Origin of the sequence: Pseudoxanthomonas jiangsuensis, from assembly GCF_010093185.1 — a bacterium.
Taxonomy (GTDB): Bacteria; Pseudomonadota; Gammaproteobacteria; order Xanthomonadales; family Xanthomonadaceae; genus Pseudoxanthomonas; species Pseudoxanthomonas jiangsuensis.
The window spans coordinates 57,672-110,753 of the sequence record NZ_PDWL01000009.1 but is presented as its reverse complement, the minus strand read 5'-3'; the positions used below and the strand labels follow the sequence as shown (position 1 = coordinate 110,753).

At 69.3% G+C, this 53,082-nt stretch carries 66 protein-coding genes and 1 tRNA gene (1 of these 67 cut by a window edge); 24 read left to right on the top strand and 43 right to left on the bottom strand.

What is annotated here, in order from left to right:
• Positions 1-603, bottom strand: partial view of a histidine--tRNA ligase gene (gene hisS, locus CSC62_RS07760; protein WP_162405602.1) — the beginning only. It extends 822 nt beyond the left edge of the window; 603 of the gene's 1,425 nt are visible here — the first part of the coding sequence; the start codon lies at positions 601-603; the stop codon falls past the left edge of the window.
• Positions 604-725: 122 nt separating this feature from the next.
• On the opposite strand from hisS, the gene CSC62_RS07755 reads away from it, so the two are divergent.
• Complete coding sequence (locus CSC62_RS07755) at positions 726-1,469, top strand: Crp/Fnr family transcriptional regulator (RefSeq protein ID WP_162405601.1); 744 nt, start codon at positions 726-728, stop codon at positions 1,467-1,469.
• 139 nt (positions 1,470-1,608) lie between these two features.
• On the opposite strand, the gene pnp is transcribed toward CSC62_RS07755, so the two are convergent.
• From pnp to rimP, 7 genes are all read right to left on the bottom strand, one after another.
• A complete protein-coding gene (gene pnp, locus CSC62_RS07750) occupies positions 1,609-3,714 on the bottom strand; it encodes a polyribonucleotide nucleotidyltransferase (RefSeq protein WP_162405600.1) in 2,106 nt (701 codons plus the stop codon).
• A gap of 124 nt (positions 3,715-3,838) precedes the next feature.
• Complete coding sequence (gene rpsO / locus CSC62_RS07745; RefSeq protein WP_162405599.1) at positions 3,839-4,099, bottom strand: 30S ribosomal protein S15; 261 nt, start codon at positions 4,097-4,099, stop codon at positions 3,839-3,841.
• Between the two features lie 199 nt (positions 4,100-4,298).
• Positions 4,299-5,228, bottom strand: a complete 930-nt coding sequence (truB, locus tag CSC62_RS07740) for a tRNA pseudouridine(55) synthase TruB (RefSeq protein ID WP_162405598.1) — start codon at positions 5,226-5,228, stop codon at positions 4,299-4,301.
• Between the two features lie 19 nt (positions 5,229-5,247).
• Positions 5,248-5,616 (bottom strand): 30S ribosome-binding factor RbfA, encoded by a 369-nt coding sequence (rbfA, locus tag CSC62_RS07735; protein WP_162405597.1) that lies wholly within the window; start codon positions 5,614-5,616, stop codon positions 5,248-5,250.
• Between the two features lie 123 nt (positions 5,617-5,739).
• Positions 5,740-8,397, bottom strand: coding sequence for a translation initiation factor IF-2 (gene infB / locus CSC62_RS07730; protein ID WP_162405596.1), 2,658 nt, complete (start codon positions 8,395-8,397; stop codon positions 5,740-5,742).
• A 201-nt stretch (positions 8,398-8,598) separates the two neighbouring features.
• Positions 8,599-10,110 (bottom strand): transcription termination factor NusA, encoded by a 1,512-nt coding sequence (nusA, locus tag CSC62_RS07725; RefSeq protein WP_162405595.1) that lies wholly within the window; start codon positions 10,108-10,110, stop codon positions 8,599-8,601.
• A 4-nt stretch (positions 10,111-10,114) separates the two neighbouring features.
• On the bottom strand, positions 10,115-10,717 hold the full coding sequence (gene rimP / locus CSC62_RS07720; RefSeq protein WP_162405594.1) for a ribosome maturation factor RimP: 603 nt from the start codon (positions 10,715-10,717) through the stop codon (positions 10,115-10,117).
• A gap of 429 nt (positions 10,718-11,146) precedes the next feature.
• On the opposite strand from rimP, the gene CSC62_RS07715 reads away from it, so the two are divergent.
• Positions 11,147-12,049 (top strand): DNA adenine methylase, encoded by a 903-nt coding sequence (locus CSC62_RS07715; protein WP_343039599.1) that lies wholly within the window; start codon positions 11,147-11,149, stop codon positions 12,047-12,049.
• Here CSC62_RS07715 and CSC62_RS07710 read toward each other — a convergent pair.
• The gene (locus CSC62_RS07710) at positions 12,033-13,214 is read right to left on the bottom strand and encodes a hypothetical protein (protein ID WP_246194280.1); all 1,182 of its coding nucleotides are present in this window, start codon (positions 13,212-13,214) and stop codon (positions 12,033-12,035) included. The genes CSC62_RS07715 and CSC62_RS07710 overlap by 17 nt on opposite strands.
• 417 nt (positions 13,215-13,631) lie before the next feature.
• Complete coding sequence (locus CSC62_RS07705) at positions 13,632-13,931, bottom strand: hypothetical protein (protein ID WP_162405591.1); 300 nt, start codon at positions 13,929-13,931, stop codon at positions 13,632-13,634.
• 259 nt (positions 13,932-14,190) lie between these two features.
• Here CSC62_RS07705 and CSC62_RS07700 point away from each other — a divergent pair, with 259 nt between their 5' ends.
• Genes CSC62_RS07700 through CSC62_RS07690 form a run of 3 tightly spaced genes read left to right on the top strand, consistent with a single transcriptional unit; the run spans position 14,191 to position 15,991 of the window.
• Positions 14,191-15,123, top strand: coding sequence for an SOS response-associated peptidase family protein (locus CSC62_RS07700; RefSeq protein WP_162405590.1), 933 nt, complete (start codon positions 14,191-14,193; stop codon positions 15,121-15,123).
• A gap of 45 nt (positions 15,124-15,168) precedes the next feature.
• The gene (locus CSC62_RS07695; RefSeq protein WP_162405589.1) at positions 15,169-15,390 is read left to right on the top strand and encodes a hypothetical protein; all 222 of its coding nucleotides are present in this window, start codon (positions 15,169-15,171) and stop codon (positions 15,388-15,390) included.
• Positions 15,371-15,991 carry a DNA-3-methyladenine glycosylase gene (locus CSC62_RS07690; RefSeq protein WP_162405588.1) on the top strand — a complete coding sequence of 207 codons (621 nt, stop codon included), beginning with the start codon at positions 15,371-15,373 and terminating at the stop codon, positions 15,989-15,991. The genes CSC62_RS07695 and CSC62_RS07690 overlap by 20 nt, the downstream gene beginning before the upstream one ends.
• 161 nt (positions 15,992-16,152) lie before the next feature.
• On the opposite strand, the gene CSC62_RS07685 is transcribed toward CSC62_RS07690, so the two are convergent.
• The 30 genes from CSC62_RS07685 to CSC62_RS07540 form a co-directional block, all read right to left on the bottom strand.
• Positions 16,153-16,398, bottom strand: a complete 246-nt coding sequence (locus tag CSC62_RS07685; RefSeq protein WP_162405587.1) for a DUF2188 domain-containing protein — start codon at positions 16,396-16,398, stop codon at positions 16,153-16,155.
• Between the two features lie 181 nt (positions 16,399-16,579).
• The gene (locus CSC62_RS07680) at positions 16,580-17,215 is read right to left on the bottom strand and encodes a hypothetical protein (RefSeq protein ID WP_162405586.1); all 636 of its coding nucleotides are present in this window, start codon (positions 17,213-17,215) and stop codon (positions 16,580-16,582) included.
• Between the two features lie 23 nt (positions 17,216-17,238).
• The gene (locus CSC62_RS07675; protein WP_162405585.1) at positions 17,239-17,682 is read right to left on the bottom strand and encodes a hypothetical protein; all 444 of its coding nucleotides are present in this window, start codon (positions 17,680-17,682) and stop codon (positions 17,239-17,241) included.
• Positions 17,683-17,684: 2 nt separating this feature from the next.
• A complete protein-coding gene (locus CSC62_RS07670; RefSeq protein WP_162405584.1) occupies positions 17,685-20,762 on the bottom strand; it encodes a phage tail protein in 3,078 nt (1,025 codons plus the stop codon).
• Positions 20,759-21,622 (bottom strand): baseplate hub domain-containing protein, encoded by an 864-nt coding sequence (locus CSC62_RS07665; RefSeq protein ID WP_162405583.1) that lies wholly within the window; start codon positions 21,620-21,622, stop codon positions 20,759-20,761. Before CSC62_RS07665 ends, CSC62_RS07670 begins: the two co-directional genes overlap by 4 nt.
• Positions 21,612-22,787 (bottom strand): hypothetical protein, encoded by a 1,176-nt coding sequence (locus CSC62_RS07660; protein WP_162405582.1) that lies wholly within the window; start codon positions 22,785-22,787, stop codon positions 21,612-21,614. Before CSC62_RS07660 ends, CSC62_RS07665 begins: the two co-directional genes overlap by 11 nt.
• Positions 22,780-25,590, bottom strand: a complete 2,811-nt coding sequence (locus CSC62_RS07655) for a tape measure protein (RefSeq protein WP_162405581.1) — start codon at positions 25,588-25,590, stop codon at positions 22,780-22,782. The genes CSC62_RS07660 and CSC62_RS07655 overlap by 8 nt, the downstream gene beginning before the upstream one ends.
• Positions 25,583-25,726: a hypothetical protein gene (locus CSC62_RS07650; protein ID WP_162405580.1), complete on the bottom strand. Its 144-nt coding sequence runs from the start codon at positions 25,724-25,726 to the stop codon at positions 25,583-25,585. Before CSC62_RS07650 ends, CSC62_RS07655 begins: the two co-directional genes overlap by 8 nt.
• 35 nt (positions 25,727-25,761) lie before the next feature.
• Positions 25,762-26,181: a hypothetical protein gene (locus CSC62_RS07645; RefSeq protein WP_162405579.1), complete on the bottom strand. Its 420-nt coding sequence runs from the start codon at positions 26,179-26,181 to the stop codon at positions 25,762-25,764.
• A 4-nt stretch (positions 26,182-26,185) separates the two neighbouring features.
• The gene (locus tag CSC62_RS07640; protein ID WP_162405578.1) at positions 26,186-26,941 is read right to left on the bottom strand and encodes a phage tail tube protein; all 756 of its coding nucleotides are present in this window, start codon (positions 26,939-26,941) and stop codon (positions 26,186-26,188) included.
• Between the two features lie 15 nt (positions 26,942-26,956).
• On the bottom strand, positions 26,957-27,394 hold the full coding sequence (locus CSC62_RS07635; protein WP_162405577.1) for a hypothetical protein: 438 nt from the start codon (positions 27,392-27,394) through the stop codon (positions 26,957-26,959).
• On the bottom strand, positions 27,387-27,803 hold the full coding sequence (locus tag CSC62_RS07630) for a hypothetical protein (RefSeq protein ID WP_162405576.1): 417 nt from the start codon (positions 27,801-27,803) through the stop codon (positions 27,387-27,389). Before CSC62_RS07630 ends, CSC62_RS07635 begins: the two co-directional genes overlap by 8 nt.
• Positions 27,800-28,579 carry a hypothetical protein gene (locus CSC62_RS07625; RefSeq protein WP_162405575.1) on the bottom strand — a complete coding sequence of 260 codons (780 nt, stop codon included), beginning with the start codon at positions 28,577-28,579 and terminating at the stop codon, positions 27,800-27,802. The genes CSC62_RS07630 and CSC62_RS07625 overlap by 4 nt, the downstream gene beginning before the upstream one ends.
• Positions 28,576-28,875: a hypothetical protein gene (locus CSC62_RS07620; protein WP_162405574.1), complete on the bottom strand. Its 300-nt coding sequence runs from the start codon at positions 28,873-28,875 to the stop codon at positions 28,576-28,578. The genes CSC62_RS07625 and CSC62_RS07620 overlap by 4 nt, the downstream gene beginning before the upstream one ends.
• Positions 28,851-29,300: a hypothetical protein gene (locus tag CSC62_RS07615; protein WP_162405573.1), complete on the bottom strand. Its 450-nt coding sequence runs from the start codon at positions 29,298-29,300 to the stop codon at positions 28,851-28,853. Before CSC62_RS07615 ends, CSC62_RS07620 begins: the two co-directional genes overlap by 25 nt.
• Positions 29,297-30,127 carry a lysozyme family protein gene (locus CSC62_RS07610; RefSeq protein ID WP_246194275.1) on the bottom strand — a complete coding sequence of 277 codons (831 nt, stop codon included), beginning with the start codon at positions 30,125-30,127 and terminating at the stop codon, positions 29,297-29,299. Before CSC62_RS07610 ends, CSC62_RS07615 begins: the two co-directional genes overlap by 4 nt.
• Before the next feature lie 5 nt (positions 30,128-30,132).
• Complete coding sequence (locus tag CSC62_RS07605) at positions 30,133-30,501, bottom strand: hypothetical protein (RefSeq protein WP_162405572.1); 369 nt, start codon at positions 30,499-30,501, stop codon at positions 30,133-30,135.
• A complete protein-coding gene (locus CSC62_RS07600) occupies positions 30,498-30,800 on the bottom strand; it encodes a hypothetical protein (RefSeq protein ID WP_162405571.1) in 303 nt (100 codons plus the stop codon). Before CSC62_RS07600 ends, CSC62_RS07605 begins: the two co-directional genes overlap by 4 nt.
• 78 nt (positions 30,801-30,878) lie before the next feature.
• Positions 30,879-31,235, bottom strand: a complete 357-nt coding sequence (locus CSC62_RS07595; RefSeq protein ID WP_162405570.1) for a capsid cement protein — start codon at positions 31,233-31,235, stop codon at positions 30,879-30,881.
• A 74-nt stretch (positions 31,236-31,309) separates the two neighbouring features.
• A complete protein-coding gene (locus CSC62_RS07590) occupies positions 31,310-33,538 on the bottom strand; it encodes a ClpP-like prohead protease/major capsid protein fusion protein (protein ID WP_162405569.1) in 2,229 nt (742 codons plus the stop codon).
• A gap of 1 nt (position 33,539) precedes the next feature.
• A complete protein-coding gene (locus CSC62_RS07585; protein WP_162405568.1) occupies positions 33,540-35,075 on the bottom strand; it encodes a phage portal protein in 1,536 nt (511 codons plus the stop codon).
• The gene (locus tag CSC62_RS07580; RefSeq protein ID WP_162405567.1) at positions 35,072-35,284 is read right to left on the bottom strand and encodes a primosomal replication protein PriB/PriC domain protein; all 213 of its coding nucleotides are present in this window, start codon (positions 35,282-35,284) and stop codon (positions 35,072-35,074) included. Before CSC62_RS07580 ends, CSC62_RS07585 begins: the two co-directional genes overlap by 4 nt.
• A gap of 92 nt (positions 35,285-35,376) precedes the next feature.
• Complete coding sequence (locus tag CSC62_RS07575; RefSeq protein ID WP_162405566.1) at positions 35,377-35,709, bottom strand: hypothetical protein; 333 nt, start codon at positions 35,707-35,709, stop codon at positions 35,377-35,379.
• Positions 35,706-37,652 carry a phage terminase large subunit family protein gene (locus tag CSC62_RS07570; RefSeq protein WP_162405565.1) on the bottom strand — a complete coding sequence of 649 codons (1,947 nt, stop codon included), beginning with the start codon at positions 37,650-37,652 and terminating at the stop codon, positions 35,706-35,708. The genes CSC62_RS07575 and CSC62_RS07570 overlap by 4 nt, the downstream gene beginning before the upstream one ends.
• On the bottom strand, positions 37,649-37,849 hold the full coding sequence (locus CSC62_RS07565) for a hypothetical protein (protein WP_246194274.1): 201 nt from the start codon (positions 37,847-37,849) through the stop codon (positions 37,649-37,651). The genes CSC62_RS07570 and CSC62_RS07565 overlap by 4 nt, the downstream gene beginning before the upstream one ends.
• Positions 37,846-38,448, bottom strand: coding sequence for a hypothetical protein (locus CSC62_RS07560; protein ID WP_162405564.1), 603 nt, complete (start codon positions 38,446-38,448; stop codon positions 37,846-37,848). Before CSC62_RS07560 ends, CSC62_RS07565 begins: the two co-directional genes overlap by 4 nt.
• A 346-nt stretch (positions 38,449-38,794) precedes the next feature.
• Entirely contained in the window at positions 38,795-41,206 is a 2,412-nt protein-coding gene (locus tag CSC62_RS07555) for a DUF5906 domain-containing protein (protein WP_162405563.1), read from the bottom strand.
• Positions 41,207-41,400: 194 nt separating this feature from the next.
• The gene (locus CSC62_RS07550) at positions 41,401-41,604 is read right to left on the bottom strand and encodes a hypothetical protein (RefSeq protein ID WP_162405562.1); all 204 of its coding nucleotides are present in this window, start codon (positions 41,602-41,604) and stop codon (positions 41,401-41,403) included.
• Complete coding sequence (locus tag CSC62_RS07545; RefSeq protein ID WP_162405561.1) at positions 41,601-41,801, bottom strand: hypothetical protein; 201 nt, start codon at positions 41,799-41,801, stop codon at positions 41,601-41,603. The genes CSC62_RS07550 and CSC62_RS07545 overlap by 4 nt, the downstream gene beginning before the upstream one ends.
• Before the next feature lie 78 nt (positions 41,802-41,879).
• A complete protein-coding gene (locus tag CSC62_RS07540) occupies positions 41,880-42,461 on the bottom strand; it encodes a hypothetical protein (RefSeq protein WP_162405560.1) in 582 nt (193 codons plus the stop codon).
• Between the two features lie 186 nt (positions 42,462-42,647).
• On the opposite strand from CSC62_RS07540, the gene CSC62_RS07535 reads away from it, so the two are divergent.
• Entirely contained in the window at positions 42,648-42,890 is a 243-nt protein-coding gene (locus tag CSC62_RS07535; RefSeq protein ID WP_162405559.1) for a hypothetical protein, read from the top strand.
• 71 nt (positions 42,891-42,961) lie between these two features.
• Here CSC62_RS07535 and CSC62_RS07530 read toward each other — a convergent pair whose 3' ends face one another.
• Positions 42,962-43,165, bottom strand: a complete 204-nt coding sequence (locus tag CSC62_RS07530) for a hypothetical protein (RefSeq protein WP_162405558.1) — start codon at positions 43,163-43,165, stop codon at positions 42,962-42,964.
• Positions 43,155-43,394, bottom strand: coding sequence for a hypothetical protein (locus CSC62_RS07525; protein ID WP_162405557.1), 240 nt, complete (start codon positions 43,392-43,394; stop codon positions 43,155-43,157). Before CSC62_RS07525 ends, CSC62_RS07530 begins: the two co-directional genes overlap by 11 nt.
• On the opposite strand from CSC62_RS07525, the gene CSC62_RS07520 reads away from it, so the two are divergent.
• The 18 genes from CSC62_RS07520 to CSC62_RS18275 all read left to right on the top strand — a co-directional run bounded on the left by CSC62_RS07520 (position 43,393) and on the right by CSC62_RS18275 (position 52,816).
• Complete coding sequence (locus tag CSC62_RS07520) at positions 43,393-44,052, top strand: hypothetical protein (protein WP_162405556.1); 660 nt, start codon at positions 43,393-43,395, stop codon at positions 44,050-44,052. The genes CSC62_RS07525 and CSC62_RS07520 overlap by 2 nt on opposite strands.
• Complete coding sequence (locus CSC62_RS07515; protein WP_162405503.1) at positions 44,039-44,380, top strand: hypothetical protein; 342 nt, start codon at positions 44,039-44,041, stop codon at positions 44,378-44,380. Before CSC62_RS07520 ends, CSC62_RS07515 begins: the two co-directional genes overlap by 14 nt.
• A complete protein-coding gene (locus CSC62_RS07510; protein WP_162405555.1) occupies positions 44,373-44,774 on the top strand; it encodes a hypothetical protein in 402 nt (133 codons plus the stop codon). Before CSC62_RS07515 ends, CSC62_RS07510 begins: the two co-directional genes overlap by 8 nt.
• Positions 44,775-44,987: 213 nt before the next feature.
• On the top strand, positions 44,988-45,215 hold the full coding sequence (locus tag CSC62_RS07505; protein ID WP_162405554.1) for a hypothetical protein: 228 nt from the start codon (positions 44,988-44,990) through the stop codon (positions 45,213-45,215).
• The gene (locus tag CSC62_RS07500) at positions 45,215-45,514 is read left to right on the top strand and encodes a hypothetical protein (protein ID WP_162405553.1); all 300 of its coding nucleotides are present in this window, start codon (positions 45,215-45,217) and stop codon (positions 45,512-45,514) included. Before CSC62_RS07505 ends, CSC62_RS07500 begins: the two co-directional genes overlap by 1 nt.
• Positions 45,514-45,744, top strand: a complete 231-nt coding sequence (locus CSC62_RS07495; RefSeq protein WP_162405552.1) for a hypothetical protein — start codon at positions 45,514-45,516, stop codon at positions 45,742-45,744. The genes CSC62_RS07500 and CSC62_RS07495 overlap by 1 nt, the downstream gene beginning before the upstream one ends.
• Positions 45,741-45,932, top strand: coding sequence for a ribbon-helix-helix protein, CopG family (locus CSC62_RS07490; protein WP_162405551.1), 192 nt, complete (start codon positions 45,741-45,743; stop codon positions 45,930-45,932). Before CSC62_RS07495 ends, CSC62_RS07490 begins: the two co-directional genes overlap by 4 nt.
• Positions 45,923-46,192, top strand: coding sequence for a hypothetical protein (locus CSC62_RS07485; protein ID WP_162405550.1), 270 nt, complete (start codon positions 45,923-45,925; stop codon positions 46,190-46,192). The genes CSC62_RS07490 and CSC62_RS07485 overlap by 10 nt, the downstream gene beginning before the upstream one ends.
• A complete protein-coding gene (locus tag CSC62_RS07480) occupies positions 46,189-46,479 on the top strand; it encodes a hypothetical protein (protein ID WP_162405549.1) in 291 nt (96 codons plus the stop codon). The genes CSC62_RS07485 and CSC62_RS07480 overlap by 4 nt, the downstream gene beginning before the upstream one ends.
• The gene (locus tag CSC62_RS07475) at positions 46,479-46,769 is read left to right on the top strand and encodes an NUDIX hydrolase (RefSeq protein WP_162405548.1); all 291 of its coding nucleotides are present in this window, start codon (positions 46,479-46,481) and stop codon (positions 46,767-46,769) included. The genes CSC62_RS07480 and CSC62_RS07475 overlap by 1 nt, the downstream gene beginning before the upstream one ends.
• Before the next feature lie 11 nt (positions 46,770-46,780).
• Positions 46,781-47,071, top strand: a complete 291-nt coding sequence (locus CSC62_RS07470; RefSeq protein WP_170298358.1) for a hypothetical protein — start codon at positions 46,781-46,783, stop codon at positions 47,069-47,071.
• Positions 47,068-47,508 carry a nucleoside triphosphate pyrophosphohydrolase family protein gene (locus CSC62_RS07465; RefSeq protein ID WP_162405547.1) on the top strand — a complete coding sequence of 147 codons (441 nt, stop codon included), beginning with the start codon at positions 47,068-47,070 and terminating at the stop codon, positions 47,506-47,508. Before CSC62_RS07470 ends, CSC62_RS07465 begins: the two co-directional genes overlap by 4 nt.
• A complete protein-coding gene (locus CSC62_RS07460) occupies positions 47,505-47,750 on the top strand; it encodes a hypothetical protein (protein WP_162405546.1) in 246 nt (81 codons plus the stop codon). Before CSC62_RS07465 ends, CSC62_RS07460 begins: the two co-directional genes overlap by 4 nt.
• A gap of 204 nt (positions 47,751-47,954) precedes the next feature.
• Entirely contained in the window at positions 47,955-48,224 is a 270-nt protein-coding gene (locus CSC62_RS07455) for an AAA family ATPase (RefSeq protein WP_162405545.1), read from the top strand.
• Between the two features lie 6 nt (positions 48,225-48,230).
• Positions 48,231-50,237, top strand: coding sequence for a ParB/RepB/Spo0J family partition protein (locus tag CSC62_RS07450; RefSeq protein WP_162405544.1), 2,007 nt, complete (start codon positions 48,231-48,233; stop codon positions 50,235-50,237).
• Positions 50,234-51,094, top strand: coding sequence for a ParB/RepB/Spo0J family partition protein (locus tag CSC62_RS07445; RefSeq protein ID WP_162405543.1), 861 nt, complete (start codon positions 50,234-50,236; stop codon positions 51,092-51,094). The genes CSC62_RS07450 and CSC62_RS07445 overlap by 4 nt, the downstream gene beginning before the upstream one ends.
• Positions 51,091-51,246, top strand: a complete 156-nt coding sequence (locus tag CSC62_RS07440; protein WP_162405542.1) for a hypothetical protein — start codon at positions 51,091-51,093, stop codon at positions 51,244-51,246. The genes CSC62_RS07445 and CSC62_RS07440 overlap by 4 nt, the downstream gene beginning before the upstream one ends.
• A 10-nt stretch (positions 51,247-51,256) precedes the next feature.
• Complete coding sequence (locus CSC62_RS18275) at positions 51,257-52,816, top strand: recombinase family protein (protein WP_162405619.1); 1,560 nt, start codon at positions 51,257-51,259, stop codon at positions 52,814-52,816.
• On the opposite strand, the gene CSC62_RS07430 is transcribed toward CSC62_RS18275, so the two are convergent.
• Positions 52,773-52,849, bottom strand: a tRNA-Met gene (locus CSC62_RS07430). The two genes, CSC62_RS18275 and CSC62_RS07430, sit on opposite strands and share 44 nt — an antisense overlap.
• Positions 52,850-53,082: the final 233 nt, after the last annotated feature.

Genomic DNA, 53,082 nt, shown 5'->3' with positions numbered 1-53,082 from the left:
CGCCTGCTGCTGGGCGTCGGTGACGCCCTGGGCCTCGAAGAAGCCGCGCATCAGCTTGCGGTTGTTCAGCTGCACCCGGAACGCGCCGATCCCCAGCTCGGAGAACACCGCGTGGATCACCGCCAGCACCTCGGCGTCGTAGCGGATGTTCAGCGCGTCCTTGCCGATCACGTCGATGTCGCACTGGTAGAACTCGCGGAAGCGGCCGCGCTGGGCGCGCTCGCCGCGGTATACGCGCTGCATCTGGTAGCGGCGGAACGGGAAGCTCAGCTCGTGCTCGTGCTCGGCCACGTAGCGGGCCAGCGGTACGGTCAGGTCGAAGCGCAGGGCCAGCTCCGGCAGCCCGCCCTCGGCCTTGCCGCCTTCCGCCTCGGCCGCGGCGTTGGCCAGCGCGCCGGTGGACTGGACAAAATACACCTGGCGCTCGGTTTCGCCGCCGGACTTGGTCAGCAGCACGTCCGACAGCTCGAACACCGGGGTCTCCACCGGCAGGAAGCCGAAGCGCTCGTAGTTGCGGCGGATCACGTCGAGCATGCGCTGGAAGGCGATCTGCTCGCGCGGCAGAAGCTCCATGACGCCGGGCGGGGTGCGGGGCTTGATCAAGCGGAAAACTCCTGCGGGGACGCACGAACGGGAGGCGCAATTCTACCTTGGGCCGGCCCGCATCCGCGTGGCGCTCACGCCGGTCCGGGTATCATGGGCGCCATCCCACCACGGTCCCATGCATGGCCTGGCCCCCGTTCGACAGTCCCTGCCTGACCCCGCCACCCGGCGACGCCGTACCCCTGGGTCCCTGCGCGCACTGCCAGGTGCGGCATCTGGCGATCTGCTCGGCCCTCACCCACGAGGAGATGCACGCGCTGGACGCAGTGGCGGGCGTGCAGCTGCTCGGTCCCGGCGCGGTCCTGGCCCGCCAGGGCGAGCCGCGCAAGCACGTGTTCACCGTCACCCGCGGCGCGCTGCGGCTGGTGCGGCTATCGGCCGACGGCCGCCGCCAGGTGGCCGGCTTCGCCCTGCCCGGCGATTTCGTCGGCCTGTCCGGCGCGCCGGTGCACCAGCACGACGTCGAGGCCCTGGCCGAGACCGAGCTGTGCCGCTTCGGCACCGATGCGATGGCGCGGCTGGGCGTCCAGTTCCCGCAGCTGCAGGCCAAGCTGCTGGAACGGGCCTGCACCGAGCTGGACTCGGCGCGCGAGCAGATGATGGCGCTGGCGCGGATGAATCCGACCGAGCGCATGGCCGACTTCCTGCTCAAGCTGGCCGCACAGCAGGCCCGCGCCGGCAATGCCGGCCGTTCGATCTCCCTGCCGATGCCGCGCGCGGACATCGCCGATCATCTGGGCCTGACCGTGGAGACGGTCAGCCGCTGCCTGACCGGCCTGCGCTCGCGCGGCCTGATCGCCTTGCCGGAGACCTACCGGGTCGAGATCCTGGATTTCGCCGGGCTGGAAGCGCTCAACGCGGCCTGAGGGCAACAAGGCCGCCGGCGTAGCGCCCGGCCCCGGGCTGCGGCCTCCCGTCATCCCAGCCTCTGCACCGCACCCGGACACGCATAAAAAAGGAGCGGGCCGAAGCCCGCTCCTTTTCAAGTCCAGCCTGGCGCGCGGATTACTCCGCCACGCCCTCGCCTTCCTCGACGGCCTTGATCGACAGGCGGATGCGGCCCTGCTTGTCGACTTCCAGCACCTTGACCTTGACCAGGTCGCCTTCCTTGAGCGCATCGCTGACCTTCTCGACGCGATCGTTGGAGATCTGCGAGACGTGGACCAGGCCGTCCTTGCCCGGCAGGATGGTCACGAACGCGCCGAAGTCCATGATCTTGGCGACCTTGCCCTCGTAGATCCGGCCCGGCTCCACGTCCGAGGTGATCTGCTCGATGCGGGCCTTGGCGGCCTGGCCGGCTGCGCCGTTGACCGAGGCGATGGTGATCGTGCCGTCGTCCTGGATGTCGATCTGGGTGCCGGTTTCCTTGGTGATGGCCTGGATCACCGAACCGCCCTTGCCGATCACTTCGCGAATCTTGTCGGGGTGGATCTTGATGGTGATCAGGCGCGGGGCGAACTCGCTCAGCTCCTGGCGCGGGGCGTTCATCGCCTTGGCCATTTCGCCGAGGATGTGCAGCCGGCCGGCCTTCGCCTGCGACAGCGCCTGCTTCATGATCTCTTCGGTGATGCCTTCGATCTTGATGTCCATCTGCAGGGCGGACACGCCCTCGGCGGTGCCAGCGACCTTGAAGTCCATGTCGCCCAGGTGGTCTTCGTCACCCAGGATGTCCGACAGCACGACGAACTCGTCGCCTTCCTTCACCAAGCCCATCGCGATGCCCGCCACCGGCGCCTTGATCGGCACGCCGGCATCCATCAGCGCGAGCGAGCTGCCGCAGACCGAGGCCATCGACGACGAGCCGTTCGACTCGGTGATCTCCGAGACCACGCGGATGGTGTACGGGAAGGATTCCATGGTCGGCATCACGGCGAGCACGCCGCGCTTGGCCAGGCGGCCGTGGCCGATCTCGCGGCGCTTCGGGCCCATCATGCGGCCGGCTTCGCCCACCGAATACGGGGGGAAGTTGTAATGGAACAGGAAGTGGTCCTTGTACTCGCCGGAGACCGCGTCGATGACCTGGCCATCGCGCGCGGTGCCCAGGGTGACGGCGACGATCGCCTGGGTCTCGCCACGGGTGAACAGCGAGGAACCATGCACGCGCGGCAGCACGCTGACCTGCGAGTTGATCGGACGCACCTCGTCCAGCGCACGGCCGTCGATGCGCACCTTGGTCTTGAGGACCGAGTTGCGCATGGTCTGGTATTCCTGCTCGCTGAACTCCTTGGACAGCTCGCCGGCGGTCCAGGCATTGGACTCGGCCTGCGGCGCCAGCGCGCCGAGGATCGCCTTCTTCAGGCTGGAGATGGTGTCGCGGCGCTCGAGCTTGTCGCGCACCTGGAAGGCACCGGCCAGGCTGTCGCCCACGGCGTGGCGCAGCGCGGAGATCAGGCCTTCGTTCTTGGCCGGCGGCTGCCAGTCCCACTTCGGCTTGCCGGCTTCGGCGACCAGCTCGTTGATGACCGCGATGGCCTTCTGCATCTCGCGGTGGCCGAACATCACCGCGCCGAGCATCACGTCCTCGGACAGCTCGGCCGCCTCGGACTCCACCATCAGCACCGCGTTGGAGGTGCCGGCGACGACCAGCTCGAGCTTGGAGTTCTTCAGCTCGCTGACGGTCGGGTTCAGGACGTACTCGCCGTTGATGTAGCCGACCTTGGCCGCACCGATCGGGCCGTTGAACGGCGCACCGGTCAGGGCGACGGCGGCGGAAGCACCGATCAGCGCCGGGATGTCGCCGTCGATTTCCGGGTTCAGCGACATCACCGTGGCGATGACCTGCACTTCGTTGCGGAACTCTTCCGGAAACAGCGGGCGCAGCGGACGGTCGATCAGGCGGGAGATCAGCGTCTCCTTCTCCGTGGCGCGGCCTTCACGCTTGAAGAAGCCACCCGGGATGCGGCCGCCGGCGTAGAACTTCTCCTGGTAGTCGACCGTCAGCGGGAAGAAGTCCTGGCCTTCACGGGCCGACTTCGCCGCTACGGCGGAGACCAGCAGCACGGTGTCATCGAACTTGACGATGACGGCACCGCCGGCCTGGCGGGCGATTTCGCCGGTTTCCAGGGTGACCTGGTGCTTGCCGTACTGGAAGGTTTTGGTGATTTTTGCCACGTCGATTCCTTGGGGATTCTGCTTGCGATTGACCGGGTGCGGCCCTTGCCGCGACCGGGTGGCCGGAGAGCCCGGCCTGAAATGCAAACCGCGGCGCATCTCTGCGCCGCGGCGGGGTCTTGCATCAGCGACGCAGGCCGAGTTTCTCGATCAGGCCCTTGTAACGCTCGTTATCCTTGCGCTTGAGGTAGTCGAGCAGGCTGCGGCGGCGGTTGACCAGCTGCAGCAGGCCGCGGCGGCTGTGGTGGTCCTTCTTGTGGGTCTTGAAGTGCTCGGTCAGCTGCTCGATGCGGGCGGTCAGCAGGGCGACCTGGACTTCCGGCGAGCCGGTGTCGTTGGCGCCGCGCGCGTTGTCGGCGATGACTTTCTGGGTGTCGATGGACATGGTGTTTTCTCTTGAGATGCGAGGCCTGCAGGAACGCTTTGCGCGCACCGCCTGACCCGCCGCTTGCGGATGGCCGTCCTTCCCCGCTCGGGGAGCAGGAAGGGACGGAAAGGGATTGCCCGGAAAAAGGCGCGCGAATTGTACCGTCGACGGCCTTTGCGGACAAGGCGTTAGCCCATCGCATCCAGGGTGACGGGCGTCACGGCGAGTCCTGGCCGCCGCCGCGGAACAGCCGCTGCGGCGACAGGCGGCCGCCCTCCTCCACCCGGGCCAGGCCCAACGGCGCCCCGTCGGGGCCGAACACCGCCGCCGGATCGGCCACCGCCCAGGCGCCGCGCAGGCGCTGGCCCTGGGCGAAACGGGCGGCCTCGGCCGCGGCCAGCTCGACCCTTGGAAAACTGGCCAGCCCCGCGGCCAGCGGCAGCAGGCAGGCCTCCAGCGTCGCCTCGTCCTGCCCGGCCAGGGTTTCCAGCTGTTCCAGGGTGAACATCGCCGGCTCCCTGAACGGCTCCACCCACAGCCGCCGCAGGCTGGCGATGTGGGCGCCGCAGCCCAGCGCCTCGCCCAGGTCGCGCGCAAGGCTGCGGATGTAGGTACCGCTGCCGCAGGTCACCCGCAGCCGCAGCCGGCCGGGACCTAAGTCGAGCAGTTCGATCGCGTGGACCACCACCTCGCGCACCGGCGCCTCGATCGCCTCGCCGCGGCGGGCGCGGGCGTACAGCGGCTCGCCGCCCTGCTTGAGCGCCGAGTACACCGGTGCGCGCTGGCGCAGGACGCCGGTCAGCGGCGCCAGTGCCGCCTCCAGCACGGCCCGGTCCAGCGCCGGCACCGGCCGCTCGAGCAGGACCTGGCCGTCGGCGTCGTCGGTGTCGGTGGTGGCGCCGAGCACGATCCCGGCCTCGTAAGCCTTGTCCGCGCCCAGCAGCAGTCCGGCCAGCTTGGTGGCCTCGCCGAAGCACAAAGGCAGCAAGCCGGTGGCCAGCGGGTCCAGGCTGCCGGTGTGGCCGCCTTTCTCGGCCCGGAACAGGCGGCGCGCGGCCTGCAGGGCGGCGTTGGAGCTCATGCCGGCCGGCTTGTCCAGCAGCAGGATCCCGTCGAGCGGACGGAAGCGGATCTTGGGACGGTTCATGGCGCCGGCAGGCCGGCTCCTACAGTTCGGAGTCCGGGTCCGCGACCGGGTTGTCGCGCAGCAGGGTTTCGATCCGCTCGCCGCGGTCGACCGAGTCGTCGTAGTGGAAGTGCAGCTCCGGCACGTGGCGCAGCTTGACCCGCCGCGCCAGCTCCATGCGCAGCTCCCGCGCCAGTTCCTTGAGCGCCTTGACCGCCTCGGCCGAGCGGTCCGGCATCAGGGCGGTGACGAAGACCTTGGCATGGGCCAGGTCGCGGCTGACCTCCACGTCGGAGACGCTGACCGAAGGCAGCCCGTGCTCGCGCACGGCCTCGTGGACCAGCGTGCCCAGCTCGCGGCGCAGCTGCGCCGAGACCCGGTCGGTGCGATGGAAGGATTTGGTCGGCATCTGGGACTCCTTGCCGGGCGCGACGGCCCGTCTCCACAAACGACAGGACGGCCGCTAGGGCCGTCCGGTCCGGTGCGGCCGCCGGGGCCGGCGATTGCCGCCGACCCGGACGTTCCGCGCTCGTTACAGCGTGCGCTGGACCTCGATGCGCTCGAAGCACTCGATCTGGTCGCCGGCCTTGACGTCGTTGTACTCCTTCACGCCGATGCCACACTCGGTGCCGTTGCGCACTTCCTCCACGTTCTCCTTGAAGCGGCGCAGCGATTCCAGCTCGCCCTCGAACACCACGGTGTTGTCGCGCAGCACGCGGATCGGCTTGTTGCGCTTGACCACGCCCTCGATGACCATGCAGCCGGCCACCGCGCCGAACTTGGAGCTGCGGAACACGTCGCGGACCTCGGCGATGCCGATGATCTCCTCGCGGATCTCCACGCCCAGCAGGCCCGAAGCCACCTGCTTCACCTGGTCGATGACGTCGTAGATGATCGAGAAGTAGCGCAGGTCCACGCCGTTGGACTCGATGATCCGGCGCGCCGAGGCGTCGGCGCGGACGTTGAAGCCGATCACCGTGGCCTTGGTGGTCGCGGCGATGTTGGCGTCCGACTCGGTGATGCCGCCCACGCCCGAGCTGATCACGTTGATCCGGATCTGGTCGTTGGAAAGCGCCACCAGCGCCTGCTTGAGCGCCTCCACCGAGCCCTGCACGTCGGCCTTGACCAGCAGGTTGAGGACCTGCTGGCCCTCGCCCTTGCCCATCTGGGCCATGATGTCTTCCATGCGGTTGCCCGCGGCCTGGACCAGGCGCGACTCGCGGCGCTTGGCGTCGCGCTGCTGGGCCACGTCCTTGGCCAGGCGCTCGTCCTTGACCACGACGAAGTCGTCGCCGGCGTCGGGCACGCCCGACAGGCCGAGCACCTGCACCGGGATCGACGGGCCGGCCGCGGCCGGCTGGCCGCCAGTCTCGTCGAACAGGGCGCGGACGCGGCCGTACTGCACGCCGCAGACCAGGTAGTCGCCCTTCTTCAGCTGGCCCTGCTGGACCAGCACGGTGGCGACCGGGCCGCGGCCCTTGTCCAGCGCCGATTCGATCACCACGCCGCTGGCGTTGCCTTCCGGCACCGCCTTGAGCTCGAGCACCTCGGCCTGCAGCGAGATCGAATCCAGCAGATCGTCCACGCCCATGCCGGTCTTGGCCGACAGCTCGACCATCTGGGTGTCGCCGCCGAAGTCCTCGGCCACGACCTGCTCGGCGAGCAGCTCGTTCTTGACCCGCAGGGGGTCGGCGTCGGACTTGTCGATCTTGTTGATCGCCACGATCAGCGGCACGCCGGCCGCCTTGGCGTGCTGGATCGCTTCCTTGGTCTGCGGCATGACGCCGTCGTCGGCGGCCACCACCAGCACCACGATGTCGGTCAGCTTGGCGCCGCGCGCGCGCATCGAGGTGAAGGCTGCGTGGCCGGGCGTATCCAGGAAGCTGATGACGCCCTTGGGCGTCTCCACGTGGTAGGCGCCGATGTGCTGGGTGATGCCGCCGGCCTCGCCGGTGGCGACCTTGGTGCGGCGGATGTAGTCCAGCAGCGAGGTCTTGCCGTGGTCGACGTGGCCCATGATGGTGACCACCGGCGGGCGCGGCGCCAGGTCGCCCTGGGCCTGCTCGACGTGGGCCAGCAGTTCGCTCTCGGCGTCGTCGCTGCCGGCGCGCACCACCTTGTGGCCGAGTTCCTCGGTGACCAGCGCGGCGGTGTCGTGGTCGATGGTCTGGGTGATGGTGGCCATCACGCCCATCTTGAACATCGCCTTGACCACGTCGCCGCCCTTGAGCGCGAGCTTCTGCGCCAGGTCGGCCACGGTGATCGAATCGCCGATCGCCACCTCGCGCACCACCGGCGCGGTCGGGCGCTCGAAGCCGCCGGCGCCGCCGCCGTTGCCGCCGCGGGTGTCGTGCCGGCGCTGCGGCTTGCCGCCGCGGTTGCTGCCGCCGCCCCGGCGGGCGCTGGGGCGGCGGGCGCGGTCGGCGGCCGACAGGTGCAGCTGGCCGGCGAAGCGGCTGGCCGCGTCGTCGTCCTCGATCCCGGCGACCATCGCGTGCGGGCCGCGGGTCTTGTGCTTGTGGCCGCGGCCGTCGTCGGCACCGCGGTCGGGCGTGGCCGGACGGGGGGCGGGGGCCGCCGGCGCGCGCGCCGGACGGGCCGCGGCGGCATCACCGCCGGCGGGGCCGGCCGTGGCGCCCTTCTGCCGATCTTCCTCGGCCTTGCGCTGCTCGTCCTCGGCGCGGCGCTGCGCTTCCTCTTCCTGGCGCTTGCGCTCCAGTTCCTCGGCGCGGACGCGGTCGACCTCGGCCAGGTGCTGCTGCTCGGCCAGGTTGCGCTGGCGCGATTCCTCGAGCTTGCGCAGGACCTCGGCGCGCTCGTCGTCCACTCCGCCGGCGCCGGCCGGCGCCACGGCATCGCCGGCGCCCTCGCTGCCCTTGACGTAGGTACGCTTCTGCCGGACCTCGACGTTGACCGTGGTCTTGCTGCGGCCACCGCCGACGGTCAGCTCCTGGACCTTGCGCCGGGCCAGGGTGATCTTCTTTGGCGCGGCGATGATCTCCTCGGCCGGGGCGTCGCCCTTGCCGTGCGCGCGCTTGAGGAAGCCGAGCAGCTTGAGCTTCTCGGCACTGGTCACGACCTGGTCGGGATCGCTGAACTTCATGCCGGCCTCGGCCAGCTGTTCGAGCAGCTTCTCGACCGGGGCGTTGACCAGCTCGGCTAGCTTGCGGATGGTGGTTTGCTGCGACATTCGAGTCCTATGCTCTTGGTGGCGCCCCCTCGCCAGGAGCAAGGGAAGCGCGGATTCTAAGCCCTGGCGGGTGCAGGGCGGCGTTCATCGCCGGCTCATGCGCCGTACTCCGGACGAACGGCCATGGCGCTCACGCGCCCGGTCCCAGGCGGATCCAGGGCGCGGTCACGCGCCGCGCTCCAGACGGGCCGGTGGCGCGGTTCACGCGCCACGCTCCAAACGGGCGATTTCCTCGGCGCGGGCGGCCAGGATCAGCGCCGCCGCCCGGGCCTCGTCCAGGCCCTCGATGCCGAACTCCACCACCTCGTCGGCGGCCAGGTCGGACAGGTCCTCGCTGGTGCGCACGCCGTGGCTGGCCAAGGCGAACGCGGTCTCCTCGTCCATGCCCTCCAGCGCCAGCAGGTCCTCGGCCGGCTGGTGCTCGTCCAGCTCCTCCTCCACCGCCAGGGCGTCGTTGAGCAGGGCGTCGCGGGCGCGGGCGCGCAGCTCCTCGACGATGTCCTCGTCGAAGCCCTCCACCGACAGCAGCTCGCCGACCGGCACGTAGGCGATCTCCTCGACCGTGCTGAAGCCCTCGGCCACCAGGATCCCGGCGATTTCCTCGTCCACTTCCAGCTTGTCCTGGAACAGCTGGCGGGCCACCGCCTGCTCGGCCTCGGACTTGGCCGCGACCTGGTCCTGGGTCATGACGTTGAGCTGCCAGCCGGTCAGGCGGCTGGCCAGGCGCACGTTCTGGCCGCCCTTGCCGATCGCCTGGGCCAGGCGGTCCTCGGCCACGGCCAGGTCCATCGAATGCTTTTCCTCGTCGACGATGATCGACTGGACCTCGGCCGGCGCCATCGCGTTGATGACGAAGTTGGCCGGGTTCTCGTTCCACAGCACGATGTCCACGCGCTCGCCGTTGAGCTCGTTGCTCACCGCCTGCACGCGCGAACCGCGCATGCCGATGCAGGCGCCGATCGGGTCGGTGCGGGTGTCGTGGGCGATCACCGCGATCTTGGCGCGGTCGCCCGGGTCGCGGGCGCAGGCCTTGATCTCGACCAGGCCCTGGCCCACTTCCGGCACCTCGAGCTTGAACAGCTCGATCATGAACTCCGGCGCGCCGCGGCTGATGAACAGCTGCGGGCCGCGCGGCTCGCTGCGGACCTCGAACAGGTAGCCGCGCACGCGGTCGCCGGTGCGCAGCACGTCGCGCGGGATGCCCTTGTCCTTCGGGATGAAGGCCTCGGCATTGCCGCCCAGGTCGACGTAGATGTTGCCGCGCTCGGCACGCTTGACCACGCCGGTGACCAGCTCGCCGACGCGGTCCTTCCAGGCGTCCACGACCTGCTGGCGCTCGGCCTCGCGCACGCGCTGGACGATCACCTGCTTGGCGGCCTGGGCGGCGATGCGGCCGAACTCCGGATTCTCGATCTGCTCCTCGATGAAGTCGCCGACCTCCACGCCGTCGGCCTCGTCGACCGCGTCCATCAGACGGATCTGGCGATCCGGCGATTCCATGACCACGTCGTCGGCCACCACTTCCCAGCGGCGGAAGGTCTCGTAGCTGCCATCCTTGCGGTCGATCGCCACGCGCGCGACCACGTCCTGGTCGATGTAGCGCTTCTTGGCCGCCGAGGCCAGCGCGGCCTCCAGCGCCTCGAAGATCACGTCGCGCGGCACGCCCTTTTCGTTGGCGACCGCGTCAACCACCAGAAGAAGTTCCTTGCTCATCTCTTTACTCCGCGTGCGGCTCACCGGCCGCCGGCTTGTTGGACGGATGCTTGCTGGCCTTGCCGGGCTTGCCCGCGGGCTTGCCCCTGAAAGGCGAATGCTTGGAGGGCGCCAGGCCCAGGGCTTCCCAGTCGGGAACCAGGCGCGCCCGGTCGATGTTGTCGGCGGCGACCGCGAACTCGGCGCCGTCCAGGTCGAACACGACGGTGTCGCCCTCGACCCGCATGATCCGGCCCTGCAGGCGGCGGCGGCCGTCCTGCGGCAGCTTCAGCGCGACCTTGGCCTGCTCGCCGGCGAACCGGGCGAAATGGGCGGCGCCGAACAGCGGCCGGTCCAGGCCCGGCGAGGACACCTCGAGGGTGTAATTGCCGGAGATCGGGTCGGCCACGTCGAGCTGGGCCGAGACCTCGCGGCTGACCGACTCGCAGTCCTCGATGGTGACGGTACGCGCGGCCTCGCCCTCACCTTCGGCCGCGGGGACGTCGATGTACAGGCGCAGGGTCGCGCCGCCGGGAGCCGGCAGGTACTCGATGCCCAGCAGTTCCAGGCCCAGCGACGCGACGGTCGGGGCCAGCAGCTGTGCGATTTCGCTGGTCTTCTCGCTCATGTAACGCGGCTACTCCAACGCGGTGAACGGACCGGACTGCAAATTGCGGCCCCGGAAACGACAAGAGGCCCATCCGGGCCTCTTGTCGATCGAGAGGCCCTTCCGGGCTTCTCATCCGATGGTGCTGGAATCGGCGCAACGGCGGGAACATGCGCCGTTGCAAGCCCAGTCTTGAGGATCCGGAATTCCCTGGAATCCAGGGAAAAACACAACCTCGAAACATGGTAGCGGGGGCAGGATTCGGGCTCTATCTGCCGGAGCCCGTGCGGATCCTGATCCGCTAAGGTCGCCCATTCTAGATGCTTGAGCCCCTTGTCTGCAAGCCATTGTTAAGCAATCGGGGCCCAGCCCTTGGAGGCTGCGCCGGTCCGGGGTACTCCGCAACATGGCCCACTCGAATCTATACTTCCGCCGCGACCAGGGGACTACATGACTAGGGGCCAGCGCGACCGCTCAATGGACCACAGCTTCCATACGCCTCTGCGGTATCCAGGGGGAAAAGGAAAGCTGGCGCGCTACGTGGCTTCGGCCATGGAGCTGAACGGGGTCTGTGGAGGTACGTACGTCGAGCCATACGCCGGCGGAGCAGCCGTGGCGATTTCCCTCTTGCTGTCCGGGCACGCAAAGCGCATTCACATAAACGACCTCAGCCCGGAGGTGCACGCCTTCTGGCACGCCCTGCTCGAACAGACCGATGGGCTCTTGGCGCTGGTGAACGACACGCCCGTCAATATCGACACGTGGCGCCGTATGCAGGCCGTCCTTGCGGGGGAGGATGTGCCGCCCCTCGAGCTAGGATTTGCTACCTTTTTTCTGAATCGGACGAACCGGTCCGGAATCCTCAACGCCGGCGTCATCGGCGGAAAGGACCAAACCGGCAGATGGAAGATCGACGCCAGATTCAACAAGGCGGATTTGTCTCGACGAATTCGCACCATTGCGGACCGCCGCGCGCACATTCATCTGCATCATGAGGACGCGAGGCGCCTCATAAAACGCTTGGCCTCTCGCATTGCTGAACTGAATTTTTTCTATCTCGATCCACCCTACTTTCAGAAGGGCCAAGACCTCTACCTGAACTTCTATGAGGAGCAGGACCACCGTCTGCTGGCCGGCACGCTCAAGACGCTCCCGCCACGCGCTCGCTGGATGCTGTCATATGACGCGCACCCCGAGATCGAGCGCCTGTATCGGGGTTACCCTGGGCTGACCTACACGCTCAACTACACGGCTCAGGAGCGCACGCGCGGGCGCGAGTTAATCTACTTCGCCAAGGGCATGAAAGTGCCTGGGCTTGCCGGCTCCATGCGCCCCGTTATCGAGGCCGCCTAGCGTCATCCCAGCACGCCTCAAGATATGGTTCGATTTCAGTCCAAAGTACATGCAGAGATTGGCGGTCCGGCATGTGCTGGAAGGAGTGCATGTAGTCGTTCAGGGTTGCGTACTGGAGCAGCATGTCGGCCTGCGACTTCTCACGGAAGCGGCGAAGTGCAGCGTCATGCTCACCCGCGCTTAGGCGGCCATGCGCCCGCATGTGACGCAGGCACGTGAGGGCGTTCTTGTGCGTCTCCCGCACCTCCGGGAGCTGATGGCGCTTCGTATAAGCACGCGTGCTGAGTTCGAAGAAGACCCGAAATAGCGAGGCGGCAGCTATCGGGCTCTTTCCGGTTTCGATCTGCCGAAGCTCTCGAAGGACCTCGCGCGCCTTCCAATAGTTCTCCGGGAAGTCCGGCTTGAAGCGCGGTCGGACCACGGACTTTCGGTCGTAGTCCGCCTTCACAGTGGCGCGGCCGCGCTTCGGCGGCTTGGACTCCCCCTCGTCCTCCTCCGAGCCACCATCATCGGACTCTCCGCCGCGAGCCGTATCGCCCGGGCGCTCATCCGGCTTTTGCTGGCGGCCGCCGTCGCCGCCCGCTCCTTTGCCCGCTCCGCCAGTGCTAGTCGGCTCCGGCGCGAGGAGGCCTGCGTCCCTCAATACCTCGTCGATGTAGCGGTTCTGAGCGTCTTCTTCGAAAACGTCGTTAACGTCCCTCGACCCGCCGGGAGCGAAGTCATGGACAATTCGCTCAACGACGCGCACGGCAGCATCTTCAGGGATGGCGAGCTCGATCGATTTACCCAAGTCTTTGAAGCCAAGGCGCTCGAGACGCTTCTTGTTCAGAAAGCGATGGATCGTGGATATCGGAAACTGGTCATCTACATCGATGCCCTGGTCCTCCGCCCACATCAACAGCAGGCCAGCTAGGCGATAATCAGACTGTGCCTGGTGCCCCAGCAAGAAAATCGTCCGCAACAAGGTGTCCCACGTCAGCTGCCCGGCACCGTCCTGGCCGCCGGCATGGCGGGCGAACACTTCCTTGAGGAGCGCGTCCTTCTTCGTCGAAGAGAGAACGTCTACCGACTTCGGGATGGGTACGGCTGCAGACGCCGCGACGGCGGCAAATTGGGATGCGATTGCTGGCTTGCCCGCCAGCGCCGGATTGTTCAGCAATTTCAAGGCGGTTATGCGGCGGTTCCCATCCCACACGACGTACTTTCGACCCTTCGGCTCGACCAGAATGGGAGCCGTGGATAGTCCGCTCGCTGCGATGTCCTTCGCTAGGGCTAGCATTTGCTTAGGCTTCCGCAGCAGCCGAGCAATGCAGTCTGGCTCGTCGTGACCTGCCCGGATGCGAGGATTCTTTGTATCGAGTTCCAGCTTGCCCAACGGGACCGCCGGTACGAGCTTGAATGCCTTCCGCGTCATGTGCCGCCCCCCTTTGGGCCGCATACTAGCAGCGGGGCCTTTACAATGCTGAATCCCTCAGGCGAGCTTTAGGGCCGGCTCTACCGAGGCTTGGCAGCCGAGCCCGCCCAAACGGCAGTCCATGCAGGCCCTGACGCCGGAGCCGCGGCCACCGGCGATCAACCGCCCCTACCCGCCGCCCCTCCAGTTGTTCCAAGGCATGGTCGCGATCTTCTCGGCGACCTCGCGCCGCAGCCGCTCCTCGTGCCGGGTCGCCCATAGCTCGCAGCCGCGCCGGCCTGCTTCGAGGCTGCTGCAGTCGCGGCGGGGGCGCTTGGACAAGGGGTCGCGCTGCATCTCCAGCACGGCGAACCACCCCCCGTCGACCTTGTCTATGAGGTACGCCACGGGAACGCCGTCCAGGTGCAGCCCGTCGTCGACGGTGGACAGGTGGCAGCGGCGCTTCCAGGTGAAGTCGGCGGGGAGCATGCTCGGGATGCTACGCCGCCGCCTCGGTCCAGTCCGGCACGAACGCCGGCCGGCCGCCCCGAAGCGCGGCCGCCCGCCGGCGCAGCGCCGTCGCTGACGCACACCGGCGCGCCCGGTCCCGCCAGTCCCCGCCGACGTCCAGCTCCAGTTCCAGTGCCTGCTGCTCGAGCTCGCGAGTCTTCTCTAACCTGTTCATGTGCCCAGCATGGGGCGTCAGGATCTCACGCCCCGAGACGGGCCCCGGTGTACCCTCCGCCCCATGTGCTATTCCGCCCAAGTCCACGCCGAGTGGAAGCAGTTCCAGCGCGAGTTCGGGGCCGTCATGGACCTGAACCAATACATCAAGACGTTCTGGTGGGACCAAGGCCGGAGCCCGCTCAAGGCGGTCGGAATGGCCCCGCGCGCCACCCTCCGGGAACTGAAGGCGATCGGCCCGCCCGACCTGCGGGAGAACCTCGAGCAGGCCGAGGCGGCCGCGATAGCGGCTCTGGAGGAGGAGCTCTTCGCCTTGCGCCGGCGCGTCGGCGATGCCCAGCGCGCCCTGCAGGTGAAGGTGACGAAGAAGGCCCAAGAGGACGTGCGCATCGGCACGAACAAGGGCAAGGCCGCGCGCCGGCGCCTGGACGCACTGAAGCGGCCCGAGCTGGTGCCCGAGGACAGCCGCATCTACCCCGGCATGTACTGCCCGGTGATGGTCTGGGAGAACGGCCAGCGCGTGCTGAAGCCCATGCGCTACCAGTGCCGCCCCTGCGGTAAGCCGGCCCTGTACGACAGGAAGTACCCCGGGACCTACAACGCGAGGCGGGACAACCTGGAGGGCTTCTGGGCCGGCCAGTTCGGGGTTAGCCACGGAATCATGGTCGCCGACCGGTTCTACGAGCACGTCGAGATCGACGGTGAAAACCGAATCCTGGAGTTCGAACCACGCACTGGCGAGCCCATGCTGGTGGCCTGCCTCTGGTCCCACTGGACCGACCCGGCCGGCAAGGAGCCGGACCTGCTCAGCTTCGCCGCCATCACCGACGACCCGGAGCCCGAAGTGGCCGCCGCCGGCCACGACCGCACCATCATCAACATCAAGCCCGAGCAACTCGACGCCTGGCTCAACCCCACGCCCGGCGACCTCGCCAGCCTCTACCGCATCTTCGACGACAAGCGGCACCCGTACTACGAGCACCGCCAGGCCGCCTGAGGCGAGTCCACGCCACGACGACACCGCCAGGCGGACCCTATCGGCATGGCCACCCCCGAACCCGCAGCCCTCACCCGGGCCGAAATCGAACTACGCCTCGAGCAGATCAGGGCCGAGCTGCCGGCCCTGCAGCGGAACATGGACACGTTCTTCCGCGCGTTCGAGGACCGCACCGATCGGCTGTGCGGCGACGCGGCGCCCGAGGACCAGGCCTACGTCCTGGATCGGCTCCAGGAGATGGTGGAGCGTGCCGGCGTCAACGGCTGAGCTCTGGGCTCCCCTGCCCCGCGCGTTCTACCAGCGCCACCCGGTGGACGTCGCGCCCGAGTTGCTGAACAAGATTCTGGTCCGGGACGATGGTCGCGCCGCGCGCATCGTGGAGGTCGAGGCCTACGCCGGCAGCGGGGACCCGGCCGCCCACTCCTATCGCGGCCGCACCGCGCGGACGGCGACCATGTTCGGCCCGGCTGGCCACCTGTACGTCTACTTCACCTACGGCATGCACTGGGGCTCGAACGCCGTGTGCGGGCCGGAGGGCGAAGGCTGGGGCGTTCTGCTGCGAGCCGCCGAGCCGCTCGCCGGGATCGAGGCAATGCGGGCCGCTCGTCCTGCCGCCCGACGCGATCGCGACCTGGCCAGCGGGCCCGGCCGCCTTTCCCAGGCGTTCGGCATCACGCGGGCGCTGGACGGCGCCGACATCGTCACCCGGGATCGCGGCATTGGCATCGTGAGCGACGGGGTTCCTCCTCCGACCGCGCCCGCCGTCGGTCCGCGAGTAGGCATCAGCCGGGCCACGGAGTTTCCCTGGCGCTGGCATGTACCGGAACACCCCCACGTCTCGGCACGAGGGTCACGGGCCCGGCGCTAACGGAGCCAGCTGCCCCGTCGAGGGGGAATCGACGGGGCGCGCACGGGGTGAGGGTGCCTGGACTCCAAGGGTCGGCGCCGCGCGGTGCTGGCTAGGCCACTATCCAGCGGCGGACCGCGCCGTGCCCTCAGGATTTGCCCCTAAGAAGTGTCAGAAACTACTTACCCCTTGGAGCCTCGAGGGTCGCTACTCCGCGGGTAGGTGCGCTCTTCCTGATAGCGACCATCTTCCTTCTGGATCTTGACCGAACCACCTTTGTCACCGAGGACGTCGCTCAAGGCGCCGCCCTTGGTCGCATCGGCTTTGGTGTCGAATGATGCCTTGGTGCGCCCGGTGTCGTCGTTCTTGAGGTCCCAGCGGTCCTTGCTTTCGTTTTTGGTCAGTGTGTACTTCGGCAGATCGCTCATACCTGATTCTCCTGCGGACGTTGCGTATTGGGCCCAAGCGCCCTTCTGGCCCTGGAAAATGCGCCGTTCCTTGGGAAATGTGAAGTCTGTTGCAGTTCTATGGGACCGGTGAGAATGCGCGGCTCCCCGCCGATCTGCGACGCATCGCCATCGAGGGCCGCCCGAGCAGCGGCACCACGGCTTACAAACTGCCAGGCGGCGTGAAACTGGTCCCCGAGTAGGCGCACCCGAGCCCCCTCCTGACCCGCATCTGCTTGGCGCTGAAAGGGACGCCGGTGATGCCCGCAGCATGAGGACCGATGCGGACCGGGTCAGTCGAGGTGTGAAGCGGGGTGGCCGTGGCGCGGATCAGCGCGGCCGAGCCGTTGACCGCGACCCAAAACTGACCGCTGGCATTGCGGTACCACGCGAAATGGGCCTCGGCTCCCTTCACGATGCCAGCACCCACCGGCCATTCGTTGCTGCCACCCTGCAAATGAATGTAGAGCCCGAGGTTAGCCGCGCTCGGACCGGTGCCGGCATACCAGGACCAGCCGCTCGACCACTTCGAGACGATACCCGCCTCGCGCGTGGTGCCGCTGGCGATGGTCCCGATCATTTCGATGCAGAACTCGTCAGCACCGAAATTCCAGTCGGCGTGGTCCGGGGTCGTGAAGTAATCGGTGGTGTTGGGCGCCATCACCAGCTGACCGCTTGAAACGCCAGAGCCGCCGTTCGGCGTCCAGATCTTGCCGGTGTCATCGGTCAAGGTCTGGCCGTTAGGCATGGCGGTGAAGTCCAGGCGCGAGATCAGTCGGACGCCCTGCAGCGGCAGCAACCCACCGTGAGCTGCCAAGAGACTCATGCAGCTGTGCCCTTCATCGAATAGTCCCAGCGACTGCCTGCGTTGAGTGTGGTCCAGTGGGAGACCGTGCGCGCATTTGCGCTGGGCTGAATCGCGGTGTCGCTGCCGACGATCGCCTTCGCAGCGCCCGGGAGGGTCACCACGCGGCCGCCGGTGCCGTCTTGGACAAAGTGAATCGTCACCGATGCCGCTGGCGGCACGTTGGAAAAAGCCAGCGTTGCAGCGGCCTGGAGGTTCACCAAGAAGTAATCGCCCTGGCTGCAGTCGATCGTCAGTGTCCCGGCGGAAGCATGGCCTATCGTTGTGACGATCGCACGCCGGATCCGGCGCGGCGTCATCCAACCATCCTCGCGGGCGCCCTCAGGATCGGTCAGCCCTGGGATGCGCTCGAGATCGGGAGCCGTGACCTCGGCGCCGTTGTCAAATCTGATGTTGGCCATGCCTATCCCTCGTATACGTTGCCGTCTTGATCGGCGTAGGTTTGGTCGCTCTCGTCCACGTAAGGCTCCAATGGCGAGAGCAAGAATGCGAGCGTGTGGGCAGCAGGTTTCCAGCTCTCCAGACCATCCCGAACGGCCCAGACCTCGATACGCAGCGTGCCGTTGCCGGAAGGCGTGTGCGCGGCGGCCGTGCCCGCGATTCCTGTCTCTTCATGGTCCAGCACGCCGTTGAGAATCCACCGAACCGTGTAAGTCGTGCCGATCTCTGGGCCGAACCCCTCAGCGAGGGCATCGATCAGGGCGGCCTCCTGTGCCAGCCGATCACGATGCGACCACGTGACCTCAGTCGTGGCCAACGCGCCTACTGGATAGCTCTCCCCGTTCACTTCCAGCTTGCCCGGCGCGTAGGGCCGGGACGCCCTGGAAGCCATGATGACGCTGGAAACGGGCGCCAGGTAGAGCTCCAGAATGTCGCTCCCCATCCGGGTCTGTGCCTTGGCATCGATCTGCTGACCAGCCGAGCGGACTTCAGGGTCCATAACGCCATAGGCGTCGTAGAACCAGATGCGCTCGCCGGCGGCGTGCTCAGTAGGCGGCGTGTCCACGACACCACGTCCCAGCGTTACCGTGAGCGACATGACGTCCAACGCGTCGACACGGCACAGCTCGTCTCCCCACAGCGCGGCGGTACCAAGCTCCACGCCCTCAAGCCCCGAAGGGGCCGCCAGCGTGAAGTCGACCCGGAGCAGGCCGCCTGCAGGCCCGCCGGTCAACGAAGCTTCCACCACGGTGGCGGTCGGGCAGAAGCTGCCAGGCTGAGCTTCCTCAAAGCCGCCGCCATCGACCTGTGTCTGCAGCAGAAAGTCCACCGCGGCCGGCGCCGCGGCGGCCACGGCGAGCACATAGCCCTGCGTAGGCGACAGGTACGCAAGATCGGCGTCACTTAACACTTGGAACAGTTCGCTGTAGGGCGATTCGAACAGCGCCTGAGAAGGAACCGGCACCGCAGTCGTCGGGATCTCGGGGGCCGTGCCTGGCTCGCCTACGACGTAGGTGGTGTCCGGCATGCTAGCCACGTCCTGCACTGCGGTGATCCGCAGGGCGCCGCTGCGCAACGTCCCGCGGTCAACCTCGCCCAGCACGCACACCATGTCGGCGATGCCCTTCTTGGGCGCCTGCAGCCGGAACTTGCGGCCCTTGCGCCAGCTGTAAGGTGCGCGCGTGGTGGACGCCGTGATCCGCTCCAGCGGCGTGGACCGAACGCGCAGATCACGGGCGCCTACCCGAAGCGCGAGGGTCTCGTTGAGGATCTCGCGGAAGGTGCGCACTTCCCCGTTGACCGAGCCGAACGCCTGGATCGCACCCAACGCCTGTAGCGGCGCAGTGGAGCGGTTCTCCTTCTTCAGCGGGTCGAACCACTCCACGACCACCTGGTTGACCGCCTCGTCCAGCACGGCTGGCTGGCGCTCGAACTCCAGGATGTCGTCGTCGGTGAGCACCGGCAGGTCATCGACGCCGATGTCGTCGCGGATCAGGTCCAGGTGCCACAGACCCGTGGTGGGGTCGCGCGAGAGCTGTGCGCCGATCAGGTCGCACAGGCGCTGCTGGAACTGCTCGATGGTCTCAGAAGAGGCGTCGAACTCTGTTCCGATGCCGAACCCTTCCGCATGCAGCCGATCGGCCGCCGCGCGCCACCCGGAATCGTCGATCAGCGCAGCCGGCTCGCCGTCCATCTCACGCGCCACGAGGCTGTCATAGAGCACGTGCGCCGCGTTCATGCCAACCAGGTATCGCTGCCGATGCACACGCAGCGAAAGGCCGCCGCGATTGTCGGGAGGGTACGGGTCATAGAGCCAGAACCGATAGCTCGAAGCTCCGGAAAGATTGATGGGCAGGTTGGCCTGTGCTGCAGCGAAGGCTCCTGCTGCGCTGGTGTGGAAGGTCTGGTTGTAGGCCGTGGTGCCTGTGTCGGTTGTAACCCAGAAGGCAGGCAACCACACGTGGCCCGGCGCGGGGGGCGGCGTCGGCGTCGTCGAGTCGTCGGATCCCCAGCCTGACCATGCGGTATAGGTCAGCCCCTCGGGCATCGTGACAAGCAGCAGATCCTGCGGGCCAACATCGTTGAGGACGTAGGCATTGGCGCCACTACCGTCTGCGTCACTCCCTTTCAGGGCAATTTCGCTGATCAATAGCTCCAGCGGACCATAGCCTACTGGCACCTCCGCCTTCTCGGGATACCAGCACTCGTCGTTGTCCCAGCCTTCGCGGGTGCGCGAGACCAGGAACGCGGGCGATTTGAAGTAGGGGCTGTTGCCCCAGCGGCCGCCCTGGAACACGACCGAGGCGCGGCCGCGGTAGGCGCTTTGTTCGGGGGCGAGGTTGGCGGCGAGGTAGGCGCTGGGCTCCTGGTCGGCGTCACCGAACTTGAACTCGAACACGCCTTCGATGCCGCCCTCGCTGTCCTCGCCGCCCCACAGGTTGAGGCGGGAAATGAAGAGGTTGGAGGACTCGCCCAGCTCGCCGGACCACACCTCCTTGTCGCCGGCGCGGATGGCCAGCACGCTGTCGATGGGGCCGCGGCACAGCATGAAGTGGAAGATGCGCTTGTACCAGTAGCCGACGGTCTGCCACTTGGTCTTCAGGGTGAGCGACTTGCCGGCCTTCTTGCGGATGGCCACGGTGCCCATCGGCTTGTCGCCGATCACGACCGGATCGGAGATCCACACCGGGCCGTAGATGCGTTTGAGGGTGGCGCCGTCTTCGACGCGGGCGACCTCGATTTTCTGCGGCTTGGCGCTCTGCGGCTTGGGCGCCAAGGCGTAGGCGACCAGCAGCGACACCACGAACACGATCGCGTAGACGATCCAGTCGGCGATCGCCTTGATCGGCTCCCCCGCCACAGGCGGCCGCTGCATCTGCTGCAGCGACGCCCACGCGCTCCACACCGCCGCCACCAGCAGCCCCAGCGCCAGCACGATGCGCGCCACCAGCCCTTCGCGCGTGTCCAGGTACCAGTAGCGGCAGCGCCACGAGGCGACGTACCAGAGGCGGCGCAAGCCGGTGCGGCGAGGGTTGGTCATACGGCGCGGGTTCCGTCGAAGGCGGATTTGCCGGGCATGCACAGGCAGCCGCCGTAGTTCTTGTTGTTGTCGCGGGCGGTGCAACCGGCCCAGTTGTGCGGGCAGCCGGGCCAGGCCTTGAGGCTGGTCACCTCGCCCAGGTCGGCCGCGCCGTAGTCCAGCGTCAGGGTCAGGCCGGAGGCGGCGCGGATGGTGCGCGTCTCGACGATGCCGTCGGCGCGCTCCCACTGCACGAATCCACCCGGCCACTCGATGCCGTCGTCGCGCTCGAACTCGGCCGCGGTCAGGGTGAGGCCGTCCACGTCGGTGACGGTGGCCTCCACCTCCCACGCGTCCGGGTCGAGGTTGCACTGGCCGATACCCTGCGAGTACACCGGCCGGTCGCAGGCGCGCTGGATGCGCGGCGCGCCGCCCACCCACGCGCCCTTGGCCGCGCGGCTGGGCGAGCACACCAGCTCCAGCAGCGTGCCGTTGCACTTGGGCTGCAGCACCTTGCCGGTCCAGTCGATGATGACCTCGGCGTCCGGGTCGTCCGCGTGGTAGGTCATGCAGTCCACGTAGACCGGGTCGCTGGGCGGGTACGGGAGCCAGTTGCGGCCCAGGTCCTGCGTCGGCGGCAGTTCGATCGCGCCCGGGTCGGTGAGGAACGGCAGCTTGATCGTCACGTTGTTCTTCGCCCGCTCCCCGCTCTCGCGGATCGCCGTGCGGCTGATGCCCGGCGCGGACAGGTACACGTGCTCGCCCACGGTGACGTCGCGGTCGGCCGTGGTGAACCGCCACACCCGGTTCTGCCGGGTGAAGGCGAACAGCTGAACGGGGCGGCCGAGGAAGCGGGAGAGTTCGCGGAGGTTAAAGCCCATCGCGCAGCCCTCGGAAGCTCAGTTGCGCGCTGGCGGTGCCGTGCGACCACCAGCGCAGCACGACGGCGTCGGCCTCCTGGCGCACCGGCACCAGGAACGACACCAGCGCCACCTGCGCGGCGGTGAAGCCGGTGCCGATGGCCGCGTCGAGGGTCAGGCGCTCGACGTCGTCGCCCACGGCCGTGGCGGCGGTGATGCGGCGATACAGCACGGTGCCGCTGCGCAGCTGGATGCGCAGGTCACGCCGCCCCTGGGCCAGCGGCCAGGCGGACAGGCCGGTCCAGCCCACGTCCAGCGTGGTGGCGCCGTTGGACACGTTGGCCACCACCTGCAGGTCGCCGGCCAGCGAGGGCAGCCAGATGGGGCAGCGCCGGCCGTCCAGCGCATACAGGAGGCTGCGGAAGGCCGCGGCCTGCTCCATGGAGAGCAGCGTGTAGTTGCGCATGGCCAGGCCGCGCGGCCCGCCCTGCGGGTCGAAGCGCGCCGGCGGCGCAGTGCCGTTGTCCTCCTCCACGAACTGGCGCTCCGGCGTCCAGGCGGGGTCATCGCCCCAGTCGGGCGCGACCTCCAGCACGGGCACGTCGCGGTACTCCGCGGCGCCGGCGGTCGCCGGCCAGTCCACCGGTTCCTCGAACAGGAAGCGCACCTGGTACGGCACCGCATCGGACGTGAACCGGGACAGCGACGGCATCCCGTCCAGCCGCGCCAGCGCCACGGGCAGCACTGCGGTGCCTGCCGGCCAATCGCGCACCGTGGGCTCGGCGAGGGTCAGCGCGTCGCTGGCCACCTCGTCCACATCCACCAGCTCGTAGTCGCGCGGGGTGGCGCCCAGCAGCAGCGCCCGGCCGCCGGCCCGGTAGTGGCGCCAGCGCGTGTCCACGGGCACGGCGGTGGCGCCCGCGGCCAGCGGTTCCGGCAGCGCGCCCCGGTCCATCGGGAACGGCACCCACCACCGGCCGGCGCCGTTGGCGTGCAACAGGTGCTCCAGGTGCCGGCGCGCGGCGCCCTCCTCCAGGCCGCTGAACTCCAGCGTGGTGCGCGGCGACAGGCGCAGGCCGCGGCGCTGCTCCACGCCGTTCTCGGCCGGTAGCACGTCGGTCAGGGCGTCGAGCTGCTCGACGATCTCGCCGCCGCAGGCGAAGGTCCACGCCACGGGATCAGCCACGATGCAGGCCATCCCAGTTGTTGCGGACGTGCGCCATCACGACGTCCTCGCCTGCCTTGCCTGCCAGCGCATCGGCCACGGCGTTGTCGCCGATGGCCACCACGACCGAAGGCGGCGCGCTGCTGCCGCCACCGGCGCCGCCGTTGGCCCGGTGCCGCGGGTCGTTGCGGGTCAGCACCTCTTCGCCGCGCTGCAGGACGGCGGGCACTTCGTCCGGGCCCAGGCCGGCGATGCCGCCGGTGTGGTAGCGCGGGGCTGCGCCGAACAGCCAGGCAGGCAGCTGCCGACGCACGCCCGGCTGGCCGGCGATGCCGCCGGTGTGGTGGACGCCGGCGCTCATGCCGGCCGCGGTGGCCTTGCCGAGGCCCGGATAGATGGCGTCCAGCAGCTGCAGGACCAGGTACGTGGCCAGCGCCCGGGCGGCGATCTGCGCCATCGCTAGGGCAAAGCCGCGCACGAAGTCGCGCAGCGCCTCGCCGGCCGACTTGGATCCGTCCACCAGGTCCATGAACAGGTTGGTGACCGATTCGATGGCCGCGTCGGAGACCTGCTGGCGGAACCGCTGCATCGACGAGGCGACGGTGCCGATGTTGCCGTCCAGCTGGTTGAGGAACGCCAGCACCTTCTGCGCCTCGGGGCTGTCGGCCGCGAGCATTCCCATGAAGTCGACGGCGGCCTGGCGCAGCTCCAGCAACTGCTGCATGGCACCGGCCCGTGCTTCCTTGACCTGCCGCTCGCCCTCGATGATGCCCAGCAACCCAGCTTCTTGCTGCGCCGCGACGGACTGTTCCTTCGCCTGCAGGTTGGCCAGCACCCGCGTCATCTTCTCGTCGAACTCGCCCAGCTGCGACTTGGCCACTTCGGCGTCGATGTGCAGGCGGATGGTGCGCACGTCCTCCTCGCGGCCATTGGCCTGCAGGGTGACGATGCGCTCCTTGAACTCCTCCTCCAGCCGGGCGCGGACCGCACGGGCCAGTTGCCCCTCGCGCTCCAGGCGCGACACGTACATGTCGCCGGCGGCCTTGTCCAGCTCCTCGATTGCCTTTTTCTCCTCACGGGCGCTGGCCGTGGCGATCTCCGCGCGATCGCGCTGCAGCTTGACGATGGTTTCCTCGATCCGCTGGCGGGCCTCGCCCTTGTCGGCAGCGGCCAACTGCATGCGCGCCTGCTCGATCTCCGCATCGATGGCCTGCTGCTGCAGCTGGCGGCGGGCCTGGTAATACCCGGTGATGCCGATTTCGTGGGCGGCATACATCCGGTCCAGGTCGCGCAGCTGACGCTCGATGGAGTCGCGCAGCAGCGCGTTGGAGCCGGTGATGCGCTCGCCGGTGGTTTCCACGCCGGTCGCTGCGTTCTCCGTCGACTGTTCGATCGCGCGCTCCAGTTCGGCGATCTGGCGCTGCCATTCCGCGAGTTGCTGCAGCGCCTGGTCCTGCATATTCTGGGCGCGCGACACTTCCGGGTCCGCGTTGCCCATGCGCGCACGCGGCATGCCCATGGGGCCGCCACCGCCGATGTCGGTGCCGATGGCCTGGGACTTGTACTTGGCCTCCTGCAGCGCGGCCGAGGCGGCTTTCAGCGTATCGATTGCCTGCTGCCGCTTGGCCTTGGCGTCCTCCAACGCCGCTTCCTTGCTCTGCAGGGCCATGTTCTTGTTGGCCTCGAGCGCCTTGGTGTGCTCCTCCGCGGCACGCTTGGCTTCGGTGGTGCGCTGGTACAGCAGGTAGATGCCGGCGGCCAGGGCGGCGATGGCCAGGCCGATGGGGCCACCGATCAGGGCCAGCGCGCCTCGCAGCGTGGTGGCCGCGGCGACCGAGGCCATGATCGAAACGCGCAAAGCGACGAACCGGGCAATGAGCGCGGGGATCGCCGCGGCGCCCGCCAACGCCAGACGGGTGCCGATCAATACGACCAGCACGTCCAGGTGCTGGATGATCTGGCCGAGGATGGCCACCAGGGGATCGAGATAGCGCGGCAGGTTCTGGGCCAGCGTGGTCAGTGCCGCGGCGAGCTTGCGGCTGATCCCATGCGCCTGGTCCACCTTGCCCACGTAGTCCAACAGGTTGTTGCGCAGCACGGTCCAGGCGTCGGCCATGGTGCGCGGCATCGCCTCGAACTCGCGCGCCACCAGCTGGGCCTGGGTGGCCAGCGCCTTGAGCACCTGGTCGTTGGTGAGCTTGCCTTCCTTGGCCATGGCGCGCAGTTGGCCGACTCCGACGCCCAGGCCGGCGGCCACCGCCTCGGCCAGGCGAGGCGTCTGCTCGAGGACTGAATTCAACTCCTCGCCGCGGAGCTGGCCCGAAGCGAGCGCCTGGCCGAACTGGGTGATTGCAGCATCGGCCGCGCCCTGCGAGGCGAACGACAGGCGAATGGCCTGGTTGACCGTGCGGGTCAGGTCGAGCAGCTTCTCCTGGCTCAGGCCCATGCTGCGCGTGCTGCGCTCCATGCGGGCGTAGAGGTCCGTAGTGCCGGCCAGGCTGGTGCGGGTTTCGTTGGCCAGCTGCAGCAGGCGCTGGTAGTCGCCGCTGGCGGCGCTGATGCGACCGCGGATCTGCGTGGCCTCGTCGGCCATGGCGCCCAGGATGCTGGCGCCGCGCAGCGACAGGTACGCACCGGCCAGGGCCACCACCTCCTGCCGGATGCGCCGCAATCCCTGCACTGCCGCGTTGTTGGTCAGCGATGGCAGGGCCGCATCGGCCTGCTTGCGCACGCCCGCCAGCTCTCCACGCAGCACGCCGAGGCCCTGCTTGATGTCAGCCAGGTCGGCGGAGATTCGGACGCGCAGGCTTGCAGGGTTAGCCATCGAGGGTCTTCAGGAATTTCTCGAAGTTGCTCTTGTCGTACTGCGCGGCCCGCATGACGGTTGCGAGGTCGCGCAGGCGACGCCGGTGTTGGCGCTCGGCCGCGGCGGTGAACAGGCGCACCTGCGCGAACGTCATCTGCCACACGTCCGCGCGGGCGTGCCCCTGGTCGATCAGGAACTGGGCGGTGTCGACCCAGCCCCAGGCTTGCCTGCCCGGAGCCGTGCGCCCAGCCGATCGATGGCCGGCCGCAGGCGCTGGTCGAAAAAATCGCGATTCGCCCCGTAAACGGCAGCGAACAGGTCCAGCACCTCGTCCAGCTCTGCCGACTCGATGAAGGCCGCCTCGCGCCCGGTGGCCAGGGCCAGCACCTGCGGCACTTCCTGCCGGTGCTTGCGCACCAGCTCGAAGAAGAAGCCGAGGTCGTCGGCCGAGGCGTTGCCCAGCGCGGTCAGGCTTTCGATCAGCGGCGAGGCCACGGCCAGGATGTCCAGCAGCTGGCCGAAGCGGAGCGGCCGGATCTCCAGCCGCTCCCCCGCGAACGCCACCACGCCCACCGCGGCGCCGGACAGCGCCTGCGCTTCGTTGGTCATGCGCTCAGTCCTCGAACTCGACGGTGAAGTACTGGCTCACGCCCGGGCCGGTCTTGGCGCTGTCGGACAGCAGCGAGCCGTTGACCTGGCCGGCGCCGTACTCCTCGCCGATCACGGCCATCTCCTGCAGCACGCCGCCGGAGACCTTGTGCAGCACGATGCGGGTGCGCTTGCCGCTGCGCGCCTCGTTGAGGCCGATGAACACCAGCTCGTACTGCTTGTTCGAGGCCACCAGCGCCTCGACCTTCTTCTGGGCGACGTAGGCGTACGTGACCTTGATGTTGGCGGCGCCACCGGTCACTGCGGAGATGGTGCTGCTGGCCGGGATGTAGAGCACGCCGTCGCGCAGCTCGTAGTCGGTGCCGGCGGCGTAGGTCACCGAGTCGGCCATGTTGGTCACCTCGGTGATGGAGGTGGCCAGCTTGGCCAGATTGACGTAGCCGCCCTTGTAGGCGACCACTTCCTCGTCGGTGGCGGTGCCGGCGGAGATGGTGCTAGCGCTGCTGCGCAGGCCGATGGCGAAGTTTTCGGCGCTGAAGTCGTGGAACGTGTAGCTCAGGTCCACGCCGGTGAGGCGGCGCACTTCGCTGCGCTTGTTGCCGCCGGGCTGGGTGTAGTCCAGCAGGTTCTTGACGTCCTCCTGCGGGGACAGGGTGAGCGCAGAGCAGTTGCCCAGCGACAGCAGCGGTGCGGCGGCGCCGTACTCGCGGACCAGGATCGAGCCGCTACCGAGGTAGCTGTGGTCGGTGGAAGGGATCATGGCGGGGTCCTCGTGTCAGCGGATGGGGATGTTTCCGGTCACCACCACCACCACGGCCACCCAGCCATCGGCCGCAGCTGCGGCGTCTGGCGAGGCGGACTGGTAGAGGGGAAACTGGTACCCGGTGGGGAAGCGGTACTGCTGGTCGGCCAGCGCCAGCTCGATGTCCTGGGCGATGGCATCGACGACGGCCTGGGCCTCGGTGAAGGTGGCGGGCACCTTGGCGACGATGTTCACGGTGGTGGCGCGGTGCGTGCGCGCGACGGCGGCATCGGTGGCGCGCGCCTGGCCCTCCCAGACCACCGTGACGAAAGCGGCGTCGCCGGCGACCTTGGGCGCAGGCTCCAGGGTGACCAGGGCGCCGGCGTCGGTGTTGTAGCCGTTGCCCTTGGTGATGCGGCGCAGGCAGTCGGCGATGTGGCCCAGGTAGACCTTGCGCGGGCTGTCAGCCATGGGCCACTTCCTGCACCCACCAGGCGCTGGCGCTTTCGTCGTTGCGGCCGGTGCGCTGCACCAGCACGTACAAGGCGGTGACGGCGCCCGCGCTGTCGAGAATGGACACCCGCCCACCCTGCTCCGGCGCCAGCGCGGCCCGCTGGAAGGTGATGCGGGTGCGGTTGACCGACACCGGCGCAGCGTCGTCGCCGAAGTCCTCGACGTTGTGGTCGACCAGAACGGTGCACGCGACCGGAACCGGCGCCGCAGGCGGCTCGTCCGGGCTGTCCGGGTCGTGCGCAGCGATCTGCGCGAGCAGCTGCACCTGGGCCGGCGTGAGGTACCGGGCGGCATCGGCCAGGCCGGCGTTGGCGAACGCGCCGAAGGCCATGGCGTCGAACTGGCGGAGGAAGGCGGCCTGGCTCATCGGCGCCCCCGGTACTTGCTGGACGCCAGCGCCTTCTCCAGCTCACGGTTGAAGTGGAACGGCATCAGCCGGTTCCACGTGCGCTCGGCCAGGCCGAAGATGTCGAAGCGCTTCTGGTAGCGGGCGCCGCGGACGAACACCAGCACGCTGCGCAGGGCACTGCCGAAGCCGGTGGTCAGGCGCTCGTAGATGCCCGGGAGCAGCTTGCCGCGGCGAGCGCGCAGGGCGAAGAACTCGCTGCCTCGCACGCCGCGCTTCGCGGCGCGGTTGCGGCGGCGCGCCCGGCTGGCCTCGGTCTCGTTCTGGTACGGGTCGCGACGGGCACCCAGCTGCGACAGGATCCGGTTGACCTGGCTGGCCTTGATGTTGCCGAAGGCGTCCAGCTCGGCTCCGCGGCCCGGGACGGCGAACATGCCCGCCGGCATCGCGCCCTTCGACTGCAGCAGCAGCTCGACGCCCTTCTTGCGGCGCGTTCCGCCTTCCACCTGGGGCAGCAGATACTTGGCCGGCGGCGTGCCGCCCACCGCTTCATCCCGCAGCTTGATGGTGGCGTAGAGCCGGTTCTTCGTGGCCTTCTCGTATTGCGCGGCCTTCACCGTCATCGGCGTGGGCCGATCGAACACCCGGGGCGCCGTGCGCGCCCAGACGTCGCGGATCTCCACGGCGGTGGCGTTGCAGGCCTGCATGACGGCAAACGGCAGCTGCGTGCGCTCCAGCTCGGTGAACTGGCGTCCCAGCACGTTGTCGGCGTCGACCTCGATCTTGACCAGGCTCATGGCTTGACCTCCGTGCCCTGGATCGCCTCGACCTGCTGCAGCTTCGCGTTGGCGCGCTCGAGCGCGGCGCGGCGCTGGGCGGCGACGTCGAAACACATGGCGATGGGGCCCTCGGCGATGGGCTCGCGGCGGGTCAGGCTCGACGGCACGGGCACGTACACGCGGCGCTCGACGATGACCGGCTCGGGGCGCACGGCCACGCCGGGATCCGGGTCATCGGGCTTGTGTTGGCAGCTGGCGCCGCTCAGGGCGAGCACCAGGCCGGCGGCGATCAGTAGCCGGAGAATGCCGGGCATACGGCCTCCACGTGTTGCAGCGCCTGAACGCAGTGGGCTTGCTTGACCTGTGCGGCATAGCGGGCCATGAAGGTGGACAGGGTGCGGTCGGCATCGGCGGCGCGAGCCTCGGCGGCGGCGACGGCCGCCCTGCCCTGCTGGCGCACGGTGACCAGCTGGTCCTGGGCGGCCTTGAGCTCCGTCTGCAGGGTGGCGGTGGTGAGCTCCCAGCCCTGGTTGGCGGCTTCCAGCTCGCGCACGCGGGCGCGGTTGGCGGTGTCGGCGGCGTTGCACGCGGACGCGGCGGCCTTGGACACATCGAGCGCGGCGGAGCTGGTGGTGGCCTGCACCCACCAGACTGCCGCCATGGTGGCAATGACCAGCAGCAGCACGCCGACGGCGTAGAGCAGCGGCTTGACGGTGACGCCGGCGAGCAGCGACTTCATCGGGCGCCCTCCACCAGCTGCGCTTCGCTCTCACGGCGGCCGCACAGGCCGGCCTCGAGGTTGGTGCCGCGCCACAGGCGGCACTGGCTGCGCAGCTGCAGGGCGAGGCATGCCAGGTCGCCGAGCGGGATGCAGGTGTCGCGGATGGCGCGCTTCTCGCGGTTGCGATCGCCGACCATGGAGCCGCCGCGGTTGTAGGTGTTGCCGACCAGGGCGCCGCGCGCGTCGGCCGGCAGTGCCAGCACACCTTCGCCGTAGGCGCGCACCGTCGTGCGGTGATAGACCGGCAGGGACACCTCGACGAATACCTGCTCGGCCTCACCGAACGGCACGACGATGTCGCGGAACCGGGGCAGCGCGGCGCGGGCGGCTGTGCCGGTAATGCCGGCGGTCGCAGCCAGACGCGCCACGTCCGGGTGGGCGGCCCAGTCCTGAGCGATGGTGCGGGCGCCCTGGTGGCCGCCGTCGTAGCCGATGCCCCAGGTGACGCCACTGGCGCCGCCGGGCCAGATGGGCCACTGCAGTCGGCGCGCGTAGTGCGCGGCGCTGGTGACCTCCCAGCGGACGATATGGGCTGCCGCCGCCGGCGAGACGAGCCGTGCCTCGCCTGCGGCCGGCGGCGGAACCACGGCCTGCACGGCATCGCGCACGGCGGCGATGGCCGGCGCGGCATGCTGGGCCGTCGCGGACCGTGCATCTTCGACCGCCGCGTCCGCGCGCACGGTGGCCGGGGCCGGCGTCGTCTCGACGGGCGGCAGTGCGCTGGCCGCTGGCGCCTGAACGCAGGCGGCCAGCAGCAGGATGAGGGAGGCGACGGCGGCGCGCATGGCGATCACCGGGCCGGCCAGAAGAAGACCAGGCTCAACGCGAGCGCGCCGAGCAGCTGCAGCCGATGGAACACCAGAACCCAGCGGGCGTTCGCGTCGCCGGCGAGTACGGCGCTCTGCAGCGTGTCCTCCTCCGCGCGGGTCAGGTCGCGCAGGTACAGGCGCTGGATGAGCCAGCCGCAGCCCAGCCACGCGGCGGCGTAGGCGCACAGCGCCGGCAGCTCGGCCAGCCAGGCCAGCGCATCCGGACCGACACGCACGATGCTGCCCAGCACCACGTAGCCGATGACGGCCAGCAGGACCAGGCCCGGCAGCCACAGGGTGAACTCCTGCGACTGGTAGAAGAAGGTGCGGATGCGCTTGATGAGGCTCATGGCGTCTTGGTGGCCTGTTCCACGTGGTTGATGCGCCGCTCCAGCTCGGTGATCCGCCAGATGACGCCGTTGTCCAGCTTCGCGTTGAGCAGCTGCACGTCGCCGGTGACCTTGGAAACGTCGCGCGCCTGCTCCTGCTGGGCCTTGCTCAGGTCGGCCAGCCCACTGCGGATGTCCTGCAACAGCAGGCCGCAGAGCGTGCCGAGCAGCGCCAAGAGGATGGGCACCACGAACCGGGTGATGACCTTGGCCCAGGTGCTCTCGGTGGCCTTGTCCAGATCCATGTGTTTCTCGCTCATCGCCCCTGCTCGATTACTGCGCGAAAGGCCCGCCGCCGCATGCGCCACCCGGGCATCTGCATGCGGCGGCGGCCGACATCAGCTGGTGACGGTGCCGCGGCCCGGGGTCAGCTTGACCAGCATCTCGGTCGTGCCGTTTCCGAAGGCGCCGATGGCCGCGCCGAAGCCGGTGACATCGCCGGTGGCGGCCGAGGCGATGATCACGCGGCTGGCGCTGACGTCCCAGATGAGCGCGGCCATGCCATCGGTGACCACCGCGGTGCTGAGCTTGGGCAGCGCGAACACGCCTTCGATGGCGAGCGCGATGGTGTCGCCGGTCTTGCCGCCGGTGAGGGCGACGCCCACCAGCGCGCCCTTGACGATGACGTCGCCGCTGGCGCAGTCGGCGGCGAGCACGTGGTCGACAACGCGACCATCCTGATACTGGTTTTTCATGGGTCTGCTCCGGAAGTGCGGGGAATGGCGCGTGCGAAGCCGCGGCGCGCGGGGTCAGCCCGCGCGCCGGGCGGTCAGGCGCCGGGGTTCTTGTAGATGCCGCGGTAGTCGGCGATGGCCGGGGCGGCGTCCAGGCGGACCTTCCAGGCGACGCCGTCGACGGTGAAGCCCTCTTCCTGCTCCAGGTACGGAGTCTGGTTGCCGTTGAGGTAGCCGATGACGATGCCGTCCACGAACGCCGGGTTGGCGACGCCGTACCACGCGGTGGCGCTGACATCGTCCAGGCGGCCGTCGTCGATCACGTCGAACGTGTTGCGCACGATGTTCGGCGTGGTGAGGTTCTTGCTGCCCGAGACCTCGAACTGGCTCTCGCGAACGGTGCGGGCCAGGCCACCCAGGGCCAACGGGGTGAGCAGGGCCTTCATCGGCACGCGAATGCGGTGGCCATCCGGGCCCTTCTGGCTACCCATCGCCACGCGCATGGCGTCCACGCTGGTGGTGCTGATGGCCGCGCCGGTGAGCAGGTTGCCGTGGTCGGCGTGGAACAGGGTCTTGCCGTCCGCCAGCACCGGGTTGCTGTTGATCAGGTTGAACACCGCCTTGGCGATGGTGCGGCGGGCGGCCTGGCCCAGCTTGCGCGGCACCTCGTTGAAGATGCCCAGGTCGTCGTTGATGATGGCCTGGCGGGTGATGGAGAACAGGCGGCCGTAGGTGACGATCTGCATCGCCTGCGACTGCTCGCTGAAGGTGCCGTACTTGAACTCGCCACCCTCCGGCACGACCAGCAGGTCGGAGAACGCGCCCAGCCCGACCAGGTTGGTCGGCTTGAAGTCGGGCACGCTGACCGCGCGGGTGAACTGATCGATCTGCTCCTCGGCTTCCTCGTAGCCGCGGAGGACGGCCTTGCGGCCAGCCTCGCCCAGCAGGCCCGGGAAATCGGACGAGGAGTGGGTGAACGACAGGCCCACCACCTCCATGCGGTCGCGGCCGCGGACGTCCACGCCAGCCGCCAGCACGCACTCGCGCGCCAGTTCGGACATCGTGTGGCCGCGGTACGGATTGGCGCTGTCGGCCTGGGCCGTGCCGGCGCGGGCCTCGATGGCGTTGAGCATCGCGGCGCGGGTGTTGTCGCGCTGGTCGGCGCCGGCGGTGACGACGGTGTTGCCGGCGATCGGCTGGGCGCCGGCGGCCAGCATCGCCAGGATCTGGCGACCGACGGCGTCGGCGGTCACCGCCGGGTTGGCCTCGGCGATGATGTTGTCGACGTAGGCGCGAACCTGGGCGTCGCCGAAGTGCGGCTCGGCCAGGGCGCGGATGTCGGCGTTGCGCTGGCGCAGCTGGGCCAGCGGATCGACGGCCAGCGCCGCAGCGGCGACCGGGGCGGCAGTCGGGGCCGCCGCAGCGGAGGGGGCTGCCGCAGCAGGCGCCGCGGCGGTGGCCTGGACGCCAGCCGCCGGGGCGTTCCCGGCCGTCGCGGTGACCAGCAGATCGTGGTAGCGCTGTTTCATGGTGGGATCCTCGAGTTGGCCGATTACGGCCTGCTGTGTGACCTCGGGTAGCGAGGCGAAAACGTTGGGCGAGATGCTTGCGGTGATGTGCCCGCGCAGGCAGGCGGTGACCGGCGCCGGGGCGCGGGACAGCGCCGCCACGTAGCTGCTCATGGCGACGACGCTGGCGGCCTCGGCCGACACCGGCACGGCGCCCTCTTCCAGGCGGTCGGCGAAGCCGAAGTCGACGGCCTCGGCCCCCGTGTACCAGTGGTCGCGGCCGTCGCTGAGCAGGCGCTTGATGTCGTCCTCGCGGCCGGTCTTGGCGACGTAGGCCTCGGTCATCGCACGTGCGTGCGTGTCCAGCATCTCCGCGAACTCGCGGAAGTCGGCCGCGTTGCCCATGGCAATGGTGGCTGGCGCATGCACCATGACCAGCGAGGTGGGGTAGACCACGGCCTCGTCGCAGGCCATCAGCACCAGCGAGGCGATCGACGCGGCCTGGCCGTCGACGAAGCCGACCTTGCGAGCGGCGTGCTGGCGCAGGGCGTTGTAGATGGCGATGCCATCCGGAACGACGCCGCCCTCGCTGTTGATGCGGACGTGGATGGTGGATGCCTTGATCTCGGCGATGTCGCGTGCGAGCTGGCGCGCGGAAACCGAATCGGCCCACAGAGCCGGGCCGATGGCGCCGTAGACGTAGACCTCCGCCACGTCCTCGGCCAGGGCCACGACCTTGAAGTAGCCGAAGGACGTGCCACCGCCGGCGTCGGCGAGGATGGTTCCCATGGCGTGTGCGAGCGCGGTCTTGCGCATGTCAGTCCCTCAGCATTGCGGTGATGGCAGCGGTGCGGACCGCTGCGCGGACGGGCTCGGAGTCTTCGGCCGGCGGCGCACCGCGCACCTCGCGCCAGTCATCGATCTGGCGCGCGACTTCCTCGGGGTTGTTGCCGTACTGCAGGGTGTTCTGCTGCGGCGACGTCCAGCTGCGGTCCTCGGCCTCGCCGCGGGCGTAGGCCTCCTTCAGGGGATCGATCCACGGCATGACCGGGCGGACGTAGGTGCTGGCGGCCACGTGCTTGAGCTGCCAGCCACGCGGCACGCGAATGCGGCCGGCGAGGACGGCCGCCTCGATGAAGCGCATGCGCTGCTTGCGCACGGCCATGGCGATGAAGCGCTCGGCCAGCATGAGGTAGCCGCCCCACTTCTCCACCAGCTCTTGGCGCTGCGCGGAGTAGGTGCCGTTGTAGTCCAGCGACAGGCTGCTGTAGCTGACGCCGATACCGCCAGCCGCCGCGCGCAGCTGTTCCTTGCGCCAGGTGGCGGCGTTGGGGTTGGGACGGTTGCTGGCGATCGTGCCGATGTCCTCGCCCTGCAGCAGGTCATCGAACACGATGCCGGGTGCCATGCGCAGGTTGCGATCGGCCGGCTCGGCGATGGTCATCTCACCGGCCAGGCCAGGGCCGTTGCTTTCGCCGTAGCGCTCTGGGTTGCCCTTGCGGATGAAGGCGCACATGGACGCGGCCACCTTGGCGGCGACGCGCTCGGACTCTTCGTAGTCCTTCACGTCCTCGAAGCGAGACATGGCCGAGGCGAACACCGACAGGCCGCGCACCTGGTGCAGGCGCTTGACGTTGCGGATGCCGTGCAGCACGTCGGCGGACACGCGCTTGGTCTCGGTGCTCCAGCCGACCATATCGCCGGGGTGGCGGCGGTACACGTGGTAGGCGACGGGCCGGCCCCAAGCGTTGCACTCCACGCCCTGGCGGATGTTGCGCGCGGGATCGTCCAGATCCAGCGGGATCATGTCCGGCTCGAGCATCTCGATGCTGTAGGGCACGGCGGTGCCGTGCTCGAGGTAGGCCACCGGGCCGAGCAGGTCCTGCCAGTAGGATTCGCCGTCGCGGAACCAGGTGCGCGCCAGCAGCTGTTGGCAGGCGCCGTAGTCGTGCAGCGTGGTGACCTCGGGGGCGTCCCACCAGCTGTCCCACAGGTCGTCGATCTGCGCGGCCAGGTCGCGGTTGATCGGCTGGCCCGGCAGGCGCGGGGCGGCCAGCACGTCGATGCCGGCACCGACGGTGTTCTGCACCAGCACGTTGAGGGCGTTGTCAGCCAGGTCCAGGTCGCGTTCGAGATGGCGCGCCTGGTCGCGCAGCTGGCGCGCGTCCATGCCGACGATGCTGTTGGCGCTGCCCCAGTCGCGGGCGAGCTTGCGGCTGCGCGACGGGCGGGTGACCTCGTGGGCGCGGGCGGTAACCGCGGCACGTTCCAGCACCGCGGCGGCCGCGCGCTCGGCGCGGTCCTGGGCGATGGCCACGGTCAGGCGGGTGCGGGCGGCGACGGCGGTGGTCACGTCGTGCCCCCGAAGTCGGCGTTGGCCCAGCCGGCGCGGCCGCGGCGGGCCTCCGCGTCAACCCGGGCCTGCCACTCTCGGCGTCCGGCGCGGATCTGCTCGAGGTCGGCGCGCGTGAGCTGACGATCCCCCATCCGCACGGACTGCCCGGCGAGCACCGCGGCTTCCGCCTGGGTGTAGAGGTCGAGCATTTCCTGCGCGGTCGCCATGGGTGACCATGGTCCGGATGTGGTTGTCCACGATCTAGGCAAAACCGTGGACACCGCCCCGTGTAAACAACTGATTGCAAAGGGTCAAAAAACTATTTTGTCCACGTTTTTCCCAAAACCGTGGACACCCGCTCTTTCTGGCGGCCTGGGAGGCCTCCGGGGAACAGCTTGTGCAGCAGCGAGCGGCTCACGTCGAAGTCGCGCATCACGCGCTTCACCGATGCCCCGCGCTCCAACGCGGCACGGATCTGCAACACCGGGTACTCGCGGTTGGCCGCCGGGAAATACGGCTTCTCGCCGGCGAAGCAGCGCATGATCGAATCCACGAACGGCTGGGCCATGCGCTCGCTGACGCCGACATCGCGCATCAACGCCTCGGCGATCTTCGCCCGCAGGGCCTGGCGCGCGTCCGGCTTGTCCGTCATAGGCCCCAGCCCTCGCGGGTGTCGATGCCGCGGCGGCGGCGCGGCTTGGCGGCCAAGGGCGTAGATGTTCCACGGGAATCAGAACCCTCGGTCGAAACCGGGGCGGTAGCAGCGCCGGCCGGCGATGTTCCACGGGAATCCGAACCCGCCGCCGCGCCGGCCAGAAGCCGCTCATCCAACCGATCCCAGTCCGCCTTCGTGTAGCGGTGCAGGCGCACCTCGGGGTGGTGGGTGGCGGCATAGGCGTAGACCCAGCCATCCAGCGGCTCGTTGCGGACCACGCGCTTCTCGAACCGGTTCTTGACCGGGTTGTAGATCTCCGACACCAGGCCGGGGAAGAACTCGGGCGGCAGCTCGTCGCTGAAGTGCACCAGCCGGGCCTCGGGCTGGCGCTCGGCGTCGGCGGACAGGCGGCTGTAGAGGTAGTGCTTCGCCGCGACGGTACCGACGTGGTAGATGGTGATGCCGCGCTTGTCGGTGCGGCCGCGCCAGGTGACGTCGGCCAGCTTGCCCTTGGACAGGATGGGCGCGTTGTTGGGGATGGCGCCGAAGATGCACATGGGCCGGGTGACCAGGCGCTGGCGGACGTAGTGCTTGACCGCCTCGGTGCGGTGGCCGCCGGCGTCGATGGCCACGGCCAGGGGACGCAGCAGCACGCCGTCGGCGCGCTCGATGGGGCGGTTGAGCAGGTCGGTGAGGGAGAGCCAGACGGCTTCCTCAGCCGGGTCGCCGGGCAGCTCGACGTAGTCCAGGGTCCAGGCGGCCATGCCGCGGCCCCAGCCGACGATGTGCACGGCCAGGCGGTTGTCCTGGGTGTCGACGCCGACGGTGATGGCCAGCACGCCCAGGGGTGCGGTGCGTAGGCGGTAGGGTTCGGCGCGGTCGGCGATGACGTTGTGCTTGACCGCGCGCATGGACGGGTCTTCCCACGTCTCGGCAAGGCGGTCGTTGATGAATGTCTTGAGCGCGGCCGGGTCGTTCTGGGCGTCCAGCCACTCGCGCACCAGGTCCAGCCAGCGCGGGCCAAGGCCGAACTGGTAGTACAGGCAGTTGATGGTGTAGCCGCGGATCTCCGAATCCGGGTTGCCGGCGACCCAGCGGCCGGCGGCGATCATGTCCGGCTTGTGGTGCTCGTCGATGGCAACGCCGCATTCGGCGCAGGCGTACCAGGCGTGCTTGACGTCCGGAGACCAGACCAGGCCGGACCATTGCAGGGCCTGGTAGTGGCCGCAGTGCGGGCACGGGACGTGATAGCGCCGCTGGTCGCTCTTCTCGTACAGGCGGGCGATGCGGCTGAGGCCGGCGATGCCCGGGGTGCTGATGTACAGGCGCTTGTAGGTGGTGGGGAACGAAGAGGTGCGGCCGTCGAGCATCTTGACCGGGTCGTCGCCGGTGCTGAGCTGCTGCGGGGCTTCGTCGATCTCGTCCACGCCGAGGTACTTCACGGTGGTGGACTTCAGGCGCTGCGGACTGCCCATGTGCTCGACGTAGAGCTGGCCGCCGGCGAAATCCTTGAACGCCCGCTGGTTGGCGCTGTCGCGGCTGGCGGTGCTGCTGAGCGCGCGGCGCACGGCGGCGCACACCTCGATCATCGGGTTCAACTTCTGGTTGATCCACTTGTTGAACGAGGCTTCGCCCGGCAGGGCGTACATGATCGGCGCGGGCGCGTAGTCCATCCAGTAGGCGATGGCGTTGGTGGCCAGCTGGCTCTTGCCGAACTGGATGGGGAACATGCACACCTGGTCGTGCACGGGGCTGCGCACGGACATGTTGTCCATGGGTTCGCGCAGCGGCGGGTTGCGATCGGTGACCCAGCGGCCGGGCTTGCTGCTGCCCTTGCTCGACAGCCACATGTGCTCGTCGCACCACTGGGAGACAGTGAGCGGGCGGCGCGGCTGCAGGGTGCGCGCGAGCACCTGGTTGAGGCGGACGCCGACGCTCACCGGCGCATCTCCGGCAGCGGCCCGGCGTAGTGGGTGATGGGGACGATGCGCGCGACATGGCGCCAGACGGTCTGGCCGGCGGTGGCCCACAGCACCAGCGGGCTGGTGCCGTAGCCGTAGCCGAGGTACCAGCCGGAGGCAGCGACCGGGACGGCGGCCGGCTGGATCTGCAGGTCGATGCGCGGGAGGGTGGTCACTCGCCCTCCTCCGCTGCGCGGGCGGCGGCGCGGAAGCCGCGGCTGGCCTCCTCCAGTCCGTGGTTGATCTCGTCCCACACCAGTTGCCGGCAGCGGGCTTCGTCGGTGGTGGCGGCCAGCTGCGGCGCCAGGGTGTCGGCGATGCGCTCCAGGGCGACGCGCAGGCCGGTGGCGGCCTCGGCCAGCAGGCGCTCGACGGCCGCGGCGGGCAGCAGCTGGCCGCGCACCTTGTCCAGCTCCAGGCGGGCCATCTCCGCGTCGGTCTCGGCCTTGTTGGCCAGGGCGCGGGCCTTGCGCCGGGCGTCGCTGTCCTGCGGCTCGGCGGCGGCGGCCTCGCCCTCGGGCGGGTCGTCGTCGACGTCGGCACCGGCCAGCGCCTCGCCACGGACGGCCGCGTGGCGCGCGGCGACGCCGGCCTTGGCCGGGTCGCGGGTGTCGGCGTACAGCGCCAGGGAGGCGGCACGCAGGTAGCCCTTGCCCTGCGGCGCGGGCACGACACGGCCGTGGCGCTTGAGTTCCACGATGTAGGACGGCCGGCAGCCGATGAGGCCGGCCAGCTCCTTCCCGGTGACCACGACGTCGGCGGCGGCCTCTACCACTGCCCCTCCCCTTCCATCCCTTTCGGGGCCGGGCAGAGCGAAGAGAACGCGCGCGTGCGCGAGCGTGCGGGATGTGCGGGCAGGTGTGCGGGATGCGGAATGGCCGAATCCCTTGCGGCAGTAGGCATGTGCGGGATGTGCGGGATGTGCGGGCACTCATACGCGCGGGAGGCCGAAATTCCGGCGCGATGGCAGGCGCAGGAATCCGCTTCGTGTGCGGGCGCGCACGTAGGCCATTGCCCGCACATCCCGCACATGCCTACTGCCACAAGGGTTTCAGCCTTGTTTCGGTTCCCGCACATGTCCCGCACAGGGCGCACAGCCCGCACGTCGGTGGGCGCAGGCGTCATGTCCGCCCCCGGTAGTCGTTGAGGGCGACGCGGAAGGCGAGCACCTCGTCGCCCAGCCAGGCCGTCTCGCTGCGGTCAGCCGGCGGGGCGCAGTTGCCGAGCATCAGGAACCCGTGCGGGCCGAAGGTGGTCTGGTCGATCAGGTAGCGCTTGCGCGCCTGCTCCGGGTGGGCGATGCCGCGCTTGCGCACCAGGGCGTTGACGAACTTGGGCGAGGGCGCCGGCTTGACGCCCTCGCGCGTGCACCAGAGCTTGTACAGCTCGTACCACTCCTTCGACGGCGCGGGCCGCGGCGTGATGCCGGGGATCTCCTGGTCGTAGAGCTGGTCGAGGAAGCGCAGCGGACTGTCCATGCTGAGCTGGATCAGCTCGGCCTTGGCCGCGGTCATCGGCGGGTAGGTGCCGTTGGTGAAGTCGCCCAGGTCCAGCTGCAGCAGGTAGTGGTGCAGCGCCGCGGTACCGCCGGCGGCGATCTCGGCCATGACCTCGCGGTAGAACTCCTGCGGCAGCTTCTCCGGCGTCCAGATGACGGCGTGGCGGCGGTCGTCCTCTTCGAGCACCAGCGGCATGGCCTCGTTGGAGAGGAACACGAAGTTGGCGTGGTTGTCCTCTTCGTAGGCCTGGATGTTCTTCGGGTTGATGCGGATGCGGTCGCCGGTGACCAGCGCCTTGAGCTTGTTCTTGAGGTGGTAGACCTCGGTGCGCGCGACGACCTCGTCGGCCAGCAGGAACAGCTTGCGGCTGGCCCAGTCGTTGAACTTGTCCTCGAGCGCGGCCTGGTCGAGCACGCGGCCGTAGTCACCGTAGAGCTTCATGTACTCATCGAAGAACATGTTCTTGCCGGTGCCCTGAGGGCCGTGGATCACGATGGCCGACTTCATCTTGGCGCCAGGGTGCTGCAGCGGATACGCGAGCCACTTGAGCAGCCAATCGAACAGGGCACGCTGCTGGCGCTCGGCACCGCACATGTGCCACAGCAGCGCGAGCAGCTTCTCGCAGCTGCCGGGCACGGGCGTGGTGGGCCAGCCGGCGTAGAGATTGCAGGTGATGCCGGGCTTGCGGCAGGACGGATCGAAGTCGACCTCGCGCACGCGCACCATGGCGCGGTTCGGGTGCTCCATCCATGCGCGGTGCAGCTCGCGCCGGACGCAGGCATCGCGCATGTCGCCCAAGGCGACCATCGCGTGTTCGTCGTGATCGAACACCGTGCCGCCCTGCCCGTACACCAGCGCGAAGCGGCGCAGCAGTTCGTCCAGGCTGTCGATCGGCTTGAGGGTGTCCTGCCCCGCGCCCCCGGCGGTGGGGGTGGACGCGGCGCGGTTTTCGGACGGTGCGCGCCAGGACAGCTCCGTGAGGCGGGCCTCGACCTGGTTGCGGACGACGTGCAGGCCTTCCAGCGCGTGCAGGTCGTTGAAGTCGGTGAGCTTGCGGCCGTGGTCGACGAAGCCGGCGCGGCGCGCGGGCTCGTCGGCGAACACCGGCGCGAGGGTGGCGCCCTTCGCCTCGAGCGCGGCGGCGCTGGCGCCGAGGATGCCGGCGTTCTCGGCGCGATGTTCTTCGCCGCAGCTCGGGCAGACGGCCGGGTGCTCGGCGAGCAGGACGCGGCCGCGGCAGTGGCGGCACTTCTGCAGGGAGTCGTCGTCGGCGCAGACCAGGACGCGTACGCCGCGGTAGCGCTTGGCCAGCGCCAGGGCGACGGAGGCGAGGTTGCCGGCGTCGAAGGCCACCGCGACCGGGTAGCCGGTGGCCATGTGCAACGTCGCGGCGGTGGCGTAGCCCTCGGCCAGCAGCAGGATCCACTGCGGCGTGCCGCCGATCAGGTGGAAATGACCCTTCTTGGCCAGGCCCGGCGGCCAGAACTCCTTGGCCGGCTTGCGCGTGGCCTCGGCCTGCTTGGCACTGCGCAGCAGCTGCAGGCCGTGGACCGAACCGTTCGCGTCCAGCATGGGCACGACGGCGACGCCGCTTTTGCCGTAGCGCAGGCCGAAGCCCTGGACGCCCTTGGCCGCGAGGTAGTCGGATTCGCCCTCGGGCGCGGCCTTGGTCCAGGCGCGGGCGGCGGCATCGGCGGCCTTCTGGGCCTCGGCACGGCGGGCGGCGGCGGCTTGCTTGCGGGCTTCGGCCAGGCGGTGTTTCAGCGCTTCGCGCTGCTCGGCGGTGAACTCGCTGTCGCGCTTGCGCAACTCGACCTTGACCGCGCCGTTGTCGTTGCCGTGCCAGACGCCGTAGCTGCCGACCACCAGGACATCGCCGCTGCTGGCCTGCAGCTCGTGCAGCACGTACCAGCCGCGGCGCTCGCGGTCGCCCTCGATCTTGCAGCGGACCATGCGCCCGCTGGTGTCCAGCGTGTCGACGATCAGGCCCGCGTCGCGCAGCTGGCCAAGCACATCATCGTAATTGGCCAGCATTCAGTAACTTCCCGCCGCGCTATCTACCAAGAAAACGGGGTCCGAATTACCCGCGATGGCACCTCCCAGGGAGGACCCACACCCGGCACCGTTCATGTTTGCGTTCAGGTTCAGGGAGCGGCGCCCCGCCCGCGTGCGGTTGCCCCTACCGCCCTCCCGGGGAGGCGGGGCCGCACCGTTGCTCGGAGGCGGCCTCATAGCGGCAGCACACCCTGCGCCGACCGCCGCGCTTCGTCCTCGAGGCGGCGCTGCTCCAGCTCGGCCAGCATGTCGGCCGGGGCGCGATCGGTCGGCGGATCGGCCAATGCCTGGCGGATCGCGGCCATCGCACGACGGGCCGCCTCGGTGGGCCGCGGTCCCGGGTACATCCAGCGCGTGTCCCTGATGGTGGCCATCATTCAACCGTCCACTGCTCGGCACTGGCGTTGCGCCAGGCCCGCATCCAGCGGTACGCCGTTGCCCGGCTGACGCGGTACCGCGCCATCACCCGGTCCGCAGTCAGCGGCAGGCGCAGGCCGGCCGCCCACAACGCGAACAGCATCGCCCGCTCCAGTCCGCCGGGCGGCAGTTGCGGGTTCAGGCGAGTGTTGGACATGCCCCCCCCCTACACCGCGCAGCCTCAGCCAGCGCCGCCGCCACATACCCATCCTCATCCCGGCTGTACGGCTGCGGATCAGACATGCACCCCACCCTCCGGGATCAGCGCCTGCAACCGCCGGCGCACCGACACCACCGCCGTGATCAGGTCGTCCGATTCGTCCAGCACCCGCCGCACATGCGGCAGGTCGTTGGCATCGATCCGGCCATCGGCCAGGGCCGGCGCCAGCGCCTGCATCAGCTCGCCGAAGTGCATGGCCAGTTCGGCCAGGCTGGTCGCCTCGCCCGTGCCCTCGACCTCGACGGCGCGCACCGGCAGCAGGCCACGACGCCTTGCCAGGTCGCGCTCGCACTCGCCGCGGTACGGCTCCGGCAGCGACAGCACCCACGCATCCACCAGGTCGGCCGGCAACGTCTTCAGCCCGCCGTCCATGTAGCGGCGCAGGATCTGCCCGTTGTGGCGCATCGCGCCCGCAGGGTCCGTGTCCGCCGCCTTGAACGACACCTGCCGCGCGGCCGGCGACGTCGTCGCCAGGTACCGCTCGGCCACGCCCACCGCGAACGACTGCGCGTTGGTCGCCGTCTCGTCGAACAGCCGCCGCGTGTAGCCGTACACCACCGACTGCACCGGAGGCAGAAACTGAGGCCCGGGCTTCATGCGCAGGCACCCGAATGGCGCGCAGCATGCACGCCATGAAATCGCCTGCCCCGCTGCGCTTCAGCGCCCTGCGCTACTTCGACATCCGCACTGGCAAGGCCGGCGTGGCCGCGCTCTTCTACGCACCGGTGGGTGCCCGTCTGCCGGTAGGATTGACGCGCAATCCCGCACTCACCGGAGACGGATATGGACAAGGAAGCGGCCATCAACGTGGAGACCCTGAACGTGGTCCAGCAAGCGCTTCGAGGGCTTGCGCTATCCGTCGCAGCAGCCGCGCGAGCAGACCTGCTCCAATGCGCCACGCTGCTCCAGGCCCATGCGACCTCAACACCGGACCTGCATCCGATGGCCAGAGCGATGCTGCTGGACCTGTCGGAGGGGTTCGATCACCTGGGCCGAGCTGCGCGGGGTCGAAAAGACGACGCGTAGCCCACTCCCGCAGCGCCGCCGATTCGATCACCAGCAAGCCGCCTTCGTGCTGCTTCTCAAGGCGGGCCATCTCAAGCCACCTCCGCGAAATGGACCGCCCGGCCGGCAGTACGCCGGGCGAGCAACAGGGATACCCACTGGTCGCTGGTCAGCACCAGGTCCTCGACCTCCGCGCCTTCCAGCAGCGGGGCCTCGATCAGGCAGGCAACCTCGCTATTGCTCAGCGAGGAATCGAGGGGCACGACCGTGCGGAGTGAGTGGCGGCTACGCGGCATTGGGAGCCTCCTTGGCCGGCGGCCAGATGTCAGGGCGCAGGGCTTCCAACGGCACAGCCTCGGGGCCGATCTCGGCCGTCGCAGTCGCGATGCTGCGCGCCAGGTCAGGGCTGGCCCGCTTTCCGCGCCATCTGGTGGCGATTTGCCAGAGATAGCCCGGCGAAGCACTGGTCATTTCGGCCAGTGCGGCCTTGCGTCCGGGGTCGGAAATGAATTGGAGAAGGTCCATGGCCCGCACATTTAGCCCGTGGCTAAATCCCGTTGTCAAGCTGATGCTGAAACATTGGGCTTTAGCTGGCGGCTACGCTCCCCGCATGCTCGACATCTACGGCATCCGGAAATCCAACTTCGACGCACTCGCCCAACAACTGCGCGAGTCCCGGCATAAGCCGTTGCTGGAGAAGGACGTTGCGGCCGGCCTAGACCTCACCGCCTCCCACTACAGCCAGATCAAGTCCGGTGGCACGGTCATCGGCGACGCCTTGGCCCGGAAGATCGAGACCACCATGAATCTCCCCTATGCCTGGATGGACAACATCCACCAGAAGGGAGGCGCCCAGGTCACCGAGGCTGGCGCGCCCTATGTGTCGCAGGGATTGCGAATCGACCCAGCCACCATTGCAGCCGCCTTGCGCTTGGTGCGGCTTGCCTTTCTGCACCGTGACCAGGTGATCAACCAGGAAGAGAACGGTGAGCCGCTGGCGCACGCCTACGAGTTCCTCATGGCGCGCCGCGAAAGCGCCGCCACTGCAGAGAACGTTGTGGAGTTCGGCTTGGCTCTGAAGCGCCGGCAATCTGAGGGGGGAGGGAACGATGTACAGCCAGGGATCGATCGAAGCACTAGCGGAAATCGTCGCTCGCGCGTCACGCGGAGTGAGGCCAGTTGAGCCGGTAACCACCCCGGCAGCACCCAGGCTCGCCCAACGGACGCAGGCCGACGACGACAACACCAACACTCTGGATCCAGCTACCCGGCGCTCGTGCCTGCGCCGCATCCGCTTTCTTGCGGAGGCCTATGGCCTGCAATGGCTTGTCGACCAGGCCACGTTCGGCCGTGATGGCATCAATGCCATGGACGACACCGAGTTGGCGGACACGCTGCGCAGGATGGAGCACGCCCGGCAATGCGGCCATGACGGCATCCCGTTCGAAGATGCCGGCCTTCTGGTCGACACCAGCCTGAAACTCAACCTCAAGGGGATCGATCATGCGTAGCATCTGCCTCGCCGCAGCACTTGCCGCCCTGACGGCGTGCGCCAGCGCGCCCACTGCCGACCAACAGCGCGTTGCCGACTACGGCGAGCCGATCGCACAAGCCGAGGCCGTGCAGCTCGCCAAAGCATTCCTCGCCACTCGCCTCAAAGACCCCTATTCCGCCGTCTACCAGTGCGGGCAGCCCACGAAGGGCTACACCGAAGCAGCACCTCTGTTCGGCCAGAAAATGCAGTTTGGGTACCTGCTCGACTGCGCGATAAACTCCAAGAACAGCTTCGGCGCCTTCACCGGCGCCAAGCCGTACCAGTTCCTCATCCGGAACGGAAGCATTGTGTCGGCGCGCGGCCAGGAATGCCTGTCCGGCGGCGGGTGCTACATGGCACCGCTGCAGTAACCCGCGACCACCTCGACGGTCGCTCAGCGGCCCACCCACAGAATTTAGCTGTCAGCTATTGACACGATGATTTAGCCATGCGCTAAATTCCCCCGCCAGCCCACCAGCTGGCGGGCGACCGGCGGGTCGCCGCCGGTCCCTCCCCCGACCGGTTGACGGGCTCCCCCTGCCCCTCGTGACCCGCCGGCGCCCTCCTTTCACCAGGAGAGCGCCATGTTCGACTCCCGCACCCCGCCGGACACCGAATCGCCCCCGCTGCCCCACGCTGCCGCCCGCTGCGTGCGCGCCTGCAGCTGCGCCGACCATGCCAGCGCCGAGCGCCTGCGCGCCCGCAGCAGCGGCGAGAACGGCCGCGCCCGCAAGCGCCGCGCTGCCCGCCTGAAGCGCCAGGCCGCAGCTGGCGAGGCCAACGCCATCGCCTTGGCCGGGGAGGCGCGCTGATGGCCGCCCTCCGCGAAATCACCCTGCCGATGGCCCACGGCATGGAGCTGCAGCTACTCCTGGGCACCGTGCTGTGCGCCTACGTGCGCCCGGCCGGCACCCACCGCATCGCCGCGCCACTGGTGAGCCTGGGCGGCCACGACACCCGCGTACGCCGCCCCTTCGACGACAGCATCGTCATCGGCACCGCCAGCATCACCCTGCTGGCGACCCACGCCGACGACGCCTGCCGCTGGCTGGCCGCGCACGGCGCCCAAGTCGAGGACGACCGCGACGACGTCGCCGAGGCGGTGCACTGATGGCCGCCATCATCCACCTGCCCGCCGACGTCGCCCGGTTCCACGCCGGCCTGGACGCCGTGCGCCACCGCGCCCGCGAAGTGGGCGCCACGCCGGAGCGCCGCCGGCTGGCGATGCAGACCCTGCTCGCCGAGATGCGGGCCGGCCGCTCCTCCGGCGCCGCCGTCGCCCTGGCCAACAGCGCCATGGCCGGCCGCCCGCTGCCGCAGCAGCAGGGCGGTGCCGCGTGATCGCCGAATCCCGCCGCGAGGTGCGCCGCCGCACCCGCGTACGCGTGCACATCGACACCGCCGTGTACGAGGCACTGAAGCTGGCCGCCCGCACGCGCGGCGAGAGCCTGGACGCCACCCTGCGCCGCGCCCTGGCGCAGTACGTCGCCGCGCACGGTGCCGCGGCGGAGACGCCGGCATGCAGCTGACCCACATCCCCACCGGCCACGGCGGCGCCGTGCTGTGCCTGCAGGTCCACCGCGATGACGTCTGGGCCGGCCTGTACGCCACCCGCGCCTGCGGCGCCCCGCAGGAGATCGGCATCGCCGCGCGCCGCACCGGCGCCCAACGCGATGGCCAGCACCTGGTCGTCGGCGGACAGGCCTTCCCCTTCCACCGCACCCAGCTGCGCCGCGCCATCGCATGGCTCGACCGCCACGGCGTGCGCACCCGCGAGGCACGGGCATGAGCGAACTCACCGCCACCGTCGACGAACGCGCCGCCGCAGCCCAGGCCGCGCACGAGTACGCCTGGAAGATGCAGCGCCAGGCCGACCGCGAGGGCCGCTGGATCGATGCCGCCTTCTGGGCCGAGACCTGCGAGTCCTGCCTCGAAGAGCTGACCGAGGACGTGGCCGCCATGCGCGCCGGCGTGGACCGCCAGCACTGGGGCGCGCACGGCGACGGCATCCTCCGCGCCAATGCGGACCTGGCCAGCGAATCCGCCTACTACCCGCCCGCGCGGGAGGTGGCCTGATGCGCCAGGAAGCCATCCCGCTGCCGCCCGACGTGCCGACCTGCGTCGCCGACCACCATCCGCACCTGGTGCGCACCTACGGCACGCCGCGCGGCGCAAACGTGGGTGCGCCGACGCCGCTGGTGATGTTCCACATCGAATGCTGCCGCTGCCAGGTGGCCACCGTGCCGCACCCCAGCCTCGCCATCACCGAGGCCCGCTGGACCGATCCCGCCGGCACCTACCGCATCCCGCTGTCCCACCTGACCCGCGCCCGCGAGCAGTTCGCCGCGGCGGCGCTGGCCGCCTGATCGAGGCCACCATGCACCTGCAACCCATGATGCGCGCCGCGCTGGTCGCGGCCTACAACACGCCCACCCGCACGCTCAGGCGCGGCCCCGGCGGCTACGTCGCCTTCGGCACGCCCATCCGCCAGAGCGGCCCGGCAACCTGCCAGGCGTTCACCCGACGCACCGTCAACCGCCTGGACGAGGCCGGACTGGTGACGCTGGACGACCCCATGTTCCCCACCACCGTCGCGCTCAACGAGCGCGGCGTAGCAGAGGCGGCGCAGTTGGTCGCGACCGCGAAGGCCAAGGCGGGTGCAGCTTGAACGGCCTTCGCGATGCGGCGCTCTCGCTGCGGACGATCGCCGATCTCGCCGGCGGCACCGCGCACCTGATGACGATCGATGAAATCCGGGGATACGCCAACAGCCGGGCGACCGTTGCCGAGGAGATTCTCGCAGGCGGCCCCACCGACAGCCGGTCGATTCTGGCCGACGTGATGGCCGAGTTGGCGCGCGCGACCGCGAAATTCCCGACCTGGCCGACCGACCCGCTGCACGCAGTAGCCGTCCTGGGCGAGGAATCCGGTGAGCTGACCCGTGCGGTGATGCAGGCCGTCTATGAACCCCACAAGGGCGGTCGGGAACAGGTGCGCGAAGAGGCGGTCCAGACCGCCGCGATGGCACTCCGGTTCCTGATGAGCCTGGACGAGTACGAGTACGCCCCGGGCGTGCAGCACGAGCAACTGGAGCTGTCTCTGTGAAAGAGCAGCTCCCGCCCATCTCCATTCACCTGGCCTCCGTGCGCGCGAAAGATCGCGAGCGCGATGCTCTGCAGGCCGACGTCGACGCGTTCCTGGCAAAGCGCGGCAACAAGGTCCAGCGACTGCCCACGCAGCTCGGCGTGCGCCCGGAACCGACCTACCGCCAGCTCAATGACGCCATGGCCGCAAGCAGCCTGGCGGCTGCCAACAAGCGGCGACGGCGACCGGCGGCCGAGCAATGACACCACGGCCCCCACGGCCGGACCGCCAGATGCAACGCCGCCTTCGCCGCGCCGACGCACTCCTCCGAGAAGCCGAGCGCTTCCTGCACGACCTCCCCGACCACCAATGCCCGACGGACCTGCTGGCGCGGATCCGTCTCCACCTCGCCGCCGCTTCCCCGCCCGCCAGCTCGGCCGGGCCATCACCCTGAGGATCCACCCCCGATGCACGACTCCCTCATCGTCCACGGCCCGCCGGGCTGCGGCAAAACCCTCAACGCCGTGAGCATCGCCCGCCACTTCGGCCTGGCCCGCATCCTCGACGACCAGGACCCGGCCGCCCTGCCACCCGGCATCTCCACCGACACGCTCATCCTCACCCGCGTCAACCTGCGCGGCCGCACCGAAGTGGCCGGCTGCCGCGTGCTGCCCTACCGCGAGGCCGCCACCCAGGCCGGCGTGTTCAACCCCATCGACCAGTCCGATACGGAGTAACCGCCCATGTCCAACATCCAGCACATCCCGCTGGCGCAGCTGCGCATTTCCCCGCGCAACGCCCGCAAGACCGGCGGCCTGGCCATCGATGACCTCGCCGCCAGCATCGCCGCCGAAGGCCTGTTGCAGAACCTGGTCGTCACCGCCGCCAACGATGGCCACTACGACGTCGAGGCCGGCGGCCGCCGCCTACGCGCCCTGCAACTGCTGCAATCCGAGGACCGCTTGCCCGATGCGCTGGCCAGCGTGCCCTGCCACGTCGTGTCCGACGACGTCGCCGGCGAAGCCAGCCTGGCCGAGAACGCCATCCGCGAGGCCATGCATCCCGCCGACCAGTTCGATGCGTTCAAGGCCCTGGTCGACGCCGGCCGGCGCATCAGCGAGGTCGCCGCACGCTTCGGCGTCTCGGAACTGTTCGTCAAGCAACGCCTGCGGCTGGCACGCGTGCGCCCCGAGTTCCTGGACATGTACAAGGCTGACGAGATCACGCTCGACCAGCTGCAGGCGCTGGCCACCACCGACAACCACGAGATCCAGCGCCAAGCCTGGCACACCGCCCGCGAGTGGGAGCGCGACCCGCGCAGTCTGCGCAACTTCATCACCCGGGAGCGCGTGTCCAGCACCAGCGTGCGCGCTACCTTCGTCGGCCTGCACGCCTACCAGGCGGCCGGCGGCGAGCTGGTCCAGGACCTGTTCAGCAGCCAGTGCTGGCTGTCCGATCCGCAACTGCTCGACCGCCTCGCCCTGGAGAAGCTGCAGGCCAAGGCCGAAGCCCTGCGCGCCGAGGGCTGGTCCTGGGTGGACCCGGTGCTGAGCATCGACCACGCCACGCTCAACGAACACCGCGCCCTGCCAGAGCCCGAGAACGCCCCCACGGTCTACGCCAACCCGTCGCATGAGGCGCGCGTCGCGGAGATCGAGGCGCGCCTCCGGGAGATCGACGACATCGATGAGGACGATCTCGACGACGAACAAGCCGACACCCTCACCAGCGAGCGGTGCAACCTGGAAGATGAGCTCAACGACATCTACGCCGAAGCGACCGTTGAATGGCCGGCCGCGCTCAAGTCCATCTCGGGCGTGATCGTCACCATCGACCATTCCGGGCAGTTCGATCTGTACTACGGCCGCCTCCAGCCCGGCCAGAAGATCAGCAAGAGCGGAAGCATCGGCGCGCCGCCGCCCGGCAGCTCGGCCGAGCCGACCAAGCCACCGAAGAAGCCCGAACTGTCCGAAGCCCTGCGCATCGTGCTGTCTGGCCACCGCAGTGCCGCCGCCGCCGTGCAGTTGGCCAAGGATCCCACCCTCGCCCACTGCGTACTGCTGGAGCAACTGCTGATCTCGCACTGGCCGGTCCGCTACGGCAACAACGGCCTGTTCGTCTCCATCGAACGCGACTCCGGAACCATGCTCCGGGCTGTGGGCGGCGCGGACATCCACAAGGCCCTGCAAGCCGCGTTGGCCGAGCGCACCGCCATCATCAAGCAGGTGCCGCAGAAGGGCACGCTCGATTTCCTGCTCAAGCAGACCGACGCCTGGCGCCTGGAGCTGCAGGCCGCGCTGGTCGCCGCCCATTTCAGCGGTATCAGCGGCAGCGAGCAGGGCCATGCCGGCGTGGACGCCATCCACCGCATCACCGGATTCGACATGGCCGACCACTGGACGCCGGCATCCGATGGGTTCCTCGCCCGCATCCACGGAGACCTGGTCACCGAAGCCGTGGTCGAGGCGAAGGGCAAGGCCGAGGCCACCACCCTCACCGGCCTGAAGAAGGCCGATCGCGCCGCCCAGGCCGGCAAACTGCTGGCCGGCACCGGCTGGCTGCCGAAGCTGCTGCGCGGCCCAGGCTACGGCAAGAAGCCGGCGCAGACCGTAGCCAAGGCGGCGCCGAAGAAGGCCACGAAACCAACGGCGACGAAGAAGCCCGCCAAGAAGGCCGCCCCGAAGAAAGCGGCCAAGACTCCCGCCAAGAAGGCCGCCAAGAAGGCCGCCAAGAAGGGAGCGCCCGCATGACCCTGCGCGTCCCGCTCAACCAGGTCACGCCCGACCCCAGGCAGCCGCGGAAGTATTTCCGTGGCTCCGCCCTCTCCGCGCTGGCCACCTCGCTGAAGAAGGCCGGACAGCGCCAGCCCATCACCGTGCGCAAGCGCGAACCCGGCAGCAACCCGCCCTACGAGATCATCGACGGCGAACGCCGCTGGCGCGCCGCCAAGCTGGCCGGCCTGGCCACCGTCCGCATCGAGATCGAGGAGCGTGAGCTGGCCAGCCACGCCGAGCAGCATCTGCTGTCGCTGGCCAGCAACTTCATCCGCGAGGGGCACACCCACATGGAGGTGTCCGAGGCCCTGCAGTACCAGGTCGATGCCGCCATCGCGGCGGGCCAGGATCGGCGCCAGGCCATCCAGGCACTGACCGAGGCCCTCGGCAAATCCGAGACGTGGGTCTACCAGTACCTGCAGATTCAGCAGTTGTGCGCCGAGCTGCAGGAGCGCATGCACCCCGACACGCCCGACGAGAAGCGCCTGCGCTTCGCCGAGGCCGTGGTGCTGTGCACCCTGCCGGTGGCCCAGCAGCGCGCCATCTACCGCGCCCTGCTCAGCTATCCGCCCGGCGCCCGCCTCCAGCAGGCCAAGCGCCTGGTGGCCCAGGCCACCGACACCCCGATTCAGCGGCGGTCCAACAACGTCAAGGTCAGCACCGCCCGATTCGTCGTGCGGGTCGCCGCCGAGATCGAACGCGTGCTGGACTACAAGCAAAGCGATTTCGCCCAGGGCCTACGCGCCGTGCCGGAAGCGGACCGCAAGGCGTTCCGCGACGCGGTGAAGCTGCTGCTGGAGTCGATCGACCGGGCCATGACGGCGAAGCGATGACCGACCTCACCCTCGCCCACCGCCGCCTGATCGAAGCCGTGGCCCAGGCCATCGCCGCGGATTATCTGCGGTCGGAAGCCGCGCGGCGCAACGCATCCGGCCCCGCCCGCCCAAATCACCCCCCGTTGCCGGCCACGGAACAGGCCGCCTAGGATCGCCCGGATGCGCGTCGCCGCCTACGCCCGCTACAGCTCAGACCAACAGCGCGAGGCCAGCCTCGAGGACCAGCTGCGCAACTGCCGCAGCTGGTGCACGCGCCACAACCTGGCGCCGCCCGTCGAGTACACCGACGCAGCGGTCAGCGGCGCGCGGCTCGACCGCGCCGGCTACCAGCGCCTGCTCGCGGAGATCCACCACTACGACGTGCTGCTGGTCGACGACCTCTCCCGCCTCGGCCGCGACAAGGACGAGGTCGGCAAGACCGTCAAGCGCCTCACGTTCTCCGGCGTGCGCCTGGTTGGCGTGTGCGACGGCGTGGACACCCAGCGCCGCGGCCACAAGATCGATGTCGGGTTGCGCGGGCTCATGTCGGAGCTGTACCTGGATGACCTCGCCGACAAGACCCACCGCGGCCTCACCGGCCGCGCGCTCAGCGGCGCCAGCGCCGGCGGCCTGCCCTACGGCTACCGCGTCACCGGCACTGGGCAGCGCGTCATCGATGCCGAGCAGGCGGACGTCGTGCGCCGCATCTACGCCGAGTTCATCGCCGGCCACAGCCCGCGCACCATCGCCGCGCGCCTCAACGCCGAGCACGTGCGCACCGCCCGCGGCAAGACCTGGTGCGGCACCGCCATCTACGGCGATGCGAAGCGCGGCATCGGCATCCTCGCCAACCCCATCTACATCGGCCGGCAGGTGTGGAACCGCAGCCATTGGATCAAGCACCCGGACTCCGGCCGCCGCGTGCGCCAGGAGCGCCCGGAATCGGAGTGGATCACCACCGAGAAGCCCGAGCTGGCCATCATCGACGCCGACACCTGGGCCACCGTGCAGGCGCGCCTGGGCTGCAACCGCAAGGCCAACCCGGATTCCTACCGCAAGGCCGGCCGCCAGCCGCGGCACCTGCTCAGCGGCCTGCTGCGCTGCGAATGCTGCGGCGGCCCGCTCGTCGTGGTCGACCGCTACAACTACGGCTGCAACGTGGCCAAGGACCGCGGCACATGCACCAGCAAGCTGCGCGTCCCGCGCGCGGCGGCCGAGCGCTCGATTCTGGCCGGCATCAAGCGCGACCTGCTCAGCGACGCCGCGTACCAGGTGTTCCAGCGAGCGGTCACGCACGCCCTGCGCGCGGCCGCGCCGGACGACACCGCCATCCGCCGCCGCCTGGCCGATGCCCAGCGCGTGCGCGACAACGTCATGCAGGCCATCCGCGCCGGCATCATCACGCCCGGCACCCGCGCCGAGCTCGAGCGCGCCGAGGCCGAGGTAGCCACCCTGCAGGCCGAACTGGACGCCGCCAAACGCTACGAGCCGGCCCACGTCCTGCCGCGGGCCCGCGAGGTCTGGCAGCGCGCCGTGGCCAACCTCGAGCACCACGCCCGCAACATCCCGGCGGCCAGGGAATCCCTGCGCGAGTTGCTGGGCGAGCGCATCGTGGTGCGCACAAACGAAAACGGCGACCTCGTTGCCGAGATCGCCGCTTCGTCTACTGCATCTGCTGAAACCGCGCAGATAAATGTGGTAGCGGGGGCAGGATTTGAACCTGCGACCTTCGGGTTATGAGCCCGACGAGCTGCCAGACTGCTCCACCCCGCAGCAGAGGCGAGATTATGGCGATCCACGGGATTTATTGCAAGCCCGGGGATGCGGGAAGACTGAACATAGGGATGGCGAACTGCAGGAATGGCAAGAGCGCCGACTTCGGGCGGGGGCCGCCGTGCCTTGGGTCTGCGGTGCACCGCTCGGGCAGGCGTCCTGCCCGCAACGCGCGGCCGTGGCACGTCCCTGTGCCACTTGCACCGCAGACCCAAGGCACGGCGGCCTCCGCG

What these genes read in the sequence shown, in the direction of transcription:
- CSC62_RS07685 (WP_162405587.1), bottom strand. Translation starts at nt 16,398, where the DNA reads ATGAGCGATCTGCCGAAGTACACACTGACCAAAAACGAAAGCAAGGAC.
- CSC62_RS07470 (WP_170298358.1), top strand. Translation starts at nt 46,781, where the DNA reads ATGCACCTGCAACCCATGATGCGCGCCGCGCTGGTCGCGGCCTACAAC.
- CSC62_RS18275 (WP_162405619.1), top strand. Translation starts at nt 51,257, where the DNA reads ATGCGCGTCGCCGCCTACGCCCGCTACAGCTCAGACCAACAGCGCGAG.
- rimP (WP_162405594.1), bottom strand. Translation starts at nt 10,717, where the DNA reads ATGAGCGAGAAGACCAGCGAAATCGCACAGCTGCTGGCCCCGACCGTC.
- CSC62_RS07480 (WP_162405549.1), top strand. Translation starts at nt 46,189, where the DNA reads ATGAGCGAACTCACCGCCACCGTCGACGAACGCGCCGCCGCAGCCCAG.
- CSC62_RS07620 (WP_162405574.1), bottom strand. Translation starts at nt 28,875, where the DNA reads ATGCCCGGCATTCTCCGGCTACTGATCGCCGCCGGCCTGGTGCTCGCC.
- CSC62_RS07715 (WP_343039599.1), top strand. Translation starts at nt 11,147, where the DNA reads ATGACTAGGGGCCAGCGCGACCGCTCAATGGACCACAGCTTCCATACG.
- CSC62_RS07450 (WP_162405544.1), top strand. Translation starts at nt 48,231, where the DNA reads ATGTCCAACATCCAGCACATCCCGCTGGCGCAGCTGCGCATTTCCCCG.
- CSC62_RS07475 (WP_162405548.1), top strand. Translation starts at nt 46,479, where the DNA reads ATGCGCCAGGAAGCCATCCCGCTGCCGCCCGACGTGCCGACCTGCGTC.
- CSC62_RS07505 (WP_162405554.1), top strand. Translation starts at nt 44,988, where the DNA reads ATGTTCGACTCCCGCACCCCGCCGGACACCGAATCGCCCCCGCTGCCC.
- CSC62_RS07605 (WP_162405572.1), bottom strand. Translation starts at nt 30,501, where the DNA reads ATGAGCCTCATCAAGCGCATCCGCACCTTCTTCTACCAGTCGCAGGAG.
- CSC62_RS07520 (WP_162405556.1), top strand. Translation starts at nt 43,393, where the DNA reads ATGGCCCGCACATTTAGCCCGTGGCTAAATCCCGTTGTCAAGCTGATG.
- CSC62_RS07510 (WP_162405555.1), top strand. Translation starts at nt 44,373, where the DNA reads ATGCGTAGCATCTGCCTCGCCGCAGCACTTGCCGCCCTGACGGCGTGC.
- CSC62_RS07440 (WP_162405542.1), top strand. Translation starts at nt 51,091, where the DNA reads ATGACCGACCTCACCCTCGCCCACCGCCGCCTGATCGAAGCCGTGGCC.
- CSC62_RS07615 (WP_162405573.1), bottom strand. Translation starts at nt 29,300, where the DNA reads ATGAAGTCGCTGCTCGCCGGCGTCACCGTCAAGCCGCTGCTCTACGCC.
- infB (WP_162405596.1), bottom strand. Translation starts at nt 8,397, where the DNA reads ATGTCGCAGCAAACCACCATCCGCAAGCTAGCCGAGCTGGTCAACGCC.
- CSC62_RS07670 (WP_162405584.1), bottom strand. Translation starts at nt 20,762, where the DNA reads ATGACCAACCCTCGCCGCACCGGCTTGCGCCGCCTCTGGTACGTCGCC.
- CSC62_RS07705 (WP_162405591.1), bottom strand. Translation starts at nt 13,931, where the DNA reads ATGCTCCCCGCCGACTTCACCTGGAAGCGCCGCTGCCACCTGTCCACC.
- rpsO (WP_162405599.1), bottom strand. Translation starts at nt 4,099, where the DNA reads ATGTCCATCGACACCCAGAAAGTCATCGCCGACAACGCGCGCGGCGCC.
- CSC62_RS07495 (WP_162405552.1), top strand. Translation starts at nt 45,514, where the DNA reads ATGGCCGCCATCATCCACCTGCCCGCCGACGTCGCCCGGTTCCACGCC.
- CSC62_RS07655 (WP_162405581.1), bottom strand. Translation starts at nt 25,590, where the DNA reads ATGGCTAACCCTGCAAGCCTGCGCGTCCGAATCTCCGCCGACCTGGCT.
- CSC62_RS07640 (WP_162405578.1), bottom strand. Translation starts at nt 26,941, where the DNA reads ATGATCCCTTCCACCGACCACAGCTACCTCGGTAGCGGCTCGATCCTG.
- CSC62_RS07535 (WP_162405559.1), top strand. Translation starts at nt 42,648, where the DNA reads ATGGACAAGGAAGCGGCCATCAACGTGGAGACCCTGAACGTGGTCCAG.
- CSC62_RS07695 (WP_162405589.1), top strand. Translation starts at nt 15,169, where the DNA reads ATGGCCACCCCCGAACCCGCAGCCCTCACCCGGGCCGAAATCGAACTA.
- CSC62_RS07630 (WP_162405576.1), bottom strand. Translation starts at nt 27,803, where the DNA reads ATGAGCCAGGCCGCCTTCCTCCGCCAGTTCGACGCCATGGCCTTCGGC.
- rbfA (WP_162405597.1), bottom strand. Translation starts at nt 5,616, where the DNA reads ATGCCGACCAAATCCTTCCATCGCACCGACCGGGTCTCGGCGCAGCTG.
- truB (WP_162405598.1), bottom strand. Translation starts at nt 5,228, where the DNA reads ATGAACCGTCCCAAGATCCGCTTCCGTCCGCTCGACGGGATCCTGCTG.
- CSC62_RS07500 (WP_162405553.1), top strand. Translation starts at nt 45,215, where the DNA reads ATGGCCGCCCTCCGCGAAATCACCCTGCCGATGGCCCACGGCATGGAG.
- CSC62_RS07755 (WP_162405601.1), top strand. Translation starts at nt 726, where the DNA reads ATGGCCTGGCCCCCGTTCGACAGTCCCTGCCTGACCCCGCCACCCGGC.
- CSC62_RS07445 (WP_162405543.1), top strand. Translation starts at nt 50,234, where the DNA reads ATGACCCTGCGCGTCCCGCTCAACCAGGTCACGCCCGACCCCAGGCAG.
- CSC62_RS07545 (WP_162405561.1), bottom strand. Translation starts at nt 41,801, where the DNA reads ATGTCCAACACTCGCCTGAACCCGCAACTGCCGCCCGGCGGACTGGAG.
- CSC62_RS07665 (WP_162405583.1), bottom strand. Translation starts at nt 21,622, where the DNA reads ATGGGCTTTAACCTCCGCGAACTCTCCCGCTTCCTCGGCCGCCCCGTT.
- CSC62_RS07595 (WP_162405570.1), bottom strand. Translation starts at nt 31,235, where the DNA reads ATGAAAAACCAGTATCAGGATGGTCGCGTTGTCGACCACGTGCTCGCC.
- CSC62_RS07700 (WP_162405590.1), top strand. Translation starts at nt 14,191, where the DNA reads ATGTGCTATTCCGCCCAAGTCCACGCCGAGTGGAAGCAGTTCCAGCGC.
- CSC62_RS07550 (WP_162405562.1), bottom strand. Translation starts at nt 41,604, where the DNA reads ATGATGGCCACCATCAGGGACACGCGCTGGATGTACCCGGGACCGCGG.
- CSC62_RS07650 (WP_162405580.1), bottom strand. Translation starts at nt 25,726, where the DNA reads ATGACGTTCGCGCAGGTGCGCCTGTTCACCGCCGCGGCCGAGCGCCAA.
- CSC62_RS07575 (WP_162405566.1), bottom strand. Translation starts at nt 35,709, where the DNA reads ATGACGGACAAGCCGGACGCGCGCCAGGCCCTGCGGGCGAAGATCGCC.
- CSC62_RS07635 (WP_162405577.1), bottom strand. Translation starts at nt 27,394, where the DNA reads ATGGCTGACAGCCCGCGCAAGGTCTACCTGGGCCACATCGCCGACTGC.
- CSC62_RS07485 (WP_162405550.1), top strand. Translation starts at nt 45,923, where the DNA reads ATGCAGCTGACCCACATCCCCACCGGCCACGGCGGCGCCGTGCTGTGC.
- CSC62_RS07530 (WP_162405558.1), bottom strand. Translation starts at nt 43,165, where the DNA reads ATGCCGCGTAGCCGCCACTCACTCCGCACGGTCGTGCCCCTCGATTCC.
- CSC62_RS07600 (WP_162405571.1), bottom strand. Translation starts at nt 30,800, where the DNA reads ATGAGCGAGAAACACATGGATCTGGACAAGGCCACCGAGAGCACCTGG.
- CSC62_RS07675 (WP_162405585.1), bottom strand. Translation starts at nt 17,682, where the DNA reads ATGGCCAACATCAGATTTGACAACGGCGCCGAGGTCACGGCTCCCGAT.
- CSC62_RS07555 (WP_162405563.1), bottom strand. Translation starts at nt 41,206, where the DNA reads ATGCTGGCCAATTACGATGATGTGCTTGGCCAGCTGCGCGACGCGGGC.
- CSC62_RS07580 (WP_162405567.1), bottom strand. Translation starts at nt 35,284, where the DNA reads ATGGCGACCGCGCAGGAAATGCTCGACCTCTACACCCAGGCGGAAGCC.
- nusA (WP_162405595.1), bottom strand. Translation starts at nt 10,110, where the DNA reads ATGAGCAAGGAACTTCTTCTGGTGGTTGACGCGGTCGCCAACGAAAAG.
- CSC62_RS07590 (WP_162405569.1), bottom strand. Translation starts at nt 33,538, where the DNA reads ATGCGCAAGACCGCGCTCGCACACGCCATGGGAACCATCCTCGCCGAC.
- CSC62_RS07540 (WP_162405560.1), bottom strand. Translation starts at nt 42,461, where the DNA reads ATGAAGCCCGGGCCTCAGTTTCTGCCTCCGGTGCAGTCGGTGGTGTAC.
- CSC62_RS07610 (WP_246194275.1), bottom strand. Translation starts at nt 30,127, where the DNA reads ATGCGCGCCGCCGTCGCCTCCCTCATCCTGCTGCTGGCCGCCTGCGTT.
- CSC62_RS07525 (WP_162405557.1), bottom strand. Translation starts at nt 43,394, where the DNA reads ATGGACCTTCTCCAATTCATTTCCGACCCCGGACGCAAGGCCGCACTG.
- CSC62_RS07625 (WP_162405575.1), bottom strand. Translation starts at nt 28,579, where the DNA reads ATGAGCCTGGTCAAGATCGAGGTCGACGCCGACAACGTGCTGGGACGC.
- CSC62_RS07455 (WP_162405545.1), top strand. Translation starts at nt 47,955, where the DNA reads ATGCACGACTCCCTCATCGTCCACGGCCCGCCGGGCTGCGGCAAAACC.
- CSC62_RS07645 (WP_162405579.1), bottom strand. Translation starts at nt 26,181, where the DNA reads ATGACCAACGAAGCGCAGGCGCTGTCCGGCGCCGCGGTGGGCGTGGTG.